The 57,671-nt window shown below is 27.7% G+C and carries 48 protein-coding genes (1 of these 48 running past the window's edge); 31 read left to right on the top strand and 17 right to left on the bottom strand.

Going from position 1 to position 57,671, the window contains the following annotated elements; translation table 11 throughout:
* Together JOC62_RS15170 and JOC62_RS15165 are read right to left on the bottom strand one after the other, a co-directional pair.
* Positions 1-1,232: the 5' portion of an anion permease gene (locus tag JOC62_RS15170; RefSeq protein ID WP_204596132.1), read on the bottom strand. The gene continues 202 nt to the left of window position 1, outside the view; only the first 1,232 of its 1,434 coding nucleotides appear in the window; its start codon is at positions 1,230-1,232; its stop codon lies beyond the left edge, outside the window.
* Between the two features lie 327 nt (positions 1,233-1,559).
* A complete protein-coding gene (locus tag JOC62_RS15165) occupies positions 1,560-1,829 on the bottom strand; it encodes a hypothetical protein (protein WP_204596131.1) in 270 nt (89 codons plus the stop codon).
* Positions 1,830-2,090: 261 nt separating this feature from the next.
* Here JOC62_RS15165 and JOC62_RS15160 point away from each other — a divergent pair, with 261 nt between their 5' ends.
* The 3 genes from JOC62_RS15160 to JOC62_RS15150 all read left to right on the top strand — a co-directional run bounded on the left by JOC62_RS15160 (position 2,091) and on the right by JOC62_RS15150 (position 7,391).
* Positions 2,091-3,392 (top strand): 2-hydroxyacyl-CoA dehydratase subunit D, encoded by a 1,302-nt coding sequence (locus tag JOC62_RS15160; RefSeq protein ID WP_204596129.1) that lies wholly within the window; start codon positions 2,091-2,093, stop codon positions 3,390-3,392.
* A complete protein-coding gene (locus tag JOC62_RS15155) occupies positions 3,367-5,031 on the top strand; it encodes an acyl-CoA dehydratase activase (RefSeq protein ID WP_204596127.1) in 1,665 nt (554 codons plus the stop codon). Before JOC62_RS15160 ends, JOC62_RS15155 begins: the two co-directional genes overlap by 26 nt.
* A gap of 275 nt (positions 5,032-5,306) precedes the next feature.
* Positions 5,307-7,391, top strand: coding sequence for a YgiQ family radical SAM protein (locus tag JOC62_RS15150; RefSeq protein WP_204596125.1), 2,085 nt, complete (start codon positions 5,307-5,309; stop codon positions 7,389-7,391).
* Positions 7,392-7,458: 67 nt separating this feature from the next.
* Here JOC62_RS15150 and JOC62_RS15145 read toward each other — a convergent pair whose 3' ends face one another.
* Positions 7,459-7,761 (bottom strand): hypothetical protein, encoded by a 303-nt coding sequence (locus tag JOC62_RS15145; RefSeq protein WP_204596124.1) that lies wholly within the window; start codon positions 7,759-7,761, stop codon positions 7,459-7,461.
* Between the two features lie 210 nt (positions 7,762-7,971).
* The gene (locus JOC62_RS15140) at positions 7,972-8,598 is read right to left on the bottom strand and encodes a hypothetical protein (RefSeq protein ID WP_204596137.1); all 627 of its coding nucleotides are present in this window, start codon (positions 8,596-8,598) and stop codon (positions 7,972-7,974) included.
* A gap of 195 nt (positions 8,599-8,793) precedes the next feature.
* Between JOC62_RS15140 and JOC62_RS15135 the strand changes: the two genes are divergently transcribed.
* On the top strand, positions 8,794-9,240 hold the full coding sequence (locus JOC62_RS15135) for a hypothetical protein (protein ID WP_204596123.1): 447 nt from the start codon (positions 8,794-8,796) through the stop codon (positions 9,238-9,240).
* 111 nt (positions 9,241-9,351) lie between these two features.
* Here JOC62_RS15135 and JOC62_RS15130 read toward each other — a convergent pair whose 3' ends face one another.
* Positions 9,352-9,822, bottom strand: coding sequence for a hypothetical protein (locus JOC62_RS15130; protein ID WP_204596122.1), 471 nt, complete (start codon positions 9,820-9,822; stop codon positions 9,352-9,354).
* Between the two features lie 243 nt (positions 9,823-10,065).
* Here JOC62_RS15130 and JOC62_RS15125 point away from each other — a divergent pair, with 243 nt between their 5' ends.
* Genes JOC62_RS15125 through bioA form a run of 3 tightly spaced genes read left to right on the top strand, consistent with a single transcriptional unit; the run spans position 10,066 to position 13,004 of the window.
* Positions 10,066-10,629, top strand: a complete 564-nt coding sequence (locus JOC62_RS15125; protein WP_204596121.1) for a biotin transporter BioY — start codon at positions 10,066-10,068, stop codon at positions 10,627-10,629.
* A gap of 15 nt (positions 10,630-10,644) precedes the next feature.
* Positions 10,645-11,610, top strand: a complete 966-nt coding sequence (gene bioB, locus JOC62_RS15120; RefSeq protein ID WP_204596120.1) for a biotin synthase BioB — start codon at positions 10,645-10,647, stop codon at positions 11,608-11,610.
* Positions 11,611-11,627: 17 nt separating this feature from the next.
* On the top strand, positions 11,628-13,004 hold the full coding sequence (bioA, locus tag JOC62_RS15115) for an adenosylmethionine--8-amino-7-oxononanoate transaminase (RefSeq protein WP_204596119.1): 1,377 nt from the start codon (positions 11,628-11,630) through the stop codon (positions 13,002-13,004).
* 167 nt (positions 13,005-13,171) lie between these two features.
* On the opposite strand, the gene JOC62_RS15110 is transcribed toward bioA, so the two are convergent.
* From JOC62_RS15110 to JOC62_RS15100, 3 genes are all read right to left on the bottom strand, one after another.
* Positions 13,172-14,926 carry a glycoside hydrolase family 36 protein gene (locus JOC62_RS15110; protein ID WP_204596118.1) on the bottom strand — a complete coding sequence of 585 codons (1,755 nt, stop codon included), beginning with the start codon at positions 14,924-14,926 and terminating at the stop codon, positions 13,172-13,174.
* Positions 14,927-15,031: 105 nt separating this feature from the next.
* Positions 15,032-16,570: a response regulator transcription factor gene (locus tag JOC62_RS15105; RefSeq protein ID WP_204596117.1), complete on the bottom strand. Its 1,539-nt coding sequence runs from the start codon at positions 16,568-16,570 to the stop codon at positions 15,032-15,034.
* Positions 16,563-18,347, bottom strand: a complete 1,785-nt coding sequence (locus JOC62_RS15100; protein WP_204596116.1) for a sensor histidine kinase — start codon at positions 18,345-18,347, stop codon at positions 16,563-16,565. The genes JOC62_RS15105 and JOC62_RS15100 overlap by 8 nt, the downstream gene beginning before the upstream one ends.
* A gap of 256 nt (positions 18,348-18,603) precedes the next feature.
* Here JOC62_RS15100 and JOC62_RS15095 point away from each other — a divergent pair, with 256 nt between their 5' ends.
* The 9 genes from JOC62_RS15095 (at position 18,604) to JOC62_RS15055 (ending at position 32,370) form a co-directional block, all read left to right on the top strand.
* On the top strand, positions 18,604-19,911 hold the full coding sequence (locus JOC62_RS15095) for an ABC transporter substrate-binding protein (protein ID WP_204596115.1): 1,308 nt from the start codon (positions 18,604-18,606) through the stop codon (positions 19,909-19,911).
* Between the two features lie 58 nt (positions 19,912-19,969).
* The gene (locus JOC62_RS15090) at positions 19,970-20,848 is read left to right on the top strand and encodes a carbohydrate ABC transporter permease (RefSeq protein ID WP_204596114.1); all 879 of its coding nucleotides are present in this window, start codon (positions 19,970-19,972) and stop codon (positions 20,846-20,848) included.
* Entirely contained in the window at positions 20,848-21,684 is an 837-nt protein-coding gene (locus tag JOC62_RS15085) for a carbohydrate ABC transporter permease (RefSeq protein ID WP_204596113.1), read from the top strand. Before JOC62_RS15090 ends, JOC62_RS15085 begins: the two co-directional genes overlap by 1 nt.
* 29 nt (positions 21,685-21,713) lie before the next feature.
* Positions 21,714-26,756, top strand: coding sequence for an Ig-like domain-containing protein (locus JOC62_RS15080; RefSeq protein WP_204596112.1), 5,043 nt, complete (start codon positions 21,714-21,716; stop codon positions 26,754-26,756).
* Positions 26,757-26,780: 24 nt separating this feature from the next.
* Positions 26,781-28,613, top strand: coding sequence for a hypothetical protein (locus JOC62_RS15075; RefSeq protein WP_204596111.1), 1,833 nt, complete (start codon positions 26,781-26,783; stop codon positions 28,611-28,613).
* Positions 28,586-28,798 carry a hypothetical protein gene (locus JOC62_RS15070; RefSeq protein WP_204596110.1) on the top strand — a complete coding sequence of 71 codons (213 nt, stop codon included), beginning with the start codon at positions 28,586-28,588 and terminating at the stop codon, positions 28,796-28,798. Before JOC62_RS15075 ends, JOC62_RS15070 begins: the two co-directional genes overlap by 28 nt.
* Positions 28,799-29,193: 395 nt before the next feature.
* On the top strand, positions 29,194-29,895 hold the full coding sequence (gene bioD / locus JOC62_RS15065; protein WP_204596109.1) for a dethiobiotin synthase: 702 nt from the start codon (positions 29,194-29,196) through the stop codon (positions 29,893-29,895).
* A gap of 238 nt (positions 29,896-30,133) precedes the next feature.
* On the top strand, positions 30,134-31,009 hold the full coding sequence (locus tag JOC62_RS15060) for a cation diffusion facilitator family transporter (RefSeq protein WP_204596108.1): 876 nt from the start codon (positions 30,134-30,136) through the stop codon (positions 31,007-31,009).
* Between the two features lie 140 nt (positions 31,010-31,149).
* Positions 31,150-32,370: a hypothetical protein gene (locus JOC62_RS15055; protein WP_204596107.1), complete on the top strand. Its 1,221-nt coding sequence runs from the start codon at positions 31,150-31,152 to the stop codon at positions 32,368-32,370.
* Between the two features lie 40 nt (positions 32,371-32,410).
* On the opposite strand, the gene JOC62_RS15050 is transcribed toward JOC62_RS15055, so the two are convergent.
* The gene (locus JOC62_RS15050) at positions 32,411-32,680 is read right to left on the bottom strand and encodes a hypothetical protein (protein ID WP_204596106.1); all 270 of its coding nucleotides are present in this window, start codon (positions 32,678-32,680) and stop codon (positions 32,411-32,413) included.
* A gap of 161 nt (positions 32,681-32,841) precedes the next feature.
* On the opposite strand from JOC62_RS15050, the gene truA reads away from it, so the two are divergent.
* Positions 32,842-33,588, top strand: coding sequence for a tRNA pseudouridine(38-40) synthase TruA (gene truA, locus JOC62_RS15045; protein WP_204596105.1), 747 nt, complete (start codon positions 32,842-32,844; stop codon positions 33,586-33,588).
* Between the two features lie 69 nt (positions 33,589-33,657).
* Here truA and JOC62_RS15040 read toward each other — a convergent pair whose 3' ends face one another.
* Positions 33,658-33,828 carry a hypothetical protein gene (locus tag JOC62_RS15040; protein ID WP_204596104.1) on the bottom strand — a complete coding sequence of 57 codons (171 nt, stop codon included), beginning with the start codon at positions 33,826-33,828 and terminating at the stop codon, positions 33,658-33,660.
* A 139-nt stretch (positions 33,829-33,967) separates the two neighbouring features.
* Between JOC62_RS15040 and JOC62_RS15035 the strand changes: the two genes are divergently transcribed.
* On the top strand, positions 33,968-34,945 hold the full coding sequence (locus tag JOC62_RS15035) for an HD domain-containing protein (RefSeq protein ID WP_204596103.1): 978 nt from the start codon (positions 33,968-33,970) through the stop codon (positions 34,943-34,945).
* 40 nt (positions 34,946-34,985) lie between these two features.
* On the opposite strand, the gene JOC62_RS15030 is transcribed toward JOC62_RS15035, so the two are convergent.
* A complete protein-coding gene (locus JOC62_RS15030) occupies positions 34,986-36,170 on the bottom strand; it encodes a class I SAM-dependent methyltransferase (protein WP_204596102.1) in 1,185 nt (394 codons plus the stop codon).
* A gap of 484 nt (positions 36,171-36,654) precedes the next feature.
* On the opposite strand from JOC62_RS15030, the gene JOC62_RS15025 reads away from it, so the two are divergent.
* The 5 genes from JOC62_RS15025 (at position 36,655) to pdxR (ending at position 41,684) form a co-directional block, all read left to right on the top strand.
* Positions 36,655-37,242: an LptM family lipoprotein gene (locus JOC62_RS15025; protein WP_204596101.1), complete on the top strand. Its 588-nt coding sequence runs from the start codon at positions 36,655-36,657 to the stop codon at positions 37,240-37,242.
* 91 nt (positions 37,243-37,333) lie between these two features.
* The gene (locus JOC62_RS15020; protein ID WP_204596100.1) at positions 37,334-38,200 is read left to right on the top strand and encodes a radical SAM protein; all 867 of its coding nucleotides are present in this window, start codon (positions 37,334-37,336) and stop codon (positions 38,198-38,200) included.
* 223 nt (positions 38,201-38,423) lie between these two features.
* A complete protein-coding gene (locus JOC62_RS15015) occupies positions 38,424-38,891 on the top strand; it encodes a hypothetical protein (RefSeq protein ID WP_204596099.1) in 468 nt (155 codons plus the stop codon).
* A gap of 121 nt (positions 38,892-39,012) precedes the next feature.
* Positions 39,013-40,173: an alanine racemase gene (gene alr / locus JOC62_RS15010; protein ID WP_204596098.1), complete on the top strand. Its 1,161-nt coding sequence runs from the start codon at positions 39,013-39,015 to the stop codon at positions 40,171-40,173.
* A 53-nt stretch (positions 40,174-40,226) separates the two neighbouring features.
* Positions 40,227-41,684: a MocR-like pyridoxine biosynthesis transcription factor PdxR gene (gene pdxR, locus JOC62_RS15005; RefSeq protein ID WP_204596097.1), complete on the top strand. Its 1,458-nt coding sequence runs from the start codon at positions 40,227-40,229 to the stop codon at positions 41,682-41,684.
* Between the two features lie 51 nt (positions 41,685-41,735).
* Here the strand turns inward: pdxR and JOC62_RS15000 are convergent, their stop codons facing one another.
* From JOC62_RS15000 to JOC62_RS14990, 3 genes are all read right to left on the bottom strand, one after another.
* Entirely contained in the window at positions 41,736-42,518 is a 783-nt protein-coding gene (locus JOC62_RS15000) for an MBL fold metallo-hydrolase (protein WP_204596096.1), read from the bottom strand.
* A 116-nt stretch (positions 42,519-42,634) separates the two neighbouring features.
* Positions 42,635-43,282 carry a PspA/IM30 family protein gene (locus tag JOC62_RS14995; RefSeq protein WP_204596095.1) on the bottom strand — a complete coding sequence of 216 codons (648 nt, stop codon included), beginning with the start codon at positions 43,280-43,282 and terminating at the stop codon, positions 42,635-42,637.
* Between the two features lie 87 nt (positions 43,283-43,369).
* A complete protein-coding gene (locus tag JOC62_RS14990) occupies positions 43,370-43,888 on the bottom strand; it encodes a hypothetical protein (RefSeq protein WP_204596094.1) in 519 nt (172 codons plus the stop codon).
* Positions 43,889-44,042: 154 nt separating this feature from the next.
* On the opposite strand from JOC62_RS14990, the gene JOC62_RS14985 reads away from it, so the two are divergent.
* A complete protein-coding gene (locus JOC62_RS14985) occupies positions 44,043-44,732 on the top strand; it encodes a hypothetical protein (protein WP_204596093.1) in 690 nt (229 codons plus the stop codon).
* Positions 44,733-44,886: 154 nt separating this feature from the next.
* Here JOC62_RS14985 and JOC62_RS14980 read toward each other — a convergent pair whose 3' ends face one another.
* Together JOC62_RS14980 and yjeM are read right to left on the bottom strand one after the other, a co-directional pair.
* Positions 44,887-45,063 carry a hypothetical protein gene (locus tag JOC62_RS14980; RefSeq protein ID WP_204596092.1) on the bottom strand — a complete coding sequence of 59 codons (177 nt, stop codon included), beginning with the start codon at positions 45,061-45,063 and terminating at the stop codon, positions 44,887-44,889.
* A gap of 190 nt (positions 45,064-45,253) precedes the next feature.
* Positions 45,254-46,849, bottom strand: coding sequence for a glutamate/gamma-aminobutyrate family transporter YjeM (gene yjeM, locus JOC62_RS14975; protein WP_204596091.1), 1,596 nt, complete (start codon positions 46,847-46,849; stop codon positions 45,254-45,256).
* Between the two features lie 303 nt (positions 46,850-47,152).
* Here yjeM and JOC62_RS14970 point away from each other — a divergent pair, with 303 nt between their 5' ends.
* Together JOC62_RS14970 and JOC62_RS14965 are read left to right on the top strand one after the other, a co-directional pair.
* On the top strand, positions 47,153-48,430 hold the full coding sequence (locus JOC62_RS14970; RefSeq protein WP_204596090.1) for an alkaline phosphatase family protein: 1,278 nt from the start codon (positions 47,153-47,155) through the stop codon (positions 48,428-48,430).
* A gap of 37 nt (positions 48,431-48,467) precedes the next feature.
* On the top strand, positions 48,468-48,830 hold the full coding sequence (locus tag JOC62_RS14965) for a ribosomal maturation YjgA family protein (RefSeq protein WP_204596136.1): 363 nt from the start codon (positions 48,468-48,470) through the stop codon (positions 48,828-48,830).
* A gap of 34 nt (positions 48,831-48,864) precedes the next feature.
* Here the strand turns inward: JOC62_RS14965 and JOC62_RS14960 are convergent, their stop codons facing one another.
* On the bottom strand, positions 48,865-50,190 hold the full coding sequence (locus JOC62_RS14960; RefSeq protein ID WP_204596089.1) for an MATE family efflux transporter: 1,326 nt from the start codon (positions 50,188-50,190) through the stop codon (positions 48,865-48,867).
* Between the two features lie 148 nt (positions 50,191-50,338).
* Between JOC62_RS14960 and JOC62_RS14955 the strand changes: the two genes are divergently transcribed.
* The 5 genes from JOC62_RS14955 to JOC62_RS14935 all read left to right on the top strand — a co-directional run bounded on the left by JOC62_RS14955 (position 50,339) and on the right by JOC62_RS14935 (position 57,617).
* Positions 50,339-51,175: a MerR family transcriptional regulator gene (locus tag JOC62_RS14955; RefSeq protein WP_204596088.1), complete on the top strand. Its 837-nt coding sequence runs from the start codon at positions 50,339-50,341 to the stop codon at positions 51,173-51,175.
* A gap of 28 nt (positions 51,176-51,203) precedes the next feature.
* On the top strand, positions 51,204-51,980 hold the full coding sequence (locus JOC62_RS14950; RefSeq protein WP_204596087.1) for a potassium channel family protein: 777 nt from the start codon (positions 51,204-51,206) through the stop codon (positions 51,978-51,980).
* 172 nt (positions 51,981-52,152) lie between these two features.
* Positions 52,153-53,856: a hydroxylamine reductase gene (gene hcp, locus JOC62_RS14945; protein ID WP_204596086.1), complete on the top strand. Its 1,704-nt coding sequence runs from the start codon at positions 52,153-52,155 to the stop codon at positions 53,854-53,856.
* A 174-nt stretch (positions 53,857-54,030) separates the two neighbouring features.
* Positions 54,031-57,309 (top strand): ligand-binding sensor domain-containing protein, encoded by a 3,279-nt coding sequence (locus JOC62_RS14940; RefSeq protein WP_204596085.1) that lies wholly within the window; start codon positions 54,031-54,033, stop codon positions 57,307-57,309.
* A 128-nt stretch (positions 57,310-57,437) separates the two neighbouring features.
* On the top strand, positions 57,438-57,617 hold the full coding sequence (locus JOC62_RS14935) for a hypothetical protein (RefSeq protein ID WP_204596084.1): 180 nt from the start codon (positions 57,438-57,440) through the stop codon (positions 57,615-57,617).
* Positions 57,618-57,671: the final 54 nt, after the last annotated feature.

The raw sequence follows: 57,671 nt of genomic DNA, 5'->3' as shown, positions 1-57,671 counted from the left end.
AGCATTGGAGGTACACCTTCAGCAAGTGCAATACCAAGAAAAGCTGAATACATAGCACTTACATGGGCAGTAGCACTTGCAAAAATATAATGACTATAGAAATATACTAAAAGTAAAACAATTAATATTATAGGCCAAGAAAAACCTGTTAAATCTGTTTTTACTATATCTCTAAGGTAAGAAATCAATCCAAGCTTATTTAATTGATCTGCCATCATTACAAGTACAGAAAACCAAATTAGTACGTCCCAAGCGCCTTTTTCAGATTTTACATCATCCCAATTTAATATTTTAAATATTAGAAGTAATGATAATCCTATAAATGCTGTGAGGGTTGGATTAATATTAATTAAACTTCCTACTATCCATAAAATAAGAACTGTAATAAATATTAATGCCATTAGTATCTCATCTTTTTTCATTTTACCCATATTTTTAAGAGCATCTTCTGCAACCTTTGGAGCATCTGGAGTTGCCTTAATTTCTGGTGGGTAAAGTTTATATATAACAAGGGGTATAACTATCAATGATATAATACCTGGAACAAGTGCAGCCAAAAACCAAGAAGACCAAGTTATATCAATTCCAAAACTTTCTGCAAGTGATTTAGCAAGTGGATTTGCAGCCATAGCTGTCATAAACATGGCAGAAGTAATTATATTCCCATGAAATTCAGAAAACATAAGAAAGGATCCAATCTTTCTTGCAGTTCCATCCTTAGGATTAGAATTAAATGTTTTTGCAAGGGATTCAATGATAGGGGTTATAATTCCTCCAGCTCTTGCTGTATTACTAGGTGTTGCTGGTGCCAATATTAAATCACAAAATATTATAGAATAGCAAAGGCCTATTGTTTTTTTGCCAAAATGTTTTACAAATTTATAAGCTATTCTAGATCCAAGACCAGTTTTTATAAAACCTCTTGATATAAAAAATGCCATAACTATAAGCCATATACTACTTTGACTAAAACCACTAAGAGCAGTATTTAACTTAACTGTATTAGTAAGAACTGTTACTGTTAGACCTATTATTGCAACTGATCCTATAGGGAATGGCTTTAGTATGCAACCAGCTATAGTAGCAATAAAAATAGCTAGCATATGCCAAGCTGTTATAGAAATTTCTGTAGGTGGTGGTATGAGCCATATTATTAAACCGATTACAATTGTTATTAAAAATTTTATATAAGTATTAGATAGCAACTGTGATGAATTTTTAGTATTATCCATATTTTAATCTCCTTTCAGATATTTTCTATTTTTATTATAAAACTATAGTTTAAATAACAGAAATATTGTTTATTTATTTACTTATAAATAATATTTATAAGTAAGAGTTGCATTAATTAAAACAGGATTTAAGTCAATATAGAAGTACGTTTACTATAAAAGAAATTAAAAATAATAATTTAGGAAAATATTAATCTAGAAATATGAGGAAATATATTTTATTTATGAGCTTACAGTTAATAGATATTATATAAAAGGTGATAATTAAGAATAAAGAAAGATAGCAATATTTTAGTTGCTATCTTTCTTTTCTTAGTACTAAACATATTAAGCTTGGTGCACATCAAATCTAAGAAGCTGGGACGTAGGAAATTCCCTAATTCGTATTTCTTCTAGAAGATCCTCAAGCTCTTCTAAGCTAATATTTAAATATAAAGCCTTTTTAAAGCCTAATTCATGGATTTCTATAAAATGTTCTTTTTTTATTATAAGAATTTTTCTATCTTTCTTAAATGATTGCACTTTAATAAAATCATTTATATTTAATACAGGTAATTTTCTAAATGTCCTAAATATAAGATCTTCTGAATTAATCATTTTTTATATCCTTTACAAATATTTATACTCTTTGAAATACTATACAACTTTATGGTTCTTATTTGAAATACATAAATTTTATAGTAATTATTACATTTAGTTATATAAGACATTTTAATATCTAAGTATATTTCTAAAATAATTGCTATCTTTATCAATTTGTTAAATTATTGTACACAAAATGGTAAAAAGAAATAGATGTATTTAATATATAATAGATAATGTTTTATAAAAATAAAAAATATACATTAAGGAGAAATTATGGACTTTATAAAAATTTATAGTGATATTTTAAAAAAGAATATTGATAATCCAGATAAGGTAAGAAGGATGCTTAAAGCAGGATATAATTTAGAATACATAAATTTAAACTTGTTCGGTGATAAAAATCTTCCAAAATCACTTAGGTATTTAGCTAAGCTTTGTATGAAGTTTACTTTAGAACCATTACGTGATCCGGAAAATACAGCTTTTGTAAATGTATTTACTCCAACAGAGTTTTTGCATGCCTTTGATATGCATCCACAGCTTATAGAGGCGTATTCATCTTATATATCAGGAACAAGATGTGAAGATATGTTTATTGATAAAGCTGAGAGCGTTGGGGTATCTGATAGTCTATGCTCTTATCATAAAACATTTTTAGGGGCAGCTATGAGTAATGTAATCCAAAAACCTAAATTTGCAATTACAACTTCAACTGCTTGTGATGGAAATGTTAATACATTTAGATGCCTTGCGGATATTTATAAGATAGATAAGTTTGTAATAGATGTTCCTTATGAATACTCAAGAGATGCAGAAAATTATGTAGAGGAACAATTAAAAGAAATGGTGACTTTCATTGAAGATAATACTCATAAAAAATTAGATGAAAACAAATTAAAGGAGATTATCTTAAATGAAAATCAATCTATTGATTATTACAAAAGATATTTAGAAAGCTTAAAAAATAAGTATTTCCCAAATACATTAACATCAGAAATGTTTAAGGTATTTACAACTCATCCAGGAATGGGAAGGGCAGATACACTTAAGTTTTATAAACTTTTAGCAGAAGATATAGAAAAATATCCAGATGCAAAGGCAAAAAAGAGATTGTTATGGGTTCATTTATTACCATTTTATAGTGAGTCAATAAAGAGTTTCTTAGATACAAATGAAGATTATCAATTGCTTATATCAGATATGAATGCTGACTATCTACATAAATTAGATGTTGATAATCCATATGGATCGATTGCTAAAAAGATAATCTTAAATTCATTTAATGGGTCATATAGCAGAAGAGCTAATAATATATTAGAGCTCTCTAAAGAACTTAATGCAGATGGAGTTATTAACTTTTGTCATTTTGGATGTAAACAGTCAAGTGGTGGTTCATTAATATTAAAGGATTTACTTGAAAAAAATAATATTCCAATGCTTAGTATAGATGGTGATGCAGTAGATAGAAGAAATAGTCAGGAAGGACAAAATAAAACAAGATTAGAAGCCTTCTTTGAAATGATTGAGAGAAATGAGGAGGAAACAAAAAATGATAGCTTGTATGTGCAAATATAGTCCTTTTGCAGTTTTTGATGGATTTTCAGAAGAAGGAATAATTATAGATAGTGAAATAGATCAATTTAATGAATCAGATACTCTTCTTCATCCTAATATGTGCTCTTATAGTAAGGCACTTTTAGATACAATAGCAGAAAAGAAAATTGATAAAGTATTTTTAGTTAATTGTTGTGATTCAATAAGAAGACTTAAAGATACATTAGAAAATATACCATCAATAAAATTTGTTTATATGATGGACCTTCCAAGAAAAAATAATTGCTGTGCTAAAAATATGTTAAAAAATGAAATACTAAAATTTATAGATGCATATGAAAAATTTAGTGGTGAAAAGTTTGATGTTAGTAAATTCAATAAGGGGCTTTATAAATATTTAGATTCAAATAAAAGCCCAAACCAGCCATATATTGCGGTTATTGGTGCTAAAGCATCTAAAGATTTTCTACATAAAGTAAAAGATTCTTTAGATTATCCTTTAGTAAATCATACTTGCTCTAGAGAGCATTATTTAACAGAAGTAAAAAACTTTAATGAAAAAGAGGAAGCTATAGCATGGTATGCTGATGAAATACTAGGATATACTCCTTGTATGAGAATGGAGGATACTACAAATAGGAGAGCATTGACAGAAGATCCAAATCTTAAAGGGATAATATATCATACAGTTAAGTTTTGTGATCACTATTCATTTGAATATATAAATCTTCAAAGAGGAGAAATTCCAGTATTAAAGATTGAAACTGATCTTACAAATCAAAGTAATGGACAAATTAAAACACGTATAGAAGCATTTAATGAGCAGTTAAGTGGAGGAAATATTAAAATGAAAAAAATAATAGATAAAGATAAAATATATGTTATGGGCATAGATAGTGGATCAACTTCTACTAATGTAATTATTTTAGATAAGAATAAGAAAATTTTAAGTAGTATAATAGTAAAAACTGGAGCAAAGAGTATGGACTCTGCAAATAGAGCATTAGAGTGTGCTCTTAAAGAGTCAGGACTTAGCAAAGATGATATGACACTTATAGTTGGAACAGGTTATGGAAGATATAATATACCTTTTGTAGATGAGAATGTAACAGAAATAACATGTCATGGAAGAGGAGCACATTTTTTTAATCCTGAAGTTAGAACTATAATTGATATTGGAGGACAAGATAGTAAGGCTATAGGACTTGATGAAAATGGAAATGTAAAGAGCTTTGTTATGAATGATAAATGTGCAGCTGGAACAGGAAGATTTTTAGAGATGATAGCAAAGACATTAGAAATAGATTTACAAAAGATGTCAGAAGAAGGATTATCATATAAAGAGGATTTAACAATAACTAGTGTCTGTTCAGTATTTGCAGAATCAGAAGTTGTATCTTTAATTGCAGATAATAAAGAAAGAAAAGATATTATTCATGGAGTTAATAAGTCAATTGCTACAAAAACAGTTGGTTTAGTTGAAAGAGTTGGAAGACATGAAAAATATATGATGACAGGGGGAGTTGCTAAAAACAAAGGAGTAATTAAAGCTATAGAAGAAAAATTAAATAGCAAATTATTTATAGCAGATGAACCTCAAATATGTGGAGCTCTTGGTGCAGCACTTATAGGGCTTGATAAAATTTTAGAACAAATATAATTAAAATAGAAAAATAGCTTCAGAGAGTTATAAAATCTCTGAAGCTATTTTTTATTATAAGAAAAGCTAACCTTAATTTATAATTATAGAAGTTTGTTTAAATTTACTATCTATAAGTATTAATTACTACAATATCCAACAAAAATAATAAAAAAATTAAAAAATTTTATTTTTTTATTAAATTAAAGTATTATAATAGAGAAATATGATTTATAATAGTAAGCTGGACTTAAATATGAATAATTATGTTAATAATATAGATAGAAGGTGATAATATGACAGATAATAGATTTTTACCAATAAGTAAAAAAGATATGGAAGACAGAGGTTGGGAACAATGTGACTTTATAATAGTTACAGGGGATGCCTATATAGACCATCATAGTTTTGGTACTGCAATTATTTCTAGAGTATTAGAAAATGCAGGATATAAAGTAGGAATAATAGCTCAACCAGATTGGCATAGTACAGATGATTTTAAAAAGCTTGGTAGACCAAGACTTGGATTCTTAGTAAATGGCGGTAACATGGATCCTATGGTTAACCATTATTCTGTTAGCAAGAGAAGAAGAGATAAGGATTTATATACTCCAGGTGGAAAGATGGGAGCTAGACCAGATAGAGCCACTATTGTTTACTGTAATAAAATTAGAGAAGCGTACAAGCATGTAAATCTTATGATTGGTGGTCTTGAAGCAAGTCTTAGAAGACTAGCTCACTATGATTATTGGAGTGATACTGTAAAAAACTCAATACTTATAGATAGTGGAGCAGATTTACTTATGTATGGTATGAGTGAAAAGCAAGTAGTCGAAATTGCAAATTGTTTAAATGATGGATTTGAGGCTAAATATGTAAGACACGTAAATGGTACTTGTTATGCAGTTGAATCATTAGATGAAGTTTATACTGATTATGTTGAGCTTCCATCTTGTGAGGAAGTGTCATCAAATAAAAGAAAATATGCAGAAGCATTCAAAAAGCAATATGAAGAGCAAGATCCTATAAGAGGAAAACAACTTATTCAAAAGCATGGTAATAGATATGTTGTTGTAAATAAACCAGAAATGCCACTTTCAAGAGAAGAACTTGATGAGGTTTATGCACTTCCATATGCTAAGAGCTATCATCCTATATACGAAAAGGATGGCGGAATTGCAGCTATTGAAGAAGTTAAGTTCTCAATAGTAAGTTCAAGAGGATGTTTTGGTAACTGTAATTTCTGTGCTATAACATTCCACCAAGGTAGAGCAGTTCAAAGTAGAAGTGAAGAATCAATACTTGAAGAAGCAGTTGAAATAACAAATATGAAGGACTTTAAAGGATATATTCATGATGTTGGTGGTCCTACTGCAAACTTTAGAAAACCAGCATGTAACCATCAACTTACTATAGGTGCATGTAAAAATAAACAATGTTTAACTCCAGGTGTATGTAAGAACATGGATGTAGATCATACTGAATATTTACATTTACTTAGAAAGATAAGAAAACTTCCTAAGGTTAAAAAGGCATTCGTTCGTTCAGGGCTTAGATATGATTATATAATGGCTGACAAGAATGATACATTCTTTAGAGAGTTAGTAGAACATCATGTAAGTGGTCAGCTTAAAGTGGCTCCAGAACATGTAGCACCACAAGCTTTAAAATATATGGGTAAGCCATCAGGAAAGACTTATGATAAATTTAGAGAAAAATTCTTTAAGATAAATAGACAACTTGGAAAAGAACAATATTTAATTCCATACTTAATGTCAAGTCATCCAGGATGTGGATTAAAAGAAGCGATAGAGCTTGCTGAATATTTAAGAGATACTAAGTATCAACCAGAACAAGTTCAAGATTTCTATCCAACTCCAGGAACAATGTCAACTACAATGTTCTATACAGGACTTGATCCATTAACAATGGAAGAGGTTTATATTCCAAAGACAAGAGAAGAAAAGGCTATGCAAAGAGCACTTCTTCAATTTAAAAATCCTAAAAATTATAATTTAGTTTATGATGCATTAGTAAAAGCAGGAAGAGAAGATTTAATTGGTAATGGACCTAAGTGTTTAATTCAATCAAAGGAAACTAGATATCTTGCAAGCACTAGAGGATTTGGTCATGGAAAATCTTCAGGCTATAAAGGAAAGAAGAAAAATAATTCTAATAGCAAAGATAATGATACTAGAAGAAGTGGCAAGTCAAACAGTAATTCTCAAAATAAAGGAAGAGGAAAAGCTGGAAATAGAGAAAAATTTGCAGATAATGATCCAAGAGGAAAGAGAGATCAAAGACCAAAGGATGACTCACCAAGATATAAAGGCAAAAAGAGTAGAGGACCTGCAAGACTTAGAGTGAAAAAAAAGAGATAAAAATAAGGAAAAGCATACTTAGATTGACTTCTAAGTATGCTTTTTATAATTATATTGTATAATCATACTAACTTGAAAATGCATCAACAGTTTTATGTTCATATGGGCATGTTTTTTTAGAGTGTTTAATTATTCTTTTCTTTGAAAGATAAGAACAAATTGAATCGATGTATTTAGATGGATCAGATGAGTCTATACTATCATTTATCAGTAAAGTAGCTTTTAAGTGGCTATAAGACACTGAATTTAGCATTGCATCAATTTCATGAGATGTAAAATACTTACCAGGATTTGATGATAAGAATAAGTTAACATCATTAGCTAGTGAATATAGTACTTTATTTTGATTATCATTTACTTTTGGATTCATTTAAATCACTCCTTAATATAAAAATTTCTTTAATCTATCTTATTTAATTAGTAATCTTTACAAAAAAGTTGCCTATGTAAATGTTTACTATAATATAAGTATAGCAAATACTCAAGAAAAATCAATGAGAAATATAGAAAGATTTACTTAAAATTTATATAATAATATATGAAAAAAGATGCATTAACTATGCATCTTTTTTTTAATATGTTATATTTCTACTTTTTCTAAATTACTTCTTCTGTTATCTAGAGGATTAAGGTTTATATGGTGAATAGTTTCACTATCACTTGGTTTCATAATGATTCTATCTAAATGAATTCTTCCATCTGGTGTGTTAGCTATAACACATATATCATTATTATTTCTATAGTAAACCCAGCTATAATTATCGTTTACTACAGTATGTAAGTCTGATGATGATATTAATGCTTTTGCTTGTTCTTTTCCATATTTATCCTTTAGGCTTATAGCAAATGTATCAGCATCTATTTTTTCATATTCATTTTTTGTATTTCTTTGAACTATCTCTAAGTTACATCTTCTGTTATCTAGAGTATCTCCATTTATGTGTCTAATTGGAGTAGTGCTAGAAACATCTAGTATTATACTTTGTAAGCTTTGCTTTAAAGGTTTGTTCTTCTTATTTTTCTTAGTATTACTTATGTTTAATACTAGATAATTATTAAAGTCTTTATTCCATTCAGCAAACCAAGTTCCAATAGATTTAACACTATCAAGGTCTGAGCTATCTATTTTAGCAATAAGTTCATCACCATTTTTCTTTAATATTGTTATAAAAGTAACGCCTTCTTCTGTCTTAAAATTGTTCTCTATATTTTTGTAATTATTATTAATTTTAAACACCTCTTCTTATATTGACTAGTATCATTAAGTATATCAGAATCAGGATTAAAAAGATATACAATAAAATTATATACTTATAGATAATATTTTTACAATTACTATATTAAATTGATATAATATATATAAAAAGAGATTGTAATGTAGACTTAGATAGGGGGGACAATAATGGATATCATAGATTTTAATAAGGTATATAGAGATAAGATAGAGAAGAAGGCATATGAGAGCTTAAGTGTTGTAAAACTTGATGATGATAGTTACTTAATAAATGATAATAGTTCATTTTCAGATGATATAGAGTATGATTTTATAAAGGATAGTAGATTTAACGAAGAACTTGCAGATCAAATAAAAGAAATGAAATGCAAAGAAGGAGATTGTCTAAGCGTTACTATAAAGTACTACAATGAAGATGATAAAAATGTATTAGAAATTGTAAATTTATCAAGTGAAGAAGTTATAGAACTTAATGTGGATATGACTTTAGATTATGATACAAGAGGAAAAATAGTGAATTTTATAGCTTATAATTTAGATAAGGACGATTTAGCAGTTTCATTTTATCTTCATTATAACTTTGAGCTTTTGCGTGACTTAGTTGAATTAATATAAAAGGTTATATTATAAAAACTATTTTAATAGTTGGAAATTATACATATATAATGATTTTAATAATGAAATATTAAAAAGATAATTAATTCAAATTAATTATCTTTTTTAAGTTTAAATATTATTAAAATCAATAGTATTACAGTCTATATTAGGATATAAGTTTTTATCCACAGGTAATATTTTAAATATACTATCATCTTTTTTAAATATACTATTTGAAGTAATATTATTTACATACATCCTTGGAAGATTTATAAATTCTACAAGTTTGTTATCTTTTATAAATCCAAGCATAACAATATTTTCATCATGACTTATATTAAAATTTTTATTATAAGTAGTAACCTTTTCATCTTTTAAAATATCTTTTGGATTTGAATAAGGATTAAAAACAAATAAATTATCCCAATCAAATTTCGTAATTTCAGATAAGTCTAAATAAGTAGATGAGTCTATAGATTTAATAATTTGATTTTTTAAATCTATGTTTTCTTTTGTTATATTAGATTTCACAAAGAAGATATAGAATAGTGAAATTACGGTTATAGTTAGTAATGATATAAATAGCTTCTTTTTTAACATATAATCCTCCACAAATAAATATAAATTACTTAGTTTATATCAAGATTATACCATAATTAAAATTAAATGTAATAATAAGAAGTAAGTATTAATAGGAGATAGATAGGAAATAGATAGGAAATAGATAGGAAATAGTACAATTACATTGTCACCTAATTAAGAAAAATATGGTTGACAATATAAAAAACAAAAGGTATCATTTAAATATACTTTGATGATCAAAATATATTTGGAGGGATTTTTATGAATTTAAAGACAAGAGATTTAACGCTTATTGCGATGTTTGCAGCACTTACAGCTATAGGAGCATTTATTAGAATACCACTTCCTATAGTTCCATTTACACTTCAATATTTCTTTTGTGCATTAGGTGCGATATTTCTTGGAAGTAAAAAAGGAGCACTTGCACAAATCTTATATGTAGGAATTGGACTTATAGGTATTCCGGTATTTACAAAGGGTGGAGGACCACAATACATACTTCAACCAACTTTTGGATATTTAGTTGGATTTATATTAGGAGCATTTATAATTGGAAAGATAACTGAAAATATGAAAGAGTTAAATATAAAGAGGATTTTTATAGCATGCATATTAGGATTATCTGTAGTTTATTTATGTGGAGTACTTCATATGTTTATAATTTATAATTTTTATTTAGGACAATCTATGGGTGTATGGACAGCTATTAGTGTTGGAGCAATATCATGCTTACCTAGTGATTTATTATTAAGTTTCATAATTTCATTAGTTGGATCAAAAGTTGTGCCTACTATTAGAAGACTAGGCTATGCAGATGCAAGATAAGGAGAAATAGATAATATGAACTTTGCAAATGAAATAAAATTAAAAGTTTTAAATGGATATAAGATAAGTAAAGATGATGCTTTAAAGTTATACTCAGAGGCACCAGAAGAACTTTATAAAGCTGCTAACTGTATAAGAGAAAAACTATGTGGTAATAAAGTTGATCTTTGTTCTATTATCAATGGTAAAAGTGGAAAGTGCACAGAAAACTGTAAATACTGCGCTCAATCAATTCACTTTAATACTGGAATAGAAGAGTATAAACTATTACCCTATGAAGAAATAAAAAAGAGTGCTAAGGAGAATGAAGAAGGTCATATAGACAGATTCTCTATAGTAACCTCTGGAAAAGGATTAAAGGGAAAAGAGTTTGATGATATTTTAGGTTACTATAAAAAATTAAATGAAGAATGTAATATAAAGTTGTGTGCTTCTCATGGAATACTAGATAGAGATTCATTATTAAAGTTAAAAGAAGCTGGAGTTTTAAGATATCATCACAATATAGAAACATCAAGAAATTACTATAAACAGATATGTACTACACATACTTTTGATGACAGAATTAATACAATAAATTTTGCTAAGGAGATAGGCTTAGAAGTTTGTTCAGGTGGAATTATAGGACTTGGAGAGAGAATAGAAGATAGAATAGATATGGCAATAGAACTTAGAGAGTTAAATATAGTATCTATTCCAATTAATGCTTTAATGCAAATAAAAGGAACTCCTCTAGAAGATAATGTTCCATTAAAGGAAGAGGAGATATTAAAGACTATAGCATTATTTAGATTTATAAATCCTACAGCTAATATAAGACTTGCAGCAGGAAGAAATCTTTTAGAAAATTATGGAGAGAAAGCATTTAAAGCTGGAGCTAATGCAACTATATCAGGAAATTTACTTACTACATGTGGCAGTAATATTAAAAAAGATAGAGATATGATAAGGGATTTAGGATTAGAAGTAAAAGAAATGTAAGATCAGAGGTAAAAACAATGAATTTAGTTGAAAAAGATTTAAAATATATATGGCATCCATGTTCTCAAATGAAAGACTACGAAACACTAAAACCTATAGTAATAGAAAAAGGTGAAGGTGTATACCTTTATGATATAGATGGTAATAAATATCTAGATGCAATAAGCTCATGGTGGTGTAATTTATTTGGTCATTCTAATAAAAGAATAAATAAAGCAATAAATGATCAAGTAAATAAAATAGAGCATGTTATATTTGCGAATTTTTCAAACATACCAGCAATAGAACTATCAGAGAGATTAGTGAAAATAGCTCCAGATAGACTAGAAAAATTATTTTTCGTAGATAATGGATCAGCAGCAGTTGAAACAGCCTTAAAAATGAGCTTTCATTATCATCAACAGCTAGGAAAAGTTAAAAAGAAAAGATTTGTAGCGATAACTGATGCATATCATGGAGAAACTTTAGGAGCATTATCAATGAGTGATTTAGACATATACAGTAAGGTATACAAGCCTCTTATGCTTGACACTATAAGAGTTAATGGTCCAGATTGCTATAGATGCTCATTTAATAAAGATAGAGACACTTGCAATGGTGAATGTTTTATTAATATGCAGAAAGAAATAGAATATAAACATGAAGAAATATCAGCAATTATAGTAGAGCCAATGCTTCAAGGTGCAGCTGGTATGAAAATATATTCTCCTATTTATTTAAAGAAGTTAAGAGAATTATGTGATAAATACGATATAAATTTAATAGCCGATGAAATAGCTGTAGGATTTGGTAGAACAGGAAAAATGTTTGCCTGTGAACACGCAGGTATAAGTCCAGATATAATGTGTATATCTAAAGGTTTAACTGCTGGATATTTGCCTATGGCAATTGTTATGACATCAAATAAAATATATGATGTTTTTTATGGTGACTACAATGAAAATAAGGCATTTTTACATTCACATACTTATTCAGGAAATGCGCTAGGTTGTGCAGTAGCATTAGAGGTATTAAAGATTTTTGAAGAAGAACCTATCTTAGAAACCGTAAATAAAAAAGGAAAATTTTTAAATGAACTATTAAGAAAAGAGCTAGGGGTTCATCATTTAGTTGGAGAAATTAGAAATATTGGAATGATAAATGCAATTGAATTAGTAAAAGATAAAGAAACAAAAGAACTTTTTAGTAGCGATCTGAGAATTGGTTATGAGATTTTTAAGATTGCACTTGAAAAAGGTGTAATATTAAGGCCTTTAGGGAATGTAATATATTTCAATCCACCTTATGTCATAAGTGAAAAAGAAATGATTGAAATGGTAAAGGCTTGTAAAGAAAGTGTGAACATATGGGAAAAGTCTCAAAATGATGATTCCTTATCATATAAGAGAAAATAGTAGATTAGCTTTAATGAAGTAATATAGGATTAAAGAATAAAAAGAAGGTAAAAATATTTAATTCCTCAAAAAATTATTATTTCTGAGGAATTAAATTTACATAATTTATTAAAATATATTCTATAATAGAACTGAAATCTTAATTTATACTTACATTTAAAAGTAGATTATTTAAATTCGGCAACAGAAGAAGGTGGAAGTGAGAAATTATTGTAACCTATCTTTATATCTACTAAATCATTAAATAAAATATCTCCAGTACAATTATAAATAGTTAAATTCTTTTTAATAGGTGTATCTTTATTCATTATGTGCAAGCAATTTGAGGAAGTACCATTTACAAACACCATGTTTTTATAAATTGTATCAATATCTATAATTTCACTGCTATGATAAGAACATACAAATGTATCTTTAAATATTCCTTTAATTACGTTAAATCTGCAATTGGGATTTAAAGGAATAAAATCACCATTAATAAATGCATCACGATATTCATTCCATAAATTTAGATAGAATTTTAACATCTTATAATGTTTTTTAGGAATCTTATCAATAAGCATTGAAATTTGAGGAACACTAAAAAGTACATTTATTAATTGAAGTGAAGCACTTTCAACTGTATCTTTATAATTCCACATTATCATGTCTGAATGAACAGCTGAATTTCCTGATATTAATCGTATATCAGTAATTCTAATACGGTTTTCTAAATCATCTAGTGGACAATCAACAGCTCTAAATATATTTCCATAAGTCCTCATCATTGGTCCATTATATGTTTGCCTAAATTCTAGCATTATATTTGGTTTTATGTTTTTTAGCCTACTTATACAGTCTTTTAGAAGTCTATCAGAGGCTTCAGTTATTGATGAATAATCTCGTCTGTTATCGTATTCTTTTCCGCTAAATGGAGTGACAACAAACTCATCAACAAAATCAAGCTTAAATCCATCTAAGTCCCAATCTATAAGTGCAGTTTCATAAATATTTATAATATAATCACGGACTTCTTTATAACGAGGATCTAAAACATACCAATCACGATTATTTTTAGGATCTATAATCATATCATTAAATCTTTCGAAGGCTTTCGAGTATTTTCCAATGAATGGAACACTATACCATACAAGTATATTCATACCTTCTTTGTGTACATTATCAGTAAAAGTTCTCATTTCCTTAATTTTAGAAGAAGATTGCCAATCTCCACAATAAGCATATCCACGATTATTATTATTTGTTTGCCAGCCATCATCAATAATAATTGATTTTAATCCAAGGTCTTTTGATAATTTACATTGATTTATTAATTCTTGTTCATCAAGAATTTGATGAAAACTATACCATGATGAATACATTGCTTCCTTTGCAAGAGGAGGAACATATGCAGGAGTATTATTTTCTAAGCTTTCCCACCAAAGTGATACATCAGACAATGAGCTAAAGTAAGGAATTTTTCTTCTATCAATTCGTATATCTAATGAATAATTCTTTATCTTTGTATCACAATTTTCAAATAGCTTAATAGAATATTCAAATTCAGCTGTTTCTTCAGAAATAACAGATTGAAATTTAATTGTATTTAGAGTATCTGACAAAGCGACCGTAAATCTATTTTCGTTACTATTAGACATTAAACATTCAACAGGGGCACCTGTAAATGCATTACAGGTATTTAAGTTATTAAACCAATCTAGATTTAATGACTTATTTAAATGTATTTTTGGATTCCATTTATAATGTATATCTATTGCTGGTATAAATAGTTTAATAGTAAGTTCTGGAAAAATGATTTCTTTATCATTATTAATATTTATAGTGATATATTCGATACCACTATCATCAATTCTATAGGTTTTATTTATATTTACTTTTGATTCATCGTAAGAAATATCAAACTTAAGTCCATTTATATTCATAGTAGCCTCCTTAAAATTTTTATATTAAAAGTATCTTAATAAAGATAATAAAGGAAACTATACAATTTTAAAATGTGTTTTTATGACATAAATATATGTAAATTTCTACTTTTTAGAAAATTTAAGCTTATATTCACTTGGTGGAATACCTACAATTGACTTAAATGTTTTACTAAAATAAAATTGATCAGAATAGCCACAGAGTTCAGAAACTTCTTTAACAGTAAAATCATTATTCTCTAATATAGTACAAGCATTTTTAATCCTAATATTTGTGATATAAACTATTGGTGAGATCCCAACCTGTTTTTTAAAAATACGACTAAAGTAAGTAGGTGAGACGGAAAATTTATTGGCTATGTCATTAACATTAATATCTTCAGAAACATGTTTTTCTATATAATCTTGAGAGGCTTTTACAATATCATCTATATAATTATTTTTATTATGAATTTTAGAATATTCATCAATTAACTCTTTAAATATTATAATTAAATTAGAAGATAATTCATTATAATTCCTAGAAATAGATATACATTCATCTATTTTAAGTTCTATATCTGATAGATTATTTCTAATTAAGTAATCTAAGGTACATTTATTAATCATATTTTTAAAACATTTTTCTATTTCCATCTGAGTAGCATTTTCTTTACTAAGCTGCATAATTAGCTTATTACATTCGTAAATAAATCCATCTTCTTGATTATTTTGCAGGAAAATTTTAAGCCTTTTTTCTATATTATCGGTAAGAAAAAATCTATGATTATGAATATGAATATCTATTTTAGAGCAATCTAAAAGATTGGATTTAGAAAAAATAATATTTTTTCTAAGGATGGTTCTAACTATTTGACTTCTAATTCCTATATTTTCAATATGCTTAATTGCTCTACTTATACCAATTGTCATATTTATACCTTTACTTTCAGAACAATCTATAACAAAGGAAGCAAATTTTTTAAGGGAATTCATATCAGTATTGTTTGTTGCAAAAATACATATAGCTTCATTGCTAGATTTTCCTTTAACCAGAAAAACTTTTTCATCGGCATATATATAGTTTTTTGAAAGCTTAATTAAATCAATATCATCAAAAGCTTGACAAAAAGGTGTAGCATAATCGATTGTAAAACTTGCATAAGGACCAGCATTAAAAATAACAACATAGTAATTTTTATAATTAAAATTTATATTAATGGTAGGATGATTTGTTACAGTAGAGTTAATTAAGTCTTCTATTATATGTTTCTCGTAGTCATTTTGGTTCATGGAAATCTTCTTTTTAAGATTTTGAAAAATAGTATTTATATCATCTACTAAAATAGGTTTTAGTAAATATTCATCAACACCAGTAGTAATAGCTTCTCTAGCATAATCAAAATCTTTATAACCACTTATTATTACGAATTTAGTATCTAAATTTTCTTGTTTTACCTTTTTAATCATATCAATGCCACTAAGTATAGGCATACTTATATCAGTAAAGACGATATCAGGTTTAAATTTAATAATTTTTTCATAACCATCTTGTCCATTAATTGCAGTAGCTATAATATTTATGTTATCACCGCACTTTGATATTTTATTACATATATCTTTTAATATTAATTGTTGATCTTCTGCTACAACTATATTAATCATTTTCATTCATCCCCTTAATGATAATTTCAGATCCAATATCTGTATTAAATATTTTAAGTTCAACATTATTTTTATAAAAAATAGAAAGACGAGAATGTATATTCTTAAGTCCTAATCCACCTATCTTTAAATCTTTATATATATTGTTAGATTCATTTAAGTTATATTCCTTTATAAATTTATTAAAATCATCTAAAGAAGATTTTTTAAAGCCACCTCCGTTATCCTTTATAGATATAAGAAAACCATCTTTTGTGACATTGCAATTTAATTCTATATGCCAGGGAGGTAGAGAATCTTTAAAAGCATGTTTAAAGCAATTTTCAACAAGAGGTTGTATAGTTAATTTTGGAATGATTAAATCATATGCCTCAATAGGAATATTTATTTTATAATTAAAGTTATCTCCATTAGATATTTTCATAAGTTCTAAATAATTAGTTACATGATTTATTTCATCTATTAATTTAACATTGTAATTATTAGAGGTCACATAACGCATCATGAAGGATAATTCCTGACACATCTTAGTTGTAACTTCGCTACCATATATTTCGCTAGCGGCACTTATAGCATTTAATGTGTTATATATAAAATGTGGATTAATTTGTGCTTGAAGTGCTGTGAAGTTTGCATTTACTTCACTAATTTTAGATTCATAAGCTAATGCCATAGAAGATTTAAGTTTTATTACCATCTGATTAAAAGATTCATTTATTACTTGAAATTCATCAAAATTATTGTTTTTAATACATAGCTTAGTATCTTTATCTAAACTAATCTTATTTATATAATCTATTAATTCTTGCAAAGGGCTTGAGAGCTTTTTAGTAATAAAAAATATAATGCTAAGGGTTGTAAAAAGTATTACTGATACAAAAATAATAGTTGAAATAATGAATTGAAATTTTTGATTCTTAATATAAGCGTTATTTGACAGTAAAACAATGTTAAATTTTGTATAATCAGAATATGTAGAAGCATAACTATACTCACTAGTTGAATAATTTGCATTACCGTTTTTTAAGTTATATTCTAAATCTTCTATTAGGTTTTTTTTAATAACTGAAATATCTTTATTAAATGGATATATAACATTAAAATTATTATCAAAAATTATAATCTCTTTATTATTTTTAAATGTTTCTTGATTACATATATTTTCAAGTGATTTATATGAGGCTTGTACCTCAATTATGGTATTTTTAGTAATTGTATTACCACTAAAATTTTTATAAATAGAGATTACAGAAGAAGAACTTGGATTCCATTGATTTTTGTGTGGTGGTAACATAATGGAGGAGTTATTATTTTTAAAACTATATAAATAATCATTTTTTTTAAGTTCTTTTTTAATATAATCATTATCTTTTAAATAATTTCCTGAATAATAAAAATAATCCTTTTTAGCATTAAATAAAAGTACATTTGAAATATTAGGAAAGAATAAAATACTTCTAAGATTATTTTCAATAATTTGTTTCATATGTATTTGTTCAATTTCAGGTATCTTATTGTCAGTACTATTTAATGTTTGCAAGGTTGTCTTAAGCTGGGGATTATGAATTAATGAATTAAGAGCTGTGTCCAATTCGTTGTATAACTGATCAATTTGACTAGATACACTTTCTAATACCATTTTAGAACCTTGATGTTCTGATTTATTTAGATTTGTAATGGTAGAAAAGTAGTAAAACATTGATGCTAAAATTATTATTATGCTTACAACTACAGTAATATTTATAAATAATTTATATCTAAAATTTTGTTTGTGCAAAATACGCCTCCTTTCTGATAACGTTTTCTAAAGGGTTTTAAAGTATTAGTACATATCTAATTAAATTTTATATAATGTGATTTTATGGAATTTTTATACTTCTACATTATTTTAATATGCTTTGTAATATAAATCAATAAGAATGTAAAAAAAATACATACAAGATAAGTAGAAAAATACATTTAATAATCTTAATTAGATTAATATAATGAGAATGTAAACAATTAAATGCGAAAATACAAATGGGGGTATTAAAATGAGAAAAATATTTAAACACGGTATTACAGCACTTACAGCAGGGCTAGTATCATTATCAATGGTATCTTGTAGTGGTGGAAGTGAGACTGCATCAAACGATGTTTCAAAGGGAGGAAAGACCATAACAATTGGGATGAAAGCAACTCAAGTTGAAGTTTCAAACATAGAATATCATAAAGAAAAGTGGGAAGAGAAAACAGGAAATAAATTAGAAATACAAGCTATTGATGATAATCAATTTGAACAATTAATGCTTACAAAAATGGCATCTGGAGGTATGTGGGACTTGTTTATAGGGGATATTGGAACCCAAGCAGATAAGTACAAACATGCTGAAAATTTAGTTGATTTATCAGGAGATGAGTGGGTTAATAATTTAAGTGATATAGGTAAAGAGTTTGTTACAGTAGATAATAAAATTTACTGTTTTCCAAATGGAGGAGTTAATTCTTTTGGAATAGTTTATAACAAAGAGGTATTTAAGAACAATAACATAGAGATTCCAAAAACATTTGATGAATTTGAAGCTGTATGCGAAACGTTAAAAGCTAAAGGAATTGCGCCTTTAATGATATCAATGAAAGATGGATGGACTGTAAATCAAATAATAAATGCAGAATGGCCAAATATATTAGCTAAGAATCCAGATATACTTGATAAATTAAATAAAAATGAAATAAGATGGGATGAGGTTCCAGAGTTTGTAAACTTATTTGAAAGAATGAAAGGATGGGTTGATAAAGGATATTTAAATAAAGATTTATCAACAACTAGCTACGAAATGGCACAAAAGGCAATTGGATCAGGTCAAGCAGCTATGATGTATATGGGTGACTGGGCAGATCCAGAGTATGCAAAAACTGAACCTAAGGCAAAGGATAATATTGGTATGTTTGCTGCTCCAACAAAGGATGGAAAGAGCTATTTAGCTGCAGCTGGTCCTGGTGGAGTGTATATTTCAAATAAGAGTAAAGAAATAGATACTGCTAAGGATTTTGTTAAATATATGGCATCAGAAGACGCTATTAAATATGATTTAGAGAAAAAAGGTTGTACATCAGTTTGGAAGAACATAAGCAATGATAAGTTAAGTGGTACATTATCAGATTCACAAGTTTATTTTGATAAGGGTATGAGTCAAAAACATTATAATCAAACTTACGTAATTATGCCTTCACCTGAAGCTGAAAGTGCATTACTTTCTGTATTATTAGGACAAAAATCACCTGACGAAAGTGCAAAAATTTGGAGCGATGAAATGGTGAAAGTAGGTAAACAATTAGGACTTGAAGGATTCAGTAAATAATAAATTCTTTCGCCAGCTAAGGGTTTTTAGCTGGCGAAATTATAAAGGAGAGTAATAAATGGGCAAATTAGAAAAAAAATATTATCCTTTGTATTTAATGATACCAGCATTAATTATTTTCACTATATTTTATATAGGATCAATAGTAGGTGGATTTATATTTTCTTTTACAAATTGGAATATATATAATTTTAGCAATCCACAGTTTGTAGGGTTAGAAAATTTTAAGGACTTATTTACATCAACAAGCTTTATGCCAGCACTTTGGAATGTGGTTATTTTTGCAATTATAACTACAATAGTTAAAGTTTCACTTGGACTTTTAATAGCGATACTTCTAAATAATAAGTTTAAAGGAAGAAATTTTTTCAGAGCAGTTTCATTTTTACCTTGTACAATAGGTACATTAGTAATCGGATATGTATTTAGCTTTATATTACAACCCGATACAGGGGTATTAAACATAATTCTGCGAGGAATAGGACTAGAGTCTCTTGCTATGAATTGGCTTGGAGATCCAAATATAGCTTTATTTTCTGTTGCAGGAGTAGAATCATGGATATGGGTAGGATTTAATGTTGCTATTATTTTAGCTGGATTGCAATCAATACCTTCTGAACTTTATGAAGCAGCTCGTATTGATGGAGCTACAAGATTTCAGAGGTTTAAGGAAATTACATTCCCACTTTTAAGACCAACAATAAATACTACAATAACACTATGTGTTATAGGAGGATTTAATGTATTTGATATTATAATGTCTATGACAAATGGGGGGCCAAATGGAGCAACACAAGTTATTAGTAAATTATCTTATGATGCAATGAGAACAGGAACTATGGGATATGCATCAGCAATAAATGTTGTGCAATTACTTCTTATATTACTTGTTATTACACCTTTACTTAAAACTCTTAGACGAAGGGAGTATCAATAATGGCAATTTCAAAAAAGAATAGAAAAATTGGAAATAAAGTAGTGATATATGCACTATGTTGTGCTATGGCAGTTGTAGTAATAATGCCATTATACTTAGTTTTACTAAATTCATTTAAAACAGTTCCAGAGTCAGCAGTTGTAGGGCTAAGTTTACCTGAGAAGTTCATGTTTGAAAATTACCCATATGTAATTAAAGAAGGAAAACTTATAAGAGCATTTATAAATAGTATATTTATAACAGGAAGCACTGTATTAATAACAGTTTTAATAGGATCTGCAGCAGCATTTGTTATATCGAGAAGAACCGATAAAATAGCAAAATTAACATCAAATTATTTTTTAATAGGATTAATAGCACCAATAGCATTAATTCCAGAAGTAGCAATTGTTAAAGCGCTTGGATTAAGTGGAAGTTATGCAGCTGTAATACTTATTCATGTAGCTGTCAAATTACCTTTAAGTATTATGCTTTACTCAGGATTCATGAAAAGTATACCTAAAACTTTAGATGAAGCTGCTATGCTTGACGGATGTTCACCTATCAAAATGTTCTTTAAAGTAATATTCCCCCTTTTAAAACCAGCTACATTTACAAATATAATAATAATATTCATGGGAGTTTGGAATGATTTTCAAATTTCATTATACTTCATTACAGATGCAGCGAAGAATACTCTTCCTATGAGCATATATAATTTCGTTGGATATATGACATATAAGTGGAATTATGTTTGTGCATTCATTATATTAACTATATTACCTATATTAGTTATATATGTATTTGCTCAAAAGTATATAGTAGATGGAATGATAGCTGGATCAGTTAAAGACTAAAATTTAATAGAATAATTTAGGAGGTAGAAATGAAAATTTTAAAAGGAAATTTTAAAAGAATTATATCTTCTGCAATAGCTGTTGGAATGTTATCTAGTATGGTAGTTGAGGCTAAAGTTTTAACATCAAGTAAAGACAAAGCTCAAATTATTGTAGATTATAACACCAGTATTGGAACTGGAAGTAAGTATTTATTTGGAGGGTCTGGAATACCGAATCCTAATGAACAATTAGCATGGTCCTTAATGAATAACGAAATGGGTGTTAAGTTAATAAAAGTGCCTGTAGATTTAGCAAGACTATATCCAAATGATAATGGTGAAATTGATACAAATGTAAAAGAAGAATATTTACATGTAGCATCTGGACAGTTAACAAGAGCTAAGGGGGCAGGAATGGATGTTATGCTGGAATTCATTAATTTACCATCATGGTTAGATTTAAATAATGATAAAAAAATTGATGATGAAGGCAAATATACATCTATGATTAAAGAATTTTTAAATGAAGCAAATGACTATAAGGACATAATAAAATTTGTAGAAATAGTTCCAGATTCAGCATTAAGTAGCAATGATTTTGTTGATGTTTATTTTAAAACAGCAAAAGCAGTTAGGTCTGTAAGTGCTAACTATAAAATTGGTGGACCTGGATATGTACTTACTAGCAAAAATGATTCTAGACTTGGAAAAATAGAAAATCTTTTAAATGAATATAAGAATGAAAAGGATAAAAGTTTGATCCAATATGTATCTGTTAGAGCATATGATGTAAACGTTAATTCAAGTGAAAAAGATTATTTTGGTGAATTTAAAGAAGGAAGGAAAAGTATTAGAAGATGGTCTGAAAATGCAGATTTACCTATTTATATGACAGGTTGGACAACTGTTTCCAAAAACTCAAATACCCCAGATGAGAACATAACTGAAAATGTAGGAATAAAGCAACAGGCATCAGCTTTATTTAAAGGGATGAGAGATGGCTGGAGTGGAATTTTATTTAATAGTACTACATCAAATAAGCAATCTCCTTCAAGTTACACATATAAAGTAAATGAAAATGGCGATGTTATATTGAATCCTTTTGCAAAAGCTTGGAATTTACTTTCAAATAAGCTTAAGTTAGGGAGTGGGGATTTTAAAGTTGTTTCCACAGATATGGGAAGTAACTGGATTGTAGATGATTCAATAGCTATGATAAATAGTTCAGGAGAACCAGTTATATTAGCAACAAACTTTAGTGATGAGAAGAGAAATATTACTTTAGAGCTTAAAAATATTCCATATGAAGATGGAGATGTAGAGCTTGAATGTTATGTTGCAAGTGCAGGGAAAGATGTAAATTCTCCATATGTAAAGGTAGCTGGAAAGGTTGTAAATGGTATATTAAATGCAACTATTCCATCTATTCCATCAAACGGTGCAACAGGTATCATTGTTAAGAATGGAAGACATAAAGAATTGCCTGCACAAACAATATATGAATTTGAAAGTCAAGATAATCATTTTGGAGGAAATACTGAAATTACATGGAAGACAGAAGCTTCATTTAATAGAATTGTAAAAAATTTTAATGGAGTAGATAACTTTGTTACTTTAAGAAAAGTTCAGGCAGATGGAGATGGAACTTATAGAGCATTACTTTATATATTAGGAAAGAATTCAAGGATTAATGTTTCTGTAAATGGTAACGAATCTAAGATTATAGATGGAAGTAATGGAAGTTTAAGTAAACCTGTAGAATTTGATATTAATTTAAATGCAGGAAATAATAATACTATTAAATTTTGGACCGATTCTGGTGAATTAAATGCTGATAAATTAGTACTAGTTCCTAAAGATATAAAGCTATCAATTGGTTTTCAAAATCTTGATAAACTAGGAACAGAGGGAAGTGGGGGTAATATGAGGTATATTCTTCCATTAGAGCGTAAAGACTTTACTGTAGATGGCAGAATATTCCCAGAAAACTCAGGCACATCAAATAAATTAGAATATACATCAAGTAATCCGGATGTTGTAGCTGTAAGTAATTCAGGATTACTAACACCAATTAAGACTGGAGAATCAGTAATTACTGCCAATATTCAAGGAAACAATGATATTTCTAATTCATTTAAATTAGTTGTAAAAAATGCAGTTGCAAGTATAGCAGTTAATCCAAAGAATATAACAATGAAAAAGGATGAAGAGGCAGTTATTGAAGCAACTATAAGTCCAGAAAATGCAGAAACTAAAGATGTAGTCTGGACAACCTCTAATTCAAATGTAGTAAAAATTGAAAAAGAAAATGGAAATAAAATAACTATAAAAGCAATTTCAGAAAGCGGAAATGCAATAATAACTGCGAAATCTGTAGATGGTGGTTATGAGGCTACTTCTTCAATTACTGTTGTTAAACCAATTGATGGTGGAAGTATAAATATTGATTATGGAAACACAATAGCAGAAGGTTCTAAAGATATATTTGGAGTAACTCATTATCCAAGTATTAATAAAAAGGATGATGATATTGGAGATCATTCAAAGGTCTGGGAAATGTTAAGAGATGATATGGGCGTTAAATTTATGAGAGCAGATGCTCGTCTTCAGGAAATATTACCAATTTGGACTAAAACTCCAAATACAGATTGGGCTAGTAACTCAGATATTAAACCAGGCCAACCAAGCTATGTTGAAGCCGATTACTATTATGTTGAAGGACCAGATGGTGTTAAACGTCAATTCTCAGTTGAAGGTTATAAAAAAGATATGGAGTATTATAGAAATAATGGAAACTATTTAAATGGAATGTCAAATCCTGAGAATTGGAATACTGATAGGCTTATGAGTTGGGTTAAAAAAGCTAAGGAAATGGGATTTGATGTTATGGTAATGACATTCCAAATTCCTGAATGGTTAGCATCAGGATATCCACTTCCAGGTGCACCGCATACAGAGAAAGCTTGTAATAGTGCTCCAAAGGATTGGGAAATATTTAGAGATATAGTTAAAAAGGTATATAAAATGCTAAAGCCATATGCTGATTATTATGAATTGTTAAACGAGCCACATTGGTATATTCCACAAGGAGGAAATCAACTTAGACCAGATGGAACCCCATATCCATCAAGTAATAAAGTTAACTTAATTGCAGCAGATACAATGTATCAAGCAATTGATGCTATGTATGAAGCAGAAATAGAGCTTACAGGAGATCCTAATGCAAAACCAACAATGAAATTAGGTGGAGGATCAGATGATAGCTGGGGCGGAGAATATGGAGTTCTTGGAACCTTATTTTCAAAAGAATATGAAAATTGGCATGATAGAGTAGAATTTGTATCTATTCATAAATATGGATCAAGACCTGCAAATCAAGATACATCAAATGAAGGAGCTAATAGTAGAAATCTTAAATATTGGCTTAGAGATAAAACAGGGAAAGAAATGCCTATATTTTTAAATGAATATAATGCAAGTACAGGACAACCTCATGAGTATCACACTGGAGCTAAAAGTATGTCATATCACGGAAGAAATTTAATTGATATGATGATTGATGGTTATTCAGGTGGAGGATATTATACATGCTATCCAAGTGATGTTCCTATGGACGACTATGAAGCAAGTAAAGGATGGGTTGAAAGAGGAAAGGGAGTTTATGCATGGAATAATGGTTCACCTACTCTTGCAACATTTACTAAAACATGGAATCTACTATCAAAAAAATTAGGACTTGGAGATGGGGATTTTAAAGTCAAATCTACAAAAGTTAAGAATAGTAAAATAAGTGATGGAATAGGAGCTATAAATATAGCAGGGAATCCTATTGCCTTCTTAACAAATTATTCAAATGAAGAGTATGGAAATATAACAGTTAAAATGAATAATTTACCTTTTAAAAGTGGAGCAAATATAAAGGCAAAGGTTTATTCAATGACAACTAGCTCATCAATAAATATTAAACCAGTAGAAGACACCTTAAAAGTAAATAAGGATGGCTCTGTTGAAGTCACAATTGATTCAATTGGAGCAAATGGAATAGCTGGAATAATTTTAGAAGGAGATACAATTAGTACAAAAAATAAAACTTTAGAGTTCGAATCATATATGAATACTTTTACAGGTACTTCTAAAATTTTAGTAGAGGAAGCGGCATCAAATGGTAGATGGTTGTCAGGAATTTCTGATGGAGAAAACAACTCAGTTACACTTTCAATAGATGCTAATAAAAGTGGTAGATATAAAGCAAATATCTATTATGAAGGAAAAGAAAACTTCAAAATGGATTATAAGGTTAATGATGGGGATAAAAATTCTGTAAATTTCGATAAGACATTGGGAATTTCCAAAAAAGAAATTGAGATTGCAGTTAAAGAAGGAATTAATAAGATTAAATTTTATTCAGATGAAAAAAAATCAGGAAGTCTAGATAAATTGGATATTAGTAGTTTTTATGAAGAAGAAAAACCAGTAGTAAATAAGGATGCTCTTAAAGAACTAATAGAAAAAAATAAAGATAAAAATGAAGAAAAGTATACAGAAGAAAGCTTTAAGAAGTTCAAAGATGCCTTATCTAAGGGAGAAAATGTATTAAACAAAGAAAATGCAACCCAAGAAGAGGTAGATAATGCAATAGAAGAATTAGAATTAACAATTAAAGGTTTAATAGAAAAGCCAACTGACGAAAAGCCAGTAGTAAATAAAGATGCTCTTAAAGAATTAATAGAAAAAAATAAAGATAAAGATGAAAAAAAGTATACAGAAGAAAGCTTTAAGAAGTTTAAAGATGCTTTATCTAAGGGAGAAGATGTATTAAATAATGAAAATGCAACTCAAGAAGAGGTGGATAATGCAATAGAAAAATTAGAACTAGCAATTAAAGGTTTAGTTCTTAATAAAGAAGATAGTAGTAACAATAATGATGTAAATAGTGATAATAATTCAAATGAAAGTAATAGTGATTTAGAAGATGATAGTGATAAAAATAATTTACCTTCAACAGGAAGAAATCCAATTTTACTTATAACTATTGGAATTATTGCTTTAGTAGGTGGAGTTATTGTATACAAGAAAAGAGTTATAAGATAAAAGAATTTATATTGGAGGATATTTATGGACAAATTTATATTAAATATAGTACACAGGCCGGAAATGGTTCCTGAGTATTCACAAAAAATAACTGATCAAGGAAAAGAAGAGGATATTACTAGAGAGAGTTTAATTACCGAATCCCTTGATATATTTAAGCTTCAGCAGGAAATTGCTCACGAAAATGGATTTAAGACAACAATTCAAATGACTTATGCAAGTTTATTTAATGAAGAGGCTATAAATCTTGCAAAGGAGCATCATGAAAAGTATGGAGATGAAATATCACTTACATTGCTAGGGCTTCCATGCAAAGAGTTCCGTGATAAATATAAAACTAAAGATTTTTGTATTTGGATGTTTTCAATGGAGGATAAAATCTCAATAGTAAATGATGTATTTAGTAAATTTTATGAAGTATTTGGTTTTTATCCGGAATCAACAGGATCATATTACATGGATGCTGAATTAACTAATTACATTAAAAGTAAATATCCTACTGTAAAGTGTGCTGTTGCAACATGTTGGGAAGAAGGTCCAAAGGCGTATAGAACATGTAATAATTCTTGGTATACACTATTTGATGGAGGTCCATGGAATCCATGGATTCCATCAAAAGCTAATACTCATGCACCAGCAGCTAATGAGTATGAGGATAGCGGAATAGTTGCAATTCCTCACCTTTCAAGAGATTTACTTGCTTGTTTTGATGGAAATGGATCAAATTTTGGGACTCACCCACAAAATGTTTTAAGAGGTATGATTTATAAAGATGGTGAATATCCATATCTGTACAATTTAATAGATCAATATAGATCTCTTAAAAAATATAACAATGGATATTCTTATAATATGATGTTTGTAGGTCCTGGATGGATGAATAAGATGGGACGATGGGAAGCTCCATATGAATTATTAGAAAAAAGTTATCGCGATGGTATGGCATATTATGCAAAACTTAGAGATGAAGGAGAACTTACAGAAATGACAATGACTGAGTTTGCAAAGTGGTATAGGGAGAATAAAACTTATACTGAGCCAGAATGTGCATTATGGAAGGATATTCTTTATGGTTCAGAAAAACAATTATTCTGGTACAGTGATCCATATATGCGTACATGTATAGATATGAATCAAGGTGGAGCATTAATTGATTTAAGACCATATGTTGCAAAATTAGAGCGTCCAGTTGGAATTGGAACAAAACATGTACAAGATGCATCATATCCTTACTTAATACAAGCAATGTACCGTGCAGGTTATTTTACACATTATGCCGGAGAAGGAACAATAAGAAGTTGTAAGTTAACTTATGATGGAGAAGAAGTTGATTTATGTTTATGTCGTACAAAGGCTAAATTTTCACAAAAGGGAAAGAATAGAATTTTAACTCTTAATCCAGTAGAAATTAAATTTAATAAATTAACAATAGAACTTATTTCAGAATTTACATTTGCAGAGGATACTGGAGAAATAGTAGTATCACGTAAGATTACAAAATCAAGTATTGAGGATGCTAAAGTTCAAATAAATGAATATATGACTGCATGCTACGGAACGACGGAATATCCAGAAGATATGCTTGGAATTACATTAAGATGTAGAAATGATGAAGAGGAAAAGGAAATTACTTATGGATATAAATGTCGAGAAGAGGAGATAAATAATTTAAAATTAGTAGAAGCTATTGTTCCACAGGTAGATACTAAGATATCATTAAAGGCTTTAAATTGCGATGTTAAAGGATATATAAAAGAAGGATATGCTTTCTCACCAATGTTTACAATTGGACTAAGTAAAGAAATAAAAAACAATGAGGAGTTGATTACATGTCTCAAGCTGGAAAAGGTAAATTAAATTATAGGTGTCCATCATGTTTTATGAGAGATTTAGATATTGATATGTTTTACGAGAAAGAAAAGGATGAATATTATTGCTTAAGATGTCAATTTGTAGGTAATGAGGAAGAGGTTAAGAAATTAAATGAGATGGCAAGATTTCGTTATAGAAAAATGATGGAAAGAATAGAAGAATTTGAATAGTAAATATTGTTTAATATAAATAAATTATTAATAGCTAAGCATTTTAATGCTTAGCTATTAATTTTAAATAGACAGTAATAATAGAAGAAACATAGTACGAAGAAATAAAAACAATAAAAAGTAAGTTAAATTTTATTTTGATATTTTATGAGAATTATATTATATGAGTATAAAACAAATATTTCATAATGGAGTTAATTTTATGAAAAAGAATTGAATTATAGAAAATTACTCAAAATGATGATAGACTATTATAAAAGGTAAAATAGGTATAGAATTTAGAGTAAGTAAATTTAGAATTTATAAAGTAATTTAGTAGTATAGAAGATTAGATTAATAATTTACTTATAGCAAATATATGGCTTTAACAAATAGTAGAATTGAAGGTGAAGATAATGAAAAGTGGAATATTTGTAACAGGAACAGATACAGAAGTAGGAAAGACGTTTATTTCCTCACTGTTAGTAAAAGCATTAAGAGATTATGGAATTAATGCAGGATATTTTAAAGGGGCATTAAGTGGAGCTATAGAAAAAGATGGTGAGTTAATACCTGGAGATGCACAGGAAGTTTGTGAAATGTCTGGTCTTAAAGAGGAGTATAGCAATATGATTTCATATACATTAAAAAATCCATATTCACCACATTTAGCAGCACATGTTGAAGAGGTTGATATAAACTTACAGAAAATTATATCCGATTATGAAAATATGATGGAGAAATATGAGTTTTTAGTAGTAGAAGGTAGTGGAGGGATTATTTGTCCAATAAAAATGGAAGGAGACGAAATAATACTTCTAGAGGATATTATAAAAGACTTAGGATTATCTACTATATTAGTTGCAAGAGCTGGTCTTGGAACTATAAATCATACAATACTTACTGTAAATCATTTAAAGAGCATTGGAATAGAAGTTAAAGGGATAATACTAAATGGATATGATGAAGATGATATAATACATAAGGATAATAAAAAAGTAATTGAGAGACTTACAGGTATAACAAATATATGTACAGTTTCAGAGATGAATAGAAATAGTATTGATGAAGAAGCTATATTAAATATTCTTAGATTGATGAAGAGTGCCAATATATAAAAGTTTTTATGGAGAGATTCAATAGTAAGAATAAACAGATATTATTATATGACATGAATTATAAAAGAAATAAAAAGAAAAATATATAAGTTTAAAGAGTATCTAAATGATACTCTTTTTTTTATAATAAATGATTTGCTTTATCAATTGATAATTATTAATTATAGATTAAATTATGGCAAAATATAGTATTTTAGCATACAATATATTATCAGTTGATAATAAAGGAGTAAGTCTTATGGAAAAAAGGTATAATGAATCTAATAAGGTAACAGTAATTTCTATAGTGCTAAATATATTTCTAACAATAATAAAAATTTTTGCAGGTGTAATAGGAAAATCTAATGCAATAATAGCAGATGGTTTACATTCTGCGTCCGACATAGTAACCTCAGTAGGAGTATTAATTGGAAATAAAATATCTAGAAAGCCTAAAGATGTTGAACATCAATATGGACATGAGAAAGCTGAGACTATAGTAGCATTTATACTATCTGCAGTTTTAATAATTATAGCTTTAGATATAGGAATACAAGGGATAAAAGCTTTGTTTAATCCTAGTGGTCTAAGTACTCCAACTATTTTGCCACTTATAGTATCAGTAATATCGATACTAGTAAAAGAATACCAGTATCGAATAACAATAAAAGTAGCTAAGAAAATAAATTCACCGTCTTTAAAGGCAGATGCTTGGCATCATAGGTCTGATGCATTATCATCAGTAGCAGCCTTTATAGGAATTGGAGGTGCAATTTTAGGTTTTAAGATACTTGATCCTATTGCTTCAATTACAGTAGCTTTAGTAGTAGTAAAAGTAGGTGTTGATATATTCAAAACATCTTGTAATGAATTAATGGATACATCTATTAATCCTAAAGATCTAAAACTTATAAATTCAATTGCAAATAACTATAGTGATATAAAAGGTATTAGTAGTATAAAATCAAGAAAGCATGGATCCTATGCATATATTGATATGAGTATATTAATTGATCACAATAAAACATTATGTAGTGCTCATGAAATTTCTCATAAATTAGAAAAGCTCATAATATCAGAATTACCTTATATTAAAGAGATAAATATTCATATAGAACCATATTCAAAAGGTTAAATTTAGTAATATAAATAACAGCTTTATATATTTAGGGTTTAGAGCATCATTTTATGATGCTCTTTTATTTACTATTTAATTAACACACAGAATAATAAATGGATATTATATAATGTTGATGAATAAAAAGGATGCTTTAAATGATTATACGGAGAATATCTATACGGGGAGATACTTTTGAAGTATCATCACTTAACGATTATAAGAGAATTGATGGATTAGATTATATTTTAGTAGGACTTATACAAGAGACGAATATAATTCATAAATATAGTGGAATATTTACATTTGATATATATCCAGAGGATTTTATGGATTTATTTATACGGAAGATCAGTTTTAATTTCTATATAAAAAAAATAAATAAATATAATATGAAGTCAGATAAAAACACAGATGAAAATACAGATGAAAATACAGATGAAGACGAACATGTAGAACTTAGTATTAAAATTATAGGTAAAAGAGAAAATTCACAGGATGAGCTTAATTCCAATGTTATGTATGTTCTCTCTGAAAAAATAATATCTTTTAATATATGCCATGACTATGAGTTAATAGAATTAGATATATCAAAAATGATTAAAGAATGGCAGTTATATGGAAAAACAAAATTAACAATAGAATTTTCAATAAATACGTTAAATGTTGCTATTTTAATAAATAAGAAATATAAAAATAAAGCTTTTATTAAAATTTGTTGTAATAATAAGAAGAAATATACATTTATAAGAGAATCTAAAGGTGAGATAGATTCAAAAGAGCCAATAGAGGAAACAGAAGTAACAGATAAACAAGAAGTAATATGGGAAACAGAAGAACAGGGGCTAATAGAATCGGAAGAAGTAAAGAGGGGACAAGGACTAATAGGGAGAACAACAGAAAGAGTGGTAGAACAAGAGCAAATAGGGCCTACGGGAGAACAGGGACGGATATGGTCAGCAGTACAATATGTAAATTTGGGTGGAATGGTTGCTCAAGCACAATTTCAAAAAGGACAGGAAATTTCAGTAAATGGAATAATTCCATTTGATACAACCGTTATTCCATTTTCAGGGATAGTGAGGAATGGAGGCTCTTTTACGTTAAATATGCCAGGAGTATATTTAGTAGATTGGTCAGTAGTAGTTGGAGGAGAAACAACACTTGGAGAAATCTCAGTATCATTAAAGGCAACGAAAAATAAAATTGTAACTTCAACAGTTCCGTCTTCTTTATCAGCACAATTATGTGGAAGTTCAATAGTAATGGTAGAAAATATAACTATATTGACACTTACAAATACTAGTACAGGAGTCATTAAATTATCAGATACAGTTTCTGTACAATGTCATATTAGAATAGCAAGATTAACGAATTAGAATAATATTAAAGGAAGTGCTAATATTAGCACTTCCTTTTCTAGCTGTTTAATATTGAATTTAAATCATCAATTAAAACTTTAAGGTCATAAGCATCTCTTGGTATTAAGATTCTATATCTACCTTTATCGTCTTCTTCATATTTATTTTTTAAACCACTAAAATATTTTCTAATTTCACTAGATTTTTTTTCACCTAGTTGTTTTTCTTTATCTGAATCTAAGGTAATTTTGTGGAAGTTTGTTGACTCTTTCTTTCCAGATACGCCATCTTGATTTTCAATTTTTATATAATCATTTATATTTTTCATCTATATCACCTCTAGGTATATTTTAACACTAAAAATAATAGAATATCTGAAATAATATATTGTTTTACTGTAAATTAATAATATTCAGTTAAAAGAAACTATTATAAATTATATGTGATATAATGATTATTACGTTATAAGAAACTTAAGGAGACAAATAGATGAGAAATTTAAAACTTACATTACAGTATGATGGAACAAGATATAAGGGTTTTCAGAAGCAAAATCAAAAGGGAAGCAATGTAGTAACTATACAAGGTAAACTGGAGAATGTTTTAAGTAAAATGACAGGTGAAGAAATTAAAATTATAGGATGTGGTAGAACTGATAGTGGAGTTCATGCAGAAAATTATATAGCTAATTTCACAACAAATAGTGTAATGACTTGTGATGAAATGTTTAAGTATTTATTAGAATATTTACCAGAGGACATAGCAATAAAGTCAATTAAAAATGTTAGTGAAAGATTTCATTCAAGATATAATGTTAAATCAAAAACATACGTATACACTATAGATAATAATACATATAGAAATGTTTTTTTGAAAAAATATGCATACTATATAGATAATGAATTAGATATAGAAAAAATGAAAGAAGCTGCTAAGCTATTAGTAGGAACTCATGATTTTGAAAGTTTTACTAGTCTTAAGGGTAAGAAAAAGTCAACTATAAGAACTATAAATTATATAGATATAAGTAAAAAAGATGGAATAATTAAAGTTGAAGTTAATGGGAATAGCTTTATGTTAAATATGGTTAGAATATTAGCTGGAACACTAATAGAAGTTGGATTAGATAAGATACAGGTTAAAGATATAAATGAAATTATAGAAGCTAAGGATAGAGCAAGGGCAGGACATAGAGCACCTGCACATGGGTTATGTTTAAAAGAATTACAATATTAATTAAAAGGAGATAGTATAAATATTTATACTATCTCCTTTCTTATGTAATAAGGGTGTAATTAAAATGAGCTACTTATTGTGAGAAAGCTTTGAACGTTTAGTAAATTTCTTTCCATTAGCATGACTACCAATCTTTTTACCATGTTCTATTCCGATTTCTGCACCTTGCTCAGAATACATTTTTCTAAGCTCAGCATTACTTTTTGGGTGATCTTTTAATCTGTTTTTGTTATTATCCATTTCAAAAATCCTCCTTAGAGCTATAATAATGTACAAGATTAGTTTGCCTAAATATTAAGATTTTATTTGCTTGAAAATGAATATTTGTGTTATTAAATTTATGATAAAATAGAAGAAGTTTGTATAAGGGGGAAAGTTTATGATTATAAAAGATAAAATTTATGGAAGTATAGAAATTGAACCAGTATTAGAGGAACTTTTAAATACAAAAGCTGTAAAAAGGCTTAAAAATGTACATCAAGGTGGAGCAAGCTATTTAGTTAATCCTAAATGGAATGTTACACGATATGACCATTCTGTAGGTGTTATGATTCTTATAAAAATTATGGGTGGTTCAATAGAAGAACAAATAGCAGGACTAGTACATGATATTTCTCATACTGCATTTTCTCATGATATGGATATTGCATTAAAATATAGCAATGAAGATTATCATGAAAAAATATTTTTAGAAGTTATAGAAAAATCTGATATACCAACTGTTCTTGAAAAATATGGAGTTGACTATAAAGATATTTTATTAAATGAAGAAAAATGGACCATATTAGAAAAGAAAGCTCCAGACCTTTGCGCAGATAGAATTGACTATACATTAAGAGACATGTTTTCAGATGAAAAGATATCTAAAGAGGATATTCATAAGTTTATAAATTCTTTAATTATATTTAATGGAGAAATAGTTATAGATTCATTAGATATGGCAATATGGTTTACGGAACTTTATTATAAAGAAGTTATAGATTATTTCATGGATCCACTAAAAATTTATGCTTCTGATAGATTATCTAAAGCAATAAAATTAGCAATTGATAATGGAGAAATTAACTTAAAAGATATTATGAAGACTGATGATGAGATGATAGAAATATTAGAAAAATCTAATATAGAAGAAGTAAGAAAGCTACTTTTATCAATACATGATAGAGTTAAAGTAGTAGAAGATACAAAGGAATGGGATATAATAAGAAATAATAAAATAAGATTAATAGATCCTAAAATATATTATAAAGAAAGGGCATTTAAAGCTAGCGAAAAGTCTGATTATATAAAAAAATTAAATAATAAAGCATATAATAGAGCAAAAGAAGGTACATATGTAAAAATTATAGAGAATTAAAATAAAAAAAGTTGATGACTAATTGTCATCAACTTTTATATTAATCTTGGTATAGATAATCTCTAGTTAAAGGTAAATCGTTATTTACTCCCTTTGAATATAGTGTTTGATGTATATCTATAGTCCAGTAGTGGAATGCAGCTGCACATGAGCATAAGTATATATGCCACATTCTTAAGAATCTTTCATCAAACATTTCTCTTTCTTCTTCCATATGTTCTTCAAAGTTCTTAACCCATTCTTGTAATGTCTTCATGTAGTGAAGTCTTAAGCTTTCTACATCAAGAACATGGAAATTAAGTTCTCCAGCAATATGGATTTCTTCTCTTAAAGTTGGTAAGTATCCACCTGGGAATATATAAGTAGTTATCCACTTGTTACCTTCAGTTTCAACTAAGTTTGTTATATTGTGAAGTAGGAATAATCCACCTTCTTTTAAAACAGCATCAACATTTTTATAGAATAATGGGATGTTTGCATGACCAACGTGTTCTACCATACCTACACTTACTACTCTATCAAAAACTAATCCAGATTTAGCTAAATCTCTATAGTCCATTAATTTAACTGTAACTAAATCTTCAAGACCTTCTTCTTTAATCCTTTGATTTGCTTTTGCAAATTGTTCTTCGCTTAAAGTTATACCCATAGCTTTAACTTTATAAAGTTTAGCAGCTTCTATTATAAGGTATCCCCATCCACAGCCAATATCAAGAAGTGATTGACCTTCTTGTAAGTTTAGTTTCTTTAGTATGTGATGTATTTTATTCATCTGAGCATCATAAAGAGTATCATTTTCACTTTTAAAATATCCACATGAATAACTCATTGTTTTATCTAGCCATAAACTATAGAAGTCATTTCCTATATCATAGTGATGTGCTATATCTTTCTTTGATTTTAAAAGTGAAGGAGCTTTAATTTTTCCAGCAAGCTTTAATAAGATGCTTTCATTTAAGAAGCTATCTTTGTTTCTCATCATGCTTTCAAATATTTCTTGTGGATCTCCTTCAAAATCTATATCTCCATCCATATAGGCTTCACCTAAAGCTACACTAGCATCAGATAATAAATCCTTTTTACTTGGGAATTTATTTATAACTATAGTGAATTTTGGTTCACCTTCACCGATTTTTGTTATTTCTCCATCCCATAATTTTAAATTGAAAGTTTCGTCAGCTAAATGTTTAGCGAATGACTTTACTATACTTTTATTCATTTCCATGTTTTACACCTCATTTGTTTAACTGTACCTTAAAGATTATAGACCTTATAAGTTTTTACTTTAATTCCTAAAAATATTCGCATATAACTATTTTTACTAATTAAAATAATATTTTAAGTGAAATACTACTAAAATCTTAACTTTACTCTGGTTTACTAAATTTGAATATTATTTGAATGATGAGAAAATGCTTGAATAGGAGCTTATAGAGGTAATACCAATTTTGAAGTTTCAAAAAATACATATAATAAGTTTTTGTAAATATTGTGGTAAAATTTTTAGGTAATTCTTAAATTATAGATATATATTGTAGTTTATATGAACATTATTACGATAAATATGAAATAAAATTAAGAATCGTTAACAAATATGTATTTAGATGAATAATGAGTATAAATTGTAAATAAATTAACATGATATTACAAAACACTAGAAAATATATTAAGATATATATATGTTAACAAAAATATAGGGGGAATTAAATATGAAAAAAATAATAGCTTTATTACTTACAAGCATGCTTGCTTTTACTTTAGTTGCTTGCGGAGGAGAGAAGCCAAGTGCTGTTGTAGATAAATTTTATACAGCCTTAAAAGAATGTAACAAAGAGGAATTGAAAACATTAACTAATAAGGATTTAGTTAAAGAGGTTACTAAAACAGAGATAACAAAAGAGCAAGAGGATACAATAAAAATGGTTCTTTCAAGTATTGACTTTAAGATAATGGGTACTGATGAAAAAGATAACGAGGCTACAGTAGATGTTGAAGTAACAGCAATTGATGGTAATGATATAGCAACTAAGTATATTAAGTCAAGTTTGCAAACTTCATTAGAAGCTTCTTTAAAAGGGGAAAGCGAAGAAGAGATAACTAAGAAGTGTAGCGATATTTTAATAAAATTACTTAATGAAAAAGATTTAAAAAAGTCTACCCAAACTATTAAAGTTAATTTAGAGAAAGTAGATGGAGAATGGAAAATAAAAGATCCTGAAAATGTACTTTTAGAAACATTTAATTTAAAAAATATGTCAGACTTCTTTAAGGAGTTTTCAGAAAATAAGAAAAAGTAATTAAATTACGCTTGCATAATATATTGTACAATTTATTATGTGGGCGTTTTTATATATAATAAATAATATATGTTTAAAGGAGATTAATGTTATGTATGATATGCCATTATATAGACCACCAAGTGAAGCTTATAGTCTTATTATTCAAGTTACTCTTGGATGCTCTCATAATAAATGTAATTTTTGTAGTATGTATAAGACAAAAATATTTTCAATAAAAGAATTAGATATAATAAAGAAAGAAATTAATGAATTTAGAAGAATGTACAATAATGTAGAAAGAATTTTCTTAGCAGATGGTGATGCTTTAATTATTCCTATGGAGAAGCTTAGAAAAATATTAAAATATATAAATAAGGTTTTTCCAGAATGTAATAGGATAACTATGTATGCTTCTCCAAAATCAATTAAGAACAAAACATTAAATGAATTAATGGAACTAAATGATTTAGGATTAAAAATGGTATATATGGGAATAGAGAGTGGAAGTGAAGTTGTATTAGAAAAAATAAATAAATGTGCAACTAGAGATGAGTTAATAGATTCATGTAAAAAGATAAAAGAAAGTGGGATATTTTTATCAGCTACAGTAATTGCTGGTATTGGGGGAAAGAAGTATTCTCATATTCACGCAAAGGATACTGGAAGTTTGATAAGTAAGATCTCACCAAATTATTTAGGGGTTCTAAGTCTTATGGGTGAAGAAAACACTAAGATTTATGATGATATTAAAGAGGGTAGATTCAAATTATTAAACAGTATAGAAATATTAAAAGAAATAAAAGAATTAATTATTAATATAAATACAGAAGATAAAATAATATTTAGAAGTAACCATGCCTCTAATTATGTAAGTTTAAAGGGAACATTAATGGAAGATAAAGATAGACTTATTTATGATATAGACTGGTGTATTAAAAATCATAAATTAGCCAAAGAGGAAGATAGAAGATTATAAAATTACTGCTCTTAAAAATAAGAGCAGATTTTTTTAAAAGCTAATTGTAAAATATTTCCTATTAAAATATAATATAAATATAATATAAATTTTGGTAAAGGATAAATGAGCAAGAAAAGAATATTAAAGGATTAAGAAGAATATAAGAGGGATAGGAGTGAAAAATAAATTAGGTAAAATTTTATGTGATAACAGAAATATTATGTTTAATAGGAGTGAAAATATGAAGTATAAGTATAAAAAAAGTATGTATATGATAGTACTTGTTATGATTATGGTTTTTATTGTGGGTTGCACTCCTAAGAGTGAAGAGTTTAGTATTAATGATTTTGCATACAGTATGGAAGAGAGAAATTATGAATTTGAAATTATGAATGCGGAAGATGATTTCCTATCAGGTGATAGAAAAATACTAAAGGTAGATAAAGAGCAGATAGATATATATGTATATAAAGATAGTAAAGCTATGGAAAAGGATGCAAGTTGTATAGGAAATATCAGTGAATACAATAATGGAAAAGAAAGCGTTAAAGTAGATTGGGTAGCAATACCTCATTTTTTTAAAAATGGTAATATAATAGTTATTTATGTTGGTGAAAATATAGAAATTATAAATTCATTAACTGAGATATTTGGAAGAGAATTTGTAAATGATAATTATGAGGATATAAAGGCTAAGGAGAATATTTAAATTGTATATTTTAAATTAGAGAACCACTAGGAGGAAAAAAATGCTTCTTAGTGGTTCTTCATTTCTAGGTGGACATTAATATAATAGTATTATAGGATTATATATTAAGAGGTGATTTTTAATGGATAAGATTATAAGACCTGTATGGGCTGAAATAGATTTAGATAAAATAGCATTTAACATGAGAAACATTAAGAACGTTGCAGGAGATAGAGAAGTAATAGCAGTAATAAAAGCAGATGCTTATGGTCATGGTGCTGTAGAGCTTGCTGAAGTTTTATTAGAAAATGGAGCTTCAAGATTTGCTGTTGCAATTATAACAGAAGCAATAGAGCTTAGAGAAAGTAGTATTAAAGCTCCAATTATGATACTAGGATATACACCTATAGAGTTTGGAGAAGATTTAATAAAATATGATATAGAACAAACAGTATATGATTTAGAATATGCAAAGCAATTATCAGAGATAGCTTTAAAGATGGGCAAAAAGGCTAAGATTCATATTGCATTAGATACAGGAATGGGAAGAATAGGATTTATGCCAAATGAAGAGAGTTTAAATGAAGTTTTAGAAATTGCTTCTTTAGATGGTATAGAGACAGTAGGAATATTTACGCATTTTTCAACAGCAGACGAAGAAGATAAAGAATATACTAATTATCAATTCGCAAAAATACAAAACTTTATAAAAATGCTTTCAAATAATGGGGTAAATATACCAATAAAGCATGTATCAAATAGTGGAGCTATAATAGATTTGCCAGAGACTTATTTAGATGCAGTTAGAGCTGGAATTATATTATATGGATATTATCCTTCTAATGAAGTTAATAAAGAAAGACTTTCTATAGAACCTGCATTAACATTAAAAGCGAAGATAGGACATGTTAAAAAATTAGAAAAAGGTATGTATGTAAGTTATGGTAGAACATTTAAAACTGAAAGAGATAGTATAATTGCAACTCTTCCAATTGGATATGCAGATGGATATTCAAGACTTTTAAGTGGAAAGGCTAAAGTTATTGTAAATGGAAAATTTGCAAATGTAATAGGGAGAATATGTATGGACCAATGTATGATAGATGTAACAGATGTTGGTGAAGTTAAAGTTGGGGATGAAGTTATTATCCTTGGTGAAGATAGAGATTTAAAATTTAATGCTGATGATATGGCAGAACTTATTGGCACAATAAATTACGATATACTTTGCATGATAAAGCATAGAGTACCTAGAATATATAAAAAGAATAATGAAATAATTAAAGTTAAAAATTATTTTTAGATAAAATATAAGTTATAATATAAGGAGATAAAATTAGAGAGGTAGGTGATTCTTTGATTTTTTCATCCTTTAAAATAAATGAAGAAGAGAAGATACATGTGCAAATAGAACAGCACATAAAAGATAGCATAGAAAAGGGACTACTTCAAAAAGGAAGTAAGCTTCCTTCAACAAGAGAAGTTAGTAAAGTGCTTTCAATAAGTAGAAACTCTGTTATTTCTGCCTATGAGGGATTAGAGAGTGAAGGCATTATAGAAAGTGTAAAAGGAAAAGGGACCTTTATAGCTATAGAAAATAAAAGTAGTAAAGGCGACTTATATATAGATTGGGAAAATATGATAAGCGATTATGGCAATATTTGCGAAAAATTAGATGTAGTAAAAAATGAACTTCCATGGAAAAAAGGTATGATTTCTTTTAAAAGTATTGCCCCTGATGAAAGTCTTTTTGACCTAGAAGAATTTAAAAGAGCATTTTTGAATGTTTTTTCTCTAGAAGGAGATAAGCTTTTAAATTATGGATATGCAAAGGGATATAAACCACTTATAGATTATTTAAAAGAATATATGAGAAAAAAGGGAGTTAATGTAGAGGGGAAAGATATACTAATAACAAACGGATTTACAGAAGGATTTGATATATTATTAAGTGCTCTTACAAATCAGAATGATATTATAATTTGTGAGGAACCTACTCATAATACAGCAATAAAAATCATGAAATCTCATGGACTTAATATAAAGTCTGTAAAAATGGACTCTGATGGAATAAATATTAAATTATTAGATAAAACATTAAAGGAAGAACCTGCAAAACTTGTTTACCTAATTCCTTCATATCATAATCCAACTGGGATAGTGATGAAGGGGGAGAAGAGGAAAGAAGTTTATGAGATTTGCGAAAAGTATAAAGTACCAATATTAGAAGACGGATTTAATGAAGAGTTATTATATTCAAGCTCTCATGTAGCACCCCTTGCATCTCTTTGTGCAAAGGGAAATGGAATTGTATATATTGGTAGTTTTTCTAAAATACTTTTCCCAGGCCTTAGAATTGGATGGGTTTTTGGTGATGAAAAATTAATTAGAAAACTAGAAAGTGTAAAGAGAGCGAGAAATATTCACTCATCATTTTTAGATCAAGCAGTATTTCATAAATATATGGAAAGTGGCGCCTTTAAAAGATATATGAAAAAAATAAGAAAGCATTATAAGGATAAGTATAACTTTACTCTTATCCAAGTGAAAAAATATATTCCCCATGAATATATACTAGGAGAAGGGGGATTACACATCTTTATAAAGCTAAATGGTGTTAAAGGCCGAGATGTTTTAGAGGAATGCTATAAAAGAGGCGTAGTATTTATGCCTGGAGATATATTTTATAGCAATGATGATGGTTCTGAGAGAATAAGGCTTGGATTTTCCAGAGTTAGCGAAGAAGATATTGAAAAAGGAATAAAAATAATTGGCGACGTTGTATCTGAAATAACGGCTAAAAATAAAGAATAAAAAATTAATATTATATAACTATATAGTAAATAAAAGGTGAGGAATAATTCCTCACCTGGCTTCTTCTTTATGTTTATTAACTAAAAAGTTTGGAAGCGTATTAGATGGTTTAGTATAACCACATTGAAGGGAAGATTCATCTTGATTACATAGCGTATCTAATGTATTATTTTTAGGATCTATATTTATATTAAATATATCTTCCATCCATTTAGGTGGAGGTTCTAATTTACTAGAATCTTTTATAAATTCTCGTTTATTTTTTAATTTAAAGAATTGATTGAGTTTTTTTAGCTGATGAAGAGAATAAGGAGGAGAGTCAGTGTAATTGTGAGCTGGACACACAATAAGATGATTAGGCAATTTTGATATTTTATATATGCTATCGTAATGGTCATCATAGTTTCCAGTAGACATATCGCTTCTTCCAGCACCATCTAAGAGAATCGTATCACCGGTCAAAAGTTTATCTTCAAATATTATACACATACTATCTAGAGTATGTCCTGGTGTATGAAAAAATTTTAGAATAATGCCATCTATATTCATAATTTCATGATTTTTAATCTTTTTATTTATTGATACACAATTTGTATGCTCATTCATTATGAATTTACAGTCTGTAATTTCTTTAAGATATAGAGATGCACTTATGTGATCACAGTGAGTATGAGTATCTATTACGGCCTTTAAAACTCCATTTTTCTCTTTTAAAATATCTAAATATCTATCTATATAGTCAAGCTTTGGATCGATTAAGACACAACTATTATTATTAGGGTTTAATATAAGATAGCAGCAGCAATAATCAAAGTTTAAATTATAGAATTTCATATGCTTCTCCTTAAAATTGATATACTTTAGTATATGTAAAAATTAAAGACTGGGTGAAAGATACATAATAAAAAAACCACCTAAATAAATATCTAGGTGACTTTAGATATGCTTAACTATTTGTTTCTATACTTTTCAAGTTCGGCATCAAGACTATCTTTTTCAAGAGCTGCAAATTCATCATCTAATGATGGTGTTTTTAAATCAGCTAATCCTTCTGCATAGCTTTCTTCTTTAGTAATTTTTCTTTCTATATCATCTAAGTTTATAGAATTACTTTTAGTTTGTACGTTTGCCATTATTTCATTAACTTGCTTTGTAGCATTTGCAGTGTTAATTCTTGCGGCAGCTTCATCTCTATAACTTCTTGTCTTAGCTATTTCATCTTGAAGTTTAATTAAGTTTTCTTTTAAAGTTTGAGCCTTTACAGCTAATTCATCATAAGATTTCTTTAGTGTTTCATATTTTTTATCTGAATCAAGCTTTAATTGAAGAGCCTTCTTTGCAAGGTCCTCATTTCCTTTGCTCATAGCTAGTCTTACTTTTTCATCATATTCTGCTGAAGCACTTTTAGCTTTTTCCATTTCTTTCTGTGTATCTTTTAAATTACCAAAAATTTGAGCTGAAGATATTTTTGCTTTGTTTAAGCTTTCCTCCATATCTCTAAGCTTTTGATCTAATAATTCTATTGGATTTTCCATACTGTCAAGTGCTGCATTTGTTTTTGCTTTCATCATGTTAGATATTCTATCAAATATACCCATAAATAAGCCTCCTTTTTCTTTTGATTATTATAATTATAATGCTTAATCTATTTAAAGCAATCGATAAGAAATATAATTCATAAATTATTAATTAAAGAAGAAATAATATATAACAAATATTATAATTGCAATAACGCAAAGAATCACTATTGCCTTAAATATAAATGACATTCCCATTGAATGACCAAAGAGTGAAAAGCCTGGTATAAAACTATTATTTCTTCTTCCGTAATTGTAATCATTCATGCTTGGGTTTTGATTTGTATTTGTATTATTATTAGAGCTATTGTTATTTGTGTTATTATTGCTATTTTTAGGACCGTCATTATTATATTTATCAGATGTATTAAATTTAGAGTTTACCTTATCATTTGAGTTAGTAGAACTCTTTGGATTGTTATATTTATTAGATGTGTTAAATCTTGAATTTGATTTACTGCTTGATGGAGTGCTAAAAGAACTTTTGCTGCTAGGAGATGAACTGTTGTAGCTTGATGAACTTTTAAATCCAATTGCATATGCAGGGATAACAGATGCTAGAATATTAGTTAAAAGTATAGTAAGCACCACAAGAAATTTAACAATGGATTTTTTCTTATTTTTCATTAATATCTAAACCCCTTCCGAAAATAGTCTTAAATTTAATTTACTATAAAAAATATACAATTATAAAAACAATCTATTAACATTTTGTTTTATTTTGTTAAATTCATATTTAAACAAGGAAAAAAGTATTAAAATTGACAAGAGGTGAAGCATAATGAATATAGATAAGGCTAAAGATATTATAAAAAGTGAAAAAGATCACTTAGGAGAGGATTATACTAATATAACCTTTTCTATAAATGATATTATGGAATTTGAAGAAGGTACGGATATAAAAACAAGATATTTTGTTAAGAATATAAAAATACTTGATAAATATATGGAGATGTTAGATCAAGGAGAAAGTAAATTAAACAAAAAGAAAAAAGTATTATTTTTTACTGTAAATGAATCTGATTCAAATGAGATAAATAATGTAGTTAATGAAGTATTAGATTATAAGAAAAAATATGAAAATGTCATAGAAAAGCTTAGATGTTGTTCTAAGTGTGAGTGTTTAAAATGTTTAAGAAATTGTCCATTTCATGCTTGTTTATCATGTGGTAAGAAGGGTAGAGTAACTGAATGTGATAAAGAAAAGTATAATATAACTATGTTTGAGAATACTTATGCAAACTTATATAATTCTGAAACAAATGCATATGATTCAGTTGAAGTACTTGCACAAGTAGACATACTTACAGAGAAAACATCCTTTAGAGTAATTAATTCAAATGGAGATTTTTTAATTCTTACATATGTTCATGATATATCAGGAAAAGATAATTATGGAGCAGTTAATGATAAAGAAGTTTTTAATTTTATAGCAGATCTTTATGAGCGAAATGTTGAAGATTTAGTATAAATAAAAATAGAGATTATAAAAATAGGGACCCTAAGTAATTTTTAAAATTATTTAGGGTCTCTATTCTTGTGTGAAAAATTTGTGTGGAAAATTTAAAAATGTTCAATTTGTTGAGGAATAGTATTCTTGTTTTAAAGTTTATTTCTCATTTTCTTTAAATGGAAATAGTAATCCTAAAAGTGATAAAACTAATCCAGTAAGCATATCCCGAGGTTTTTGTAATTTCAAAAACCTCGGGATATGCTCCTCTTGAATAAAAAATAGTAAAAATAGTATTAGAAAATATGATTAATAATATCCCAATTACTATAAATGTTATTCTCTTTTTCATATATTCCTCCCAGTATTAATTGAAAATACTTATATATAATATATATGAGTTTTTACAAAATTATATATCCAAGTGTTAGCTAAGTAAAAGTTTCATTAAACTGTAGTATACTATAGTAATGCAACAAATGTTAAATATAGGAAGAAAAAATAATGTAATTAAATAATATTATTGTAGAAAAGGTGATTATTTAAAATTCATTATTAAAAACTTCAAAATCTTCAGTCTCCATATTGTCATTACTATTAATATTTACTTCTATTTTAGAATTGCTACGTGCTTTAAATCTCTTATAAAGCAGTGTAGCTACTAATCCAAATAAAATAGGTCCAACAGCAACCCAAATACTATTTTGTATATTACCTTCAAGTGCGGGCTCTATAATTGAGAAGATGTTAGTAAATGTAACGACAACAAAACATATGGATCCCATTATTATTCCAGATTTTTTAGAGAAGAACTGATATTCTTTTATTATATTATCATTTTTCTTAAATTTTATATAAGAGAAAATAATAAATGATAGTGGAACAGTACCAGATACAAAAGTCATAAGTGTCATTTTATTAAATATTGCAGATACACTTCCTCCACCAAAGCCTAATAGTAATACAAAGAATACTATAATAATAGTTTGAAGTATTATTGCATTTTGAGGCATGCCGTATTTATTATCTTTTAAAAGTTTATCTGGAAGCATTCCTTTAGGAAGACCTTCAAACATATGTTTTATAGGAGTATATATTCTAAGTGGAACAGAAGTTAGTCCTATTATAGTTAAAATAGTCATAATTCTATTTATCCATTCACCTAAAAGAATTGAATTTGAATGATTTAATCCTAGTAATACACCCAATCTATAAAATTCTTGTTGATATATATATACAGAGAAATTAGCCAAATTTACTTTGCCAGATCCAAAGGTATCATTCCAATTACAAACCATACCAAGTACTAATACGCTAGATATATAAAGCACAGTTATTACTATAGTTGAAAGTATTATAGCTTTTGGTACATTCTTTTTTGCATTATGCACCTTATCAACAAGTCCACCACTATTTTCCATACCAGCAAAAGTAAATATAGAAAACACTAAAAATGCAAGTGCAGGCAAGAAGCTTGAATAACTTGAATTAGGGCTATAGAAATATGATTGTATATTAGTAAAATCAAAGCCTTGTTGGAATTTAAAACCTTGAAGTGCAAATACAATTAATCCTCCACCTAAAATAAAAATATGTGAAAGAATTACAGTTACTATTGATATATTAGAAAGAAAAGTTAATTTTTTTAAACCTCTAGTAGCAATAAATGCAACAACTATCATATATATAGCACCTACAATTGCAAGAGTTTGTGGAGAATTTAATCCAAGCAGATGCCAAGTTGAAGTAGTATCAGAGCCATAAATTGCAACAGAGAAGTATATACATATTCTTGAAGCAGAAAACCATAGTATAACGAATCCACCATACCATATAAATGTTCCTATAAGTGCGAATTTTTCACCCACACTTTCACACATCCATGAAAATATACCGCCAGATTTATTTTTAAATGCCGAACTCATTTCTGCAACTACAAAAGAATAGGGTATGAAGAAAAAGATCGCAGCTATTATAAAATAAGTTATTGCTGCATAGCCCATTTGATAATAAACTTGTAGACTATTTGCTAGTCCATATACAGTTAAAAATATAATTGATACGAAGCTCCAAAAGGAAATGGAATACTTACTTTTATCATCATTTAATCCTAGATTTTTTTCTTTAGTTTTACTCATAATTTTGCTTTAATAAATTAGTGTGTTTTAATTTATTAAAAGCTTCCCTCCTTATTTATGCATGATTATACAAAATTTTGCATAGCAATATTTTGTTGGTGTATTTACAACAAATACAATTGTTCTTGTGTGAAATAAATTATTATAATTCTACACTTAATTATTTAACTTAAAATATATAAAGTGTATACAAAGTATAAATTATTAAGTTTTAGAATGCATAAAAATTCAAGAGATAAAGGTTATTATGAAAGATATAATAATGATATAATTAAGTAATATTATTAAGAAAAGGTGATTAATTTGATAAATGAAAAATCAATTAGAAAGGTAAAAAAGAGTTCCTATAAAGATTTTATAGTTCCTCTTTATGATACTTACTGTTTCTCTAATATACCAGATACAATAAAAAATTTATTGGGGATACAAAATAAAAATGGACTTCCAATTGATACACTAGGAGGAAAAAGAGTTCAATCCAATAAAGTAATATTTTTACTTATAGATGCTTTTGGTTGGAGCTTTTATGAAAAATATAAAAATGATTCTAGATTTATGAAAAAGATAGAGAAAAAAGGAGTAGTATCAAAGATAACATCACAATTTCCATCAACAACAACTGCTCATGTTACAACAGCACTTACAGGATTACCTGTTTATAAGCATGGTCTTTATGAGTGGTTTTATTATGAAAAGGAAGTTGATGATATAATAACTGCCTTTCTATTTAAAGAAGCTAGAGTTAATGAATATGAAAGCTTAAAAAATAAAAATATAGATCCTAAATCATTCCTTCCATCAGATAATATATTTAAAGAATTAAATGGTAATGGAGTTAAAAGTAGAGTATATCAGCCATTTTATATAAATAATAGTATTTATACTAATACAATGTGTAATTGTGCAGAGATAATTGGATATGAAAAATATGATGATTTATTTAATAGAGTTTATAATGATCTTAAAGAAAATTATGATAAAGAATATTATTATATTTATCTACCAGAAATAGATTCTGTGGCCCATGAGTTTGGTTGTAATTCAGAAGAATTTGATTTAAAGGTAAAGGAATTTTTAAAAAACTTAGATAGGTTTTTTAAAAATATAGAAAAGGATATAGAAGATATTTCTATATTAATTTCAGCAGATCATGGACAAATAGAAACAGATTTAAATAAAAAGAATTATTTAAATGAGATAATACCAGAAATAGAAATGTATTTAAAGAGGAATGAAAAGGGTGAGTTACTATCTCCAACTGGATATTGTAGAGATTTATTTCTTATGGTAGAGGATGAATATATATTAAAGGTTAAAGAGATGATTGAGGAAAAACTTAAGGATGTTGTAGAGATATTTACTTATGAGGACTTATTCGATATAGGGTTATTTAAAGAAGATAGTAAGAGATTAAATGATAGATGCCCAAATCTTTTATTAATTCCAAAAGGAAATAATAATATATGGTGGTATGAAGAAGGAGTCTTTGATATTTCTTTAAAAGGAGTTCATGGTGGAATAAGTAAAGAGGAGATGGAGATACCATTCCTTTATTATAGAAAAGGTGAAAAAAGTGAATAAAAAAAGATTTCTATATATTATCTTAACAATAGTAACTATGATTCTTGGATTAGCTTCAAGAAAATACGGGAGTTTATTACCAAACTTTTTAAGGGAATACTCAGGGGATGCTCTTTGGGCTTTGATGGTATACTTTGGATTTAGCTTTGTATTTATAAAATTATCAATTAGTAAAAGAGGAATTATTGCATTAGTTTTTTCTTTTATTATAGAATTTTCTCAAATTTATCAAGGCGTATTGATTAATAAAATAAGATCGACTACATTAGGTGGACTGATATTGGGGCATGGATTTTTGTTTAGCGATCTTTTATGTTACACAGTTGGAATAACTATTGGTTTAATAATTAGTATAGTGCTAGAGAATAAAATAGGAAAATCAAAAGACTCCTTGGATTAGTATAATCCAAGGAGTCTTTTTTAGAGTGTATCTTTTAAAAGGCATATATTTTTTTATATTTTTTCAAGAAAAATATAGATACTAGTATTGTAGTTAACTCAGCAAAGGGTACTACTAACCAAAGGCCATTAATATCAAATAATGGTGGTAATACTATACAACCAAGTATGACAAATATAAATGCTCTTGCAGCAGAAATTAATGAAGAAATTTTCCCATTTGAAAAAGCAGTAAATAATCCTGAAGCAAATATATTTACGCCTACAAATAAGAAGGCTACTGAAAAGATTTTTAAACCTCCTAAAGCTAAGTCAAATACTGGATCGCCAGGTTTTACAAATACACCTACTATATTTTTAGAAAATACTATTGACACTAGAAAAATTATTATTGAAGAAACTAATATAAAAATTTCAGAGTATTTATAGGTTTCTTTTAATTTATCTGAATTATTAGCACCATAATTGTAACTAATTAGTGGTGATATTCCTGAAGCAAATCCTAAGTAAGTTGAAACTAATAAAAAGTGTGCATAAAGGATTATTGTAAGAGCTGCAACACCATTTTCGCCAGCATATTTAAGTGCAAGCATGTTAAATAAAAGTGTAGTAATACCAGTAGATAATTCAGTAACCATCTCTGAAGATCCATTAATCAATGTATTAAGTAACAACTTAAAATCAACTACTATTTTTGTGAATTTAAGAGTAGACTTTGATGATAGAAAGTACCAAACACCAAAAATTAAAGATATTAGTACACCTAAAACTGTGGCAAGTGCTGCTCCAGCTATACCAAGTCCTAGTATTTTTATAAATACATAATCAAATACTATATTTATAACTCCTCCAATAATAGATATATATAAGCTGAATTTAAAATCTCCATCAGTTCTTATATAATATTCTGCTAAAGATTTTAATATAAACACTGGTGTAAATAAAGCAATTATACGTCCATAAGAAATACAATAATCAATAAGCTTATCTGTTGCTCCAAGGGAAATAGATATATCTTCTATAAATAAAAACATTACTATTCCTGTTATAAGTCCTAGTATAAGTGCAGAAAAGCTTAAAAATGAAAAAGATTTATTTGCATCTTCTAATTTACCTTGTCCAAGTTTTTGCGCAATTATGGCACTTCCACCAGTACCAAACATTACTGCTATTGCAAATACTATACTTATAATAGGAAGAACAATGTTTATACTTGCTAGTGCATCAGATCCAACAAAGATTGATACAAATATTCCGTCTATAATTGTATATAAAGATATAAATACCATTGAAACAATAGCTGGTGATACGAATTTTAAAAATTCAATAAATGTAAGTTTTTTGCTAAATAAGTTTTCCATAAAAATTCTCCTTTGATAGTATATAAAATCTCTAATTATATAAGTTTTAGCTATTAAAATTAGAGTATATGTTATAATACGATTGTATTATAAAGTGTATAGTAACTATACAGTCAAGAAATTTTTTAAAATGTAAGGGTGGAAGTTTATGAGTGAGAAAAAAGAAAAATATTTAACTATAAGTGAATTCGGTAGATTATGTGGAGTTACAAGAAAGACTTTAATATTTTATGATAAGGAAGGTGTATTTTCTCCAAGTTATAGAGATAAAAATGGATATAGATATTATAGTTTAAAACAGTATGATACATTTAATCTAATTCTAGATCTTAGGAAAATAGGTGTAACTTTAGAAGATATAAAATTGTATTTAGATGAAAGAGCTCCCAAGAAATGTATAGATTTATTACAGGAAGAAAATAAAAAAATACAGAAAAAAATTGAAGAGCTTAATATTATATCTAAAGTTATAAATAATAAGATTAAATTAACAAAAGAAGGTATAGAAGAAATAAATAATCTAGATGTATCTATAGAAGAGAGAGAAGAAGAATATATGCTTTATTCAAGAATTGAATCAAATAATCAAAAAGATTTAATGATGGACTTAATTAACTTTGTTAATTATTGCAGTGAAAAAGGGATTAATCATGGATATTCAATTGGTGCAACTGTAAGACGGGAAAGTATACTAAATAAAAAATTTACTGCTTGCGATAAGTTTTTTGTAAATGTTAGTGATGAATATAAGAAATATAAAGAAGATAGACTATTAATAAAACCTAAAGGACTATATGCAATAATAAACCATAGGGGAGATTACTACTGTACAGATAAGTCTTACGAAAAACTTCTAGAGTATATAGATTCTAATGGATATAGAATTTGTGGAGAATCCTATGAAAATTCTTTACTAGATTATTTTTCAATAAAAGATGAGAAGGATTATTTAACAGAAATATCTATTGGAGTGGAGAAGAAATAATGAATATTTGATAGTGTGGTGTTTTAGTATGGGAAAGAGAGTACATGAGTTTGAATTTTTTAAAGATAATAATGTAGGAATTATATATGATTTAAGTATAGGAGTTTTATCAGGTTTTGCAGTTTTGGTCGTTATACTTCAATTTAATTCAAATCTAAGCCAAACTCAAAATGAATTTCTTAATATATGTGATAATCTTGTGTATATACTGTTTGTATTAGATGGAATAGCTAAATGTATATTAGCTACTGATTGGAAGCAGTTTATAATTAAAAATAAAATTGATTATATAGCATTATTTCCTTTTCAATTTTTATTACAAACTAATTTGGGGAGTGTCTTTAAACTTCTTAAAGTAGTTACATATTTTTTTAGATTAATTGATAACATGAAAGATTTTCTTAGAACAACAAGAACAGTTGGAATAATAGGAAGTGCTGTATCTATAACACTTGTTGGGTCTATTATAATATATTTTTTTGAAAGAGAAGGAGGAGATATAAAGACTTATGGGGATTCTTTATGGCTATCTTTAGTTACATTAACTACTATAGGGTATGGTGATATAACACCTAAGACATCAGCAGGGCGAATAGTGGCTATGGTTTTAATGATTACAGGTATTGGATTTCTATCTATGCTAACATCTACCTTTTCTACATATTTAATTTCATTAAAGTATCATAGAGATAGAACATTTATAGAGGATGAAGATAAAGTATATATTGATGTAAGTGATTTATCCGAAGGTAAGCGAGATAAGCTTAGAAGTTACTATAATTATCTAAAGCAAGAAAAAGATTAACATATGCTAGTAAATTAAGAAATAATTAAATTTAATTAAATTTAAGTTTCGTAACTTTTGTTACAGAATTAAATATGAGTATTTTAGTATACTTTCTTTTGTCAGAGGAAAAAAGTAGATAAATAAATTTACATAATTATTTAATAAGGTAACTAAGGAGGAAATATAAAATATGGGAATGTTTTGTTTTCAATGTCAAGAAGCAGCAGGATGCACAGGGTGTACAGTAAGAGGAGTGTGTGGAAAGAGAGAAGATGTAGCTAAGGCACAAGATTTACTAGTATATGTAACAAAAGGTCTTGCTATAGTAAGTGATGAGGGAAGAAAAGTTGGAATAATAGATACTAATGTTGATAGATACATAACAGAGAGCTTATTTACAACAATTACAAATGCAAACTTTGATAAAGAAGCAATTTTAAATAGAGTAAGAGAAACTTTAAAACTTAGAGAGTCTTTAAAAAAGAGAGTAATAAAAGCTGGTGGAAAAGTTGGCGAAGTTGTAATTAAAGGTGGATTCTTTAAAAAGTTATTTGGTATGCAAACAAACGAGTTTATAATGCCAGATGCAGCTACATGGAGTGGACAAGATGAAATAGCCTTTGTTGCAAAATCAGAAACAGTTGGAGTATTAGCAACTGAAAATGAAGATATAAGAAGTTTAAGAGAACTTATAATGTATGGGTTAAAGGGATTATCTGCATATATGAAGCATGCTATGAATTTAGGATATGATGATTCAGAAATTCATGGATTTATGGCAAAAGCATTAGCAGCTACTTTAAATGATGACTTAACTGTAGATGATTATGTTGCATTAGCTTTAGAAGCAGGTAAATACGGAGTAAATGGTATGGCATTATTAGATAAAGCTAATACTGAAAGTTATGGACATCCAGAAATAACAAAGGTTAATATTGGAGTTAGAAAAAATCCAGGAATAATAATCTCAGGTCATGATTTAAGAGATTTAGAAATGCTTTTAGAACAAACACAAGGAACAGGGGTAGATGTATATACTCATAGTGAGATGTTAGCAGGACAATATTATCCAGCATTTAAGAAGTACGATAACTTTGCAGGAAACTATGGAAACGCATGGTGGTTACAAGATAAAGAATTTGAATCATTTAATGGACCAATACTTATGACTACTAACTGTGTAGTGCCTACTAATAAACCATACATGAAGAGATTATTCACAACAGGTGCTAGTGGTGTACCAGGATGTAAGCATATAAAAGCAGATAAAGATGGAAAGAAAGATTTTAGTGAAATAATAGAACTGGCTAAAAAGTGTAAGGCACCAGTAGAAATTGAAACTGGAGAAATAATTGGTGGATTTGCACACAACCAAGTATTTGCATTAGCTGATAAAGTTGTAGATGCAGTTAAAAGTGGAGCTATAAGAAGGTTTTTTGTAATGGCTGGATGTGATGGTAGAATGAAATCAAGAAACTATTACACAGATTTTGCTAAAAATCTTCCAAAAGATACAGTAATTCTTACTGCAGGTTGTGCTAAATATAAGTATAACAAGTTAAACTTAGGAGATATTGGTGGAATACCTAGAGTATTAGATGCTGGACAATGTAATGATTCATACTCATTAGTATTAATTGCATTGAAATTAGTTGAGGCATTTGGATTAAATGATGTTAATGAATTACCAATTAGTTATAATATAGCTTGGTATGAGCAAAAAGCTGTAATAGTATTACTTTCATTATTACATTTAGGAGTGAAGAACATCCATTTAGGACCAACATTACCTGCATTCCTTTCACCAAATGTAGCTAAAGTACTAATTGATAACTTTGGAATTTCAGGAATATCAAATGTTAGCGATGATATAAAAATGTTTATGGAAAGCTAATAAATTATAGAGAATAAATAATGAAAATTAAATTTATTGAAGGAGTTATATTATTTAATATGGCTCCTTTTGTTATTTTTTTGTACAATTTTTATGTTTACAATTGATTAATAAAGTTTACCGATTGACAATAAATGTAGTATATGGGAAAATGACAGTATATTTGGGTAAAATTTGTCGAAAGATAAGGAGTTGGAGATTATAAGTAAGAAAAGAGTTATAAGCTTATTTCTATTAAGTATATTTTTAATAAGTAATTTTTTTTGCGTAAAAGTTAGTGCTGAGGAAAAAGATAAATATTTAAAATTTACAAATTTGACAATAAAAGATGGTCTATCTCAAGGATCAGTTTATGCAATTCATAGAGATGAAGATGGATACATGTGGTTTGGAACAAATGATGGTTTAAATAGATTTAATGGGTATGAGTACGAAGTAATAAAATCTGACGATAAAGATCCAAATACATTATTTCCAGGAATCATAGGGTCAATAGTAGAGGATAAAGAAGGTTATCTATGGGTTGGTACAAGCTCTGGTCTTTCTAAATTGAATAAAAAAACCTTATCTGTAGAGAGAATAGAGGCTGACGTTAATGATCCTAAAAAAACATCCAGTAAGCATATTTGGGACTTATATATTGATAGTGGAGAAGACTTATGGGTAGGAACAGAAAATGGATTAAATAGATATGATTTTAAGACAAAAGAGTTTAAAAAATATTTTAGTTTTAGCAATGATGAAAATACATTAAGTGATAATTTTACTAGCTCTATTGCAGAAGGATTAAATGGCGATATTTGGGTTGGAACAAGAAATGGATTGAATATATTAAAGAAAGAGACAGGAAAGGTAGTTAGAATCCCAAGTGATGAATTACCAAGTAGTAATATAGTAAAACTTTATAAAGATTCTAATGATAATATGTGGGTAACTACACAAAATAAAGGAATAGTTAAGTTTGATTTAAAGACAAATAAGGTAGATAAATTAGAAAATTTAAATAAATTATATGGCTCTGAAAAATTTGCAGTGAATAGTATGTATGAAGATTTTCGTAATAATATGTGGCTTGGAAGTAAAGGTGGGCTTATAAAATACTCTATGAATGATGGAAGTATAGAGAGTTATACAAATAAACCTTACGATACAGAGAGTTTAGTAGATAATAGCATACAAAGTGTTTATAGAGACAATGATGGACTTATATGGATTGGTACCTATAGTGGAATAAGTATATTAGATCCAGATCAAGAGTTTACGCATTATAAAAGTCAACCAGGTGAAAAGAATACTTTAAGTGGAAATAGTATTGGCGGTATTTATGAAGATGATGATGGAAACCTATGGATTGGTACTACAAATGATGGTATAAATAAATTTGATAGAGAAAAAGATGAAATAACCCATTATAAATTTGATCCTAATAATGATAACAGTATACCAAGTAACACTGTCTTCCAGATAACTGGAGATAAGAAGGGTAATATATGGGTAGGAACAAAGGAAGGGTTATGTAAGTTAGATCCTAAAACGGGTAAGATAAAAAGATACCAGCATAATGTAGGTGAGAATTCAATAGTAGATAATGATGTTAAGGAAGTCTTCATTGATAATAAAGGATATATTTGGCTTGGAACTAGAGACGGACTGGATGTGTTTGATAGTGATAAAGAAGAATTCACTAATTTAAATAGTATTATTATAGATAATAATGTAGGAGAGACATTTATAAGGAGAATATTCCAAGATTCAAAAGGAAACTATTGGATAGGTATGGGATGGAATGGAGGAGTTATAAAACTTGATCCTAACAGAAAGTTCCTAAAAAATTATAAGGTTGAAGAAGAGAATGTTAATTCTTTAAGCAATAATGCTATTAAAGGTATTAATGAAGACAAAGAAGGAAACATATGGATTAGTACTTCAGTGGGGATTAATAAACTAAATCCTAAAACAGAAGAATTTACAGTTTATACTGAGAAGGATGGACTTGCAAATAACTATGTATATGGAGTTCTTATAGATGATGAAGATAATGTATGGGTTAGTACAAATGGTGGATTATCTAAGTACAATCAGAAAAAGAATTTATTTAGAAATTTTACTTTCGTAGATGGAATACAAAGCAATGAATTTAATGGTACTGCTGAATTTAAAAGTAAAAATGGAGAAATGTTCTTTGGAGGAGTTAATGGAGTTACAGCATTTTTCCCAAAAGATGTATACAGAGATAAACCTACTGATTCAAAGGTTACGATATCTAATTTCAAAGTTTATAACAATAAGGATATAAGATTAAATAATGACGGTGCAGTTTTAGAAAACGATGAAAATACATTTTCTTTTGAATTTTTCCTTCCAGATTATAGAGGTATAAGAGAAGGAAAATATGAATATATGCTTGAAGGCTTTGATAAAGATTGGGTATATTCTGGTAAAAGAAATTATGCAAGTTATACTAATATAGAGCCAGGAAAGTATACATTTAAAGTTAGGGCAAGGGATAGAAATGGTGAAATTAGTAAAGTTGAACATGTTAATATAAGGATTAAGAAGGCGTGGTATAAATCTACATTGGCCTACTGTATCTATTTTATAATATTTATTAGCTTAATTTATTTTATTATAAATTATGTGAAGATACTAAATGGATTAGTTAAGCAAAGAACTGAAGAGCTTAATAAAGAACTTTTAGAGAACGAAAAAATATATAACCAATTATTAAAGTATGAGAAATTTAGAAACACATACTTAGTGAACTTATCACATGAACTTAGAACTCCTCTAAATGTTATCTTATCAAGTGAGCAGCTTATAACTTCATTAAATAAAAAAGAAGATAATATAAATAAGCTTGATTTAAATAAGTATATGAATATAATAAAGAAAAATTCAAATACTCTTTTAAAGGTTATAAATGATTTAATTGACAGTTCTAAGATTAGTTCCGGAGCTTATAAGTTAGATATAGGAGAAGTGGATATTGTTTATTTAGTTGAAGAAGTGGCACTATCTATGAAAACATATATAGAAAGCAATGCTCTTGAGCTTATAATAGATCCAGAAATTGAAGAAAAGATTATAGAATGTGATAAAACAAATATAGAGAGATGTGTTATAAATCTTATCTCTAATGCTGTGAAATTTACAGAAGCGAAGGGGACTATATTTGTAAGTATTAAAGAGAATAAAGATAGTATTGATATAATAGTTAAAGATACTGGTGTTGGAATACCTGAAGAGCAAAAGGATATAATCTTTAATAGATTTGCTCAAGTTGAGACACAAGTTTCTAGTAAACATTGTAGCAGTGGAATAGGACTTACACTAGTTAAGAGCTTGGTAGAACTTCATAATGGTAAAATAACATTGATAAGTGAAGTTGGTAAGGGAAGTGAGTTTATAATAACTCTTCCAATAAAGCAGAAAAAACAAAATAAAGGTGATTAATTTAAGAAAAGTTATGCGAAGAGAAGCATAACTTCTTTCTTTTTAATAAAAAATTCATATGGAGAACATATGAAGAAAATATTAGAGTATTAAAATAAATATATAAATAGGTTTAGGAGGGATTATATATGAGTTTAAGAGCAAGAACTAAACAATTAGAGGAAAAACTTAGAAAAGAATATAAGAAATTAGGAAAAGAAGATGGAGAAGCTTCAATAGAAGAAATGGAAAATGCAGTTACTGATTATTATAGAGGTGAAGGTAATGCTATTGAAGATCTATATGATTTTCTAGAAAGAAACTGCTAAATTACATAGTTACTAATCAATATCAATGCTTTATATTAATATTGATTAGTAACT

Source organism: Clostridium sardiniense (assembly GCF_016907995.1).
In the GTDB taxonomy this organism is placed as follows: domain Bacteria; phylum Bacillota; class Clostridia; order Clostridiales; family Clostridiaceae; genus Clostridium; species Clostridium sardiniense.
The sequence above is the reverse complement of the archived record's forward strand: the minus strand, read 5'-3'. Positions and strand labels throughout refer to the sequence as shown.

Excerpts from the sequence above, each read along its gene's own strand:
- JOC62_RS15130 (WP_204596122.1), bottom strand. The coding sequence starts at position 9,822 with ATGTTAAAAAAGAAGCTATTTATATCATTACTAACTATAACCGTAATT.
- JOC62_RS15025 (WP_204596101.1), top strand. The coding sequence starts at position 36,655 with ATGAAAAAAATAATAGCTTTATTACTTACAAGCATGCTTGCTTTTACT.
- JOC62_RS15155 (WP_204596127.1), top strand. The coding sequence starts at position 3,367 with ATGATAGCTTGTATGTGCAAATATAGTCCTTTTGCAGTTTTTGATGGA.
- JOC62_RS14935 (WP_204596084.1), top strand. The coding sequence starts at position 57,438 with ATGAGTTTAAGAGCAAGAACTAAACAATTAGAGGAAAAACTTAGAAAA.
- JOC62_RS15145 (WP_204596124.1), bottom strand. The coding sequence starts at position 7,761 with ATGAATCCAAAAGTAAATGATAATCAAAATAAAGTACTATATTCACTA.
- JOC62_RS15165 (WP_204596131.1), bottom strand. The coding sequence starts at position 1,829 with ATGATTAATTCAGAAGATCTTATATTTAGGACATTTAGAAAATTACCT.
- JOC62_RS15040 (WP_204596104.1), bottom strand. The coding sequence starts at position 33,828 with ATGGATAATAACAAAAACAGATTAAAAGATCACCCAAAAAGTAATGCT.
- JOC62_RS14950 (WP_204596087.1), top strand. The coding sequence starts at position 51,204 with ATGGGAAAGAGAGTACATGAGTTTGAATTTTTTAAAGATAATAATGTA.
- alr (WP_204596098.1), top strand. The coding sequence starts at position 39,013 with ATGGATAAGATTATAAGACCTGTATGGGCTGAAATAGATTTAGATAAA.
- JOC62_RS15135 (WP_204596123.1), top strand. The coding sequence starts at position 8,794 with ATGGATATCATAGATTTTAATAAGGTATATAGAGATAAGATAGAGAAG.
- JOC62_RS15160 (WP_204596129.1), top strand. The coding sequence starts at position 2,091 with ATGGACTTTATAAAAATTTATAGTGATATTTTAAAAAAGAATATTGAT.
- JOC62_RS15030 (WP_204596102.1), bottom strand. The coding sequence starts at position 36,170 with ATGGAAATGAATAAAAGTATAGTAAAGTCATTCGCTAAACATTTAGCT.
- JOC62_RS14995 (WP_204596095.1), bottom strand. The coding sequence starts at position 43,282 with ATGGGTATATTTGATAGAATATCTAACATGATGAAAGCAAAAACAAAT.
- JOC62_RS15050 (WP_204596106.1), bottom strand. The coding sequence starts at position 32,680 with ATGAAAAATATAAATGATTATATAAAAATTGAAAATCAAGATGGCGTA.
- JOC62_RS15055 (WP_204596107.1), top strand. The coding sequence starts at position 31,150 with ATGATTATACGGAGAATATCTATACGGGGAGATACTTTTGAAGTATCA.
- JOC62_RS15110 (WP_204596118.1), bottom strand. The coding sequence starts at position 14,926 with ATGAATATAAATGGACTTAAGTTTGATATTTCTTACGATGAATCAAAA.
- JOC62_RS15015 (WP_204596099.1), top strand. The coding sequence starts at position 38,424 with ATGAAGTATAAGTATAAAAAAAGTATGTATATGATAGTACTTGTTATG.
- JOC62_RS15125 (WP_204596121.1), top strand. The coding sequence starts at position 10,066 with ATGAATTTAAAGACAAGAGATTTAACGCTTATTGCGATGTTTGCAGCA.
- JOC62_RS15060 (WP_204596108.1), top strand. The coding sequence starts at position 30,134 with ATGGAAAAAAGGTATAATGAATCTAATAAGGTAACAGTAATTTCTATA.
- bioB (WP_204596120.1), top strand. The coding sequence starts at position 10,645 with ATGAACTTTGCAAATGAAATAAAATTAAAAGTTTTAAATGGATATAAG.
- JOC62_RS15035 (WP_204596103.1), top strand. The coding sequence starts at position 33,968 with ATGATTATAAAAGATAAAATTTATGGAAGTATAGAAATTGAACCAGTA.
- JOC62_RS15000 (WP_204596096.1), bottom strand. The coding sequence starts at position 42,518 with ATGAAATTCTATAATTTAAACTTTGATTATTGCTGCTGCTATCTTATA.
- JOC62_RS15075 (WP_204596111.1), top strand. The coding sequence starts at position 26,781 with ATGGACAAATTTATATTAAATATAGTACACAGGCCGGAAATGGTTCCT.
- JOC62_RS14955 (WP_204596088.1), top strand. The coding sequence starts at position 50,339 with ATGAGTGAGAAAAAAGAAAAATATTTAACTATAAGTGAATTCGGTAGA.
- bioA (WP_204596119.1), top strand. The coding sequence starts at position 11,628 with ATGAATTTAGTTGAAAAAGATTTAAAATATATATGGCATCCATGTTCT.
- bioD (WP_204596109.1), top strand. The coding sequence starts at position 29,194 with ATGAAAAGTGGAATATTTGTAACAGGAACAGATACAGAAGTAGGAAAG.
- JOC62_RS15105 (WP_204596117.1), bottom strand. The coding sequence starts at position 16,570 with ATGATTAATATAGTTGTAGCAGAAGATCAACAATTAATATTAAAAGAT.
- JOC62_RS14990 (WP_204596094.1), bottom strand. The coding sequence starts at position 43,888 with ATGAAAAATAAGAAAAAATCCATTGTTAAATTTCTTGTGGTGCTTACT.
- JOC62_RS15080 (WP_204596112.1), top strand. The coding sequence starts at position 21,714 with ATGAAAATTTTAAAAGGAAATTTTAAAAGAATTATATCTTCTGCAATA.
- JOC62_RS15090 (WP_204596114.1), top strand. The coding sequence starts at position 19,970 with ATGGGCAAATTAGAAAAAAAATATTATCCTTTGTATTTAATGATACCA.
- hcp (WP_204596086.1), top strand. The coding sequence starts at position 52,153 with ATGGGAATGTTTTGTTTTCAATGTCAAGAAGCAGCAGGATGCACAGGG.
- yjeM (WP_204596091.1), bottom strand. The coding sequence starts at position 46,849 with ATGAGTAAAACTAAAGAAAAAAATCTAGGATTAAATGATGATAAAAGT.
- JOC62_RS15095 (WP_204596115.1), top strand. The coding sequence starts at position 18,604 with ATGAGAAAAATATTTAAACACGGTATTACAGCACTTACAGCAGGGCTA.
- JOC62_RS15150 (WP_204596125.1), top strand. The coding sequence starts at position 5,307 with ATGACAGATAATAGATTTTTACCAATAAGTAAAAAAGATATGGAAGAC.
- JOC62_RS14985 (WP_204596093.1), top strand. The coding sequence starts at position 44,043 with ATGAATATAGATAAGGCTAAAGATATTATAAAAAGTGAAAAAGATCAC.
- JOC62_RS15085 (WP_204596113.1), top strand. The coding sequence starts at position 20,848 with ATGGCAATTTCAAAAAAGAATAGAAAAATTGGAAATAAAGTAGTGATA.
- JOC62_RS15020 (WP_204596100.1), top strand. The coding sequence starts at position 37,334 with ATGTATGATATGCCATTATATAGACCACCAAGTGAAGCTTATAGTCTT.
- JOC62_RS14980 (WP_204596092.1), bottom strand. The coding sequence starts at position 45,063 with ATGAAAAAGAGAATAACATTTATAGTAATTGGGATATTATTAATCATA.
- JOC62_RS14965 (WP_204596136.1), top strand. The coding sequence starts at position 48,468 with ATGATTCTTGGATTAGCTTCAAGAAAATACGGGAGTTTATTACCAAAC.
- JOC62_RS14960 (WP_204596089.1), bottom strand. The coding sequence starts at position 50,190 with ATGGAAAACTTATTTAGCAAAAAACTTACATTTATTGAATTTTTAAAA.
- JOC62_RS15070 (WP_204596110.1), top strand. The coding sequence starts at position 28,586 with ATGTCTCAAGCTGGAAAAGGTAAATTAAATTATAGGTGTCCATCATGT.
- truA (WP_204596105.1), top strand. The coding sequence starts at position 32,842 with ATGAGAAATTTAAAACTTACATTACAGTATGATGGAACAAGATATAAG.